At 72.4% G+C, this 56859-nt stretch carries 52 protein-coding genes; 32 read left to right on the top strand and 20 right to left on the bottom strand.

The annotated features are described in order from the left end of the window. Positions 1 to 35: 35 nt before the first annotated feature. Positions 36 to 3101 (top strand): HAMP domain-containing protein, encoded by a 3066-nt coding sequence (locus BLT82_RS32520; protein ID WP_093661424.1) that lies wholly within the window; start codon positions 36 to 38, stop codon positions 3099 to 3101. A 136-nt stretch (positions 3102 to 3237) separates the two neighbouring features. On the opposite strand, the gene BLT82_RS32515 is transcribed toward BLT82_RS32520, so the two are convergent. Continuing rightward, the gene (locus tag BLT82_RS32515; RefSeq protein WP_093661422.1) at positions 3238 to 5562 is read right to left on the bottom strand and encodes a SpoIIE family protein phosphatase; all 2325 of its coding nucleotides are present in this window, start codon (positions 5560 to 5562) and stop codon (positions 3238 to 3240) included. 118 nt (positions 5563 to 5680) lie between these two features. Further along, complete coding sequence (locus tag BLT82_RS32510) at positions 5681 to 5947, bottom strand: DUF6381 family protein (protein WP_093661420.1); 267 nt, start codon at positions 5945 to 5947, stop codon at positions 5681 to 5683. Between the two features lie 478 nt (positions 5948 to 6425). Between BLT82_RS32510 and BLT82_RS32505 the strand changes: the two genes are divergently transcribed. Beyond that, on the top strand, positions 6426 to 6851 hold the full coding sequence (locus BLT82_RS32505) for a CBS domain-containing protein (protein WP_093661418.1): 426 nt from the start codon (positions 6426 to 6428) through the stop codon (positions 6849 to 6851). A 28-nt stretch (positions 6852 to 6879) separates the two neighbouring features. Here BLT82_RS32505 and BLT82_RS32500 read toward each other — a convergent pair whose 3' ends face one another. The 4 genes from BLT82_RS32500 to BLT82_RS32485 form a co-directional block, all read right to left on the bottom strand. After that, positions 6880 to 7224: a PRC domain containing protein gene (locus tag BLT82_RS32500; RefSeq protein ID WP_093661416.1), complete on the bottom strand. Its 345-nt coding sequence runs from the start codon at positions 7222 to 7224 to the stop codon at positions 6880 to 6882. 222 nt (positions 7225 to 7446) lie between these two features. Beyond that, complete coding sequence (locus BLT82_RS32495; RefSeq protein ID WP_093661414.1) at positions 7447 to 8328, bottom strand: SigB/SigF/SigG family RNA polymerase sigma factor; 882 nt, start codon at positions 8326 to 8328, stop codon at positions 7447 to 7449. Between the two features lie 221 nt (positions 8329 to 8549). After that, entirely contained in the window at positions 8550 to 8750 is a 201-nt protein-coding gene (locus BLT82_RS32490) for a hypothetical protein (RefSeq protein WP_093661412.1), read from the bottom strand. 309 nt (positions 8751 to 9059) lie between these two features. Further along, entirely contained in the window at positions 9060 to 9482 is a 423-nt protein-coding gene (locus BLT82_RS32485) for a DUF350 domain-containing protein (protein WP_093661410.1), read from the bottom strand. A 359-nt stretch (positions 9483 to 9841) separates the two neighbouring features. On the opposite strand from BLT82_RS32485, the gene BLT82_RS32475 reads away from it, so the two are divergent. Further along, positions 9842 to 11050 carry an RNA ligase gene (locus BLT82_RS32475; protein WP_093661406.1) on the top strand — a complete coding sequence of 403 codons (1209 nt, stop codon included), beginning with the start codon at positions 9842 to 9844 and terminating at the stop codon, positions 11048 to 11050. Between the two features lie 2 nt (positions 11051 to 11052). Then, positions 11053 to 11967, top strand: coding sequence for a phosphatase domain-containing protein (locus BLT82_RS32470; RefSeq protein ID WP_093661404.1), 915 nt, complete (start codon positions 11053 to 11055; stop codon positions 11965 to 11967). Positions 11968 to 12058: 91 nt separating this feature from the next. Here BLT82_RS32470 and BLT82_RS32465 read toward each other — a convergent pair whose 3' ends face one another. Together BLT82_RS32465 and BLT82_RS32460 are read right to left on the bottom strand one after the other, a co-directional pair. Then, a complete protein-coding gene (locus BLT82_RS32465; protein ID WP_143041572.1) occupies positions 12059 to 12376 on the bottom strand; it encodes a hypothetical protein in 318 nt (105 codons plus the stop codon). Between the two features lie 213 nt (positions 12377 to 12589). Next, on the bottom strand, positions 12590 to 13642 hold the full coding sequence (locus BLT82_RS32460) for a YihY/virulence factor BrkB family protein (RefSeq protein WP_093661400.1): 1053 nt from the start codon (positions 13640 to 13642) through the stop codon (positions 12590 to 12592). Positions 13643 to 14103: 461 nt separating this feature from the next. On the opposite strand from BLT82_RS32460, the gene BLT82_RS32455 reads away from it, so the two are divergent. Together BLT82_RS32455 and BLT82_RS32450 are read left to right on the top strand one after the other, a co-directional pair. Then, positions 14104 to 14331 carry a DUF5133 domain-containing protein gene (locus BLT82_RS32455; protein ID WP_093661398.1) on the top strand — a complete coding sequence of 76 codons (228 nt, stop codon included), beginning with the start codon at positions 14104 to 14106 and terminating at the stop codon, positions 14329 to 14331. A gap of 198 nt (positions 14332 to 14529) precedes the next feature. Beyond that, a complete protein-coding gene (locus tag BLT82_RS32450) occupies positions 14530 to 15537 on the top strand; it encodes a helix-turn-helix transcriptional regulator (RefSeq protein ID WP_093661396.1) in 1008 nt (335 codons plus the stop codon). 84 nt (positions 15538 to 15621) lie between these two features. Here BLT82_RS32450 and BLT82_RS32445 read toward each other — a convergent pair whose 3' ends face one another. After that, positions 15622 to 15801 carry a hypothetical protein gene (locus BLT82_RS32445; protein ID WP_093661394.1) on the bottom strand — a complete coding sequence of 60 codons (180 nt, stop codon included), beginning with the start codon at positions 15799 to 15801 and terminating at the stop codon, positions 15622 to 15624. A gap of 117 nt (positions 15802 to 15918) precedes the next feature. Between BLT82_RS32445 and BLT82_RS32440 the strand changes: the two genes are divergently transcribed. The 7 genes from BLT82_RS32440 to BLT82_RS32410 all read left to right on the top strand — a co-directional run bounded on the left by BLT82_RS32440 (position 15919) and on the right by BLT82_RS32410 (position 21460). Then, positions 15919 to 16404: a hypothetical protein gene (locus BLT82_RS32440; RefSeq protein WP_167746147.1), complete on the top strand. Its 486-nt coding sequence runs from the start codon at positions 15919 to 15921 to the stop codon at positions 16402 to 16404. 19 nt (positions 16405 to 16423) lie between these two features. Next, positions 16424 to 17884, top strand: coding sequence for a hypothetical protein (locus BLT82_RS32435; protein WP_093661390.1), 1461 nt, complete (start codon positions 16424 to 16426; stop codon positions 17882 to 17884). Further along, positions 17881 to 18420, top strand: coding sequence for a hypothetical protein (locus BLT82_RS32430; protein ID WP_093661388.1), 540 nt, complete (start codon positions 17881 to 17883; stop codon positions 18418 to 18420). Before BLT82_RS32435 ends, BLT82_RS32430 begins: the two co-directional genes overlap by 4 nt. A gap of 221 nt (positions 18421 to 18641) precedes the next feature. Next, positions 18642 to 19658 (top strand): RNA-binding protein, encoded by a 1017-nt coding sequence (locus tag BLT82_RS32425; protein ID WP_244529820.1) that lies wholly within the window; start codon positions 18642 to 18644, stop codon positions 19656 to 19658. Between the two features lie 147 nt (positions 19659 to 19805). After that, entirely contained in the window at positions 19806 to 20240 is a 435-nt protein-coding gene (panD, locus tag BLT82_RS32420) for an aspartate 1-decarboxylase (protein ID WP_093661386.1), read from the top strand. Between the two features lie 39 nt (positions 20241 to 20279). Continuing rightward, entirely contained in the window at positions 20280 to 20621 is a 342-nt protein-coding gene (locus tag BLT82_RS32415; RefSeq protein WP_093661384.1) for a GNAT family N-acetyltransferase, read from the top strand. 95 nt (positions 20622 to 20716) lie between these two features. After that, positions 20717 to 21460, top strand: coding sequence for a hypothetical protein (locus BLT82_RS32410; RefSeq protein ID WP_244529823.1), 744 nt, complete (start codon positions 20717 to 20719; stop codon positions 21458 to 21460). Between the two features lie 858 nt (positions 21461 to 22318). Here the strand turns inward: BLT82_RS32410 and gndA are convergent. Further along, entirely contained in the window at positions 22319 to 23761 is a 1443-nt protein-coding gene (gndA, locus tag BLT82_RS32405) for an NADP-dependent phosphogluconate dehydrogenase (RefSeq protein WP_093661382.1), read from the bottom strand. Positions 23762 to 24008: 247 nt separating this feature from the next. Between gndA and BLT82_RS32400 the strand changes: the two genes are divergently transcribed. Then, positions 24009 to 25247 (top strand): transglycosylase family protein, encoded by a 1239-nt coding sequence (locus tag BLT82_RS32400; protein ID WP_093661380.1) that lies wholly within the window; start codon positions 24009 to 24011, stop codon positions 25245 to 25247. On the opposite strand, the gene BLT82_RS32395 is transcribed toward BLT82_RS32400, so the two are convergent. Continuing rightward, positions 25128 to 26306: a DMT family transporter gene (locus tag BLT82_RS32395; protein WP_143041571.1), complete on the bottom strand. Its 1179-nt coding sequence runs from the start codon at positions 26304 to 26306 to the stop codon at positions 25128 to 25130. The genes BLT82_RS32400 and BLT82_RS32395 overlap by 120 nt on opposite strands. A 214-nt stretch (positions 26307 to 26520) precedes the next feature. Between BLT82_RS32395 and BLT82_RS32390 the strand changes: the two genes are divergently transcribed. From BLT82_RS32390 to BLT82_RS37400, 5 genes are all read left to right on the top strand, one after another. Beyond that, positions 26521 to 27273, top strand: coding sequence for a (2Fe-2S)-binding protein (locus BLT82_RS32390; protein WP_093661488.1), 753 nt, complete (start codon positions 26521 to 26523; stop codon positions 27271 to 27273). A 222-nt stretch (positions 27274 to 27495) separates the two neighbouring features. Continuing rightward, positions 27496 to 28656 carry a glycogen synthase gene (gene glgA, locus BLT82_RS32385; protein WP_093661378.1) on the top strand — a complete coding sequence of 387 codons (1161 nt, stop codon included), beginning with the start codon at positions 27496 to 27498 and terminating at the stop codon, positions 28654 to 28656. Positions 28657 to 28714: 58 nt separating this feature from the next. Continuing rightward, positions 28715 to 29932, top strand: a complete 1218-nt coding sequence (gene glgC / locus BLT82_RS32380) for a glucose-1-phosphate adenylyltransferase (protein ID WP_093661376.1) — start codon at positions 28715 to 28717, stop codon at positions 29930 to 29932. A 160-nt stretch (positions 29933 to 30092) separates the two neighbouring features. Then, positions 30093 to 31556 carry an SDR family NAD(P)-dependent oxidoreductase gene (locus BLT82_RS32375; protein WP_093661486.1) on the top strand — a complete coding sequence of 488 codons (1464 nt, stop codon included), beginning with the start codon at positions 30093 to 30095 and terminating at the stop codon, positions 31554 to 31556. A 307-nt stretch (positions 31557 to 31863) separates the two neighbouring features. Then, positions 31864 to 32031, top strand: a complete 168-nt coding sequence (locus BLT82_RS37400) for a hypothetical protein (protein ID WP_167746145.1) — start codon at positions 31864 to 31866, stop codon at positions 32029 to 32031. A gap of 129 nt (positions 32032 to 32160) precedes the next feature. On the opposite strand, the gene BLT82_RS32370 is transcribed toward BLT82_RS37400, so the two are convergent. Genes BLT82_RS32370 through BLT82_RS32360 form a run of 3 tightly spaced genes read right to left on the bottom strand, consistent with a single transcriptional unit; the run spans position 32161 to position 35044 of the window. Beyond that, the gene (locus BLT82_RS32370) at positions 32161 to 33594 is read right to left on the bottom strand and encodes a lipase maturation factor family protein (protein WP_093661374.1); all 1434 of its coding nucleotides are present in this window, start codon (positions 33592 to 33594) and stop codon (positions 32161 to 32163) included. Further along, a complete protein-coding gene (locus tag BLT82_RS32365) occupies positions 33561 to 34136 on the bottom strand; it encodes a DUF1990 family protein (protein WP_244529819.1) in 576 nt (191 codons plus the stop codon). Before BLT82_RS32365 ends, BLT82_RS32370 begins: the two co-directional genes overlap by 34 nt. 50 nt (positions 34137 to 34186) lie before the next feature. Then, a complete protein-coding gene (locus BLT82_RS32360; RefSeq protein WP_093661484.1) occupies positions 34187 to 35044 on the bottom strand; it encodes a YndJ family protein in 858 nt (285 codons plus the stop codon). 152 nt (positions 35045 to 35196) lie between these two features. Between BLT82_RS32360 and BLT82_RS32355 the strand changes: the two genes are divergently transcribed. The 4 genes from BLT82_RS32355 to BLT82_RS32340 all read left to right on the top strand — a co-directional run bounded on the left by BLT82_RS32355 (position 35197) and on the right by BLT82_RS32340 (position 41030). Further along, the gene (locus BLT82_RS32355; protein ID WP_093661370.1) at positions 35197 to 36474 is read left to right on the top strand and encodes a DUF6777 domain-containing protein; all 1278 of its coding nucleotides are present in this window, start codon (positions 35197 to 35199) and stop codon (positions 36472 to 36474) included. Positions 36475 to 36529: 55 nt separating this feature from the next. Further along, entirely contained in the window at positions 36530 to 38602 is a 2073-nt protein-coding gene (locus BLT82_RS32350; RefSeq protein WP_093661368.1) for a SpoIIE family protein phosphatase, read from the top strand. A 110-nt stretch (positions 38603 to 38712) separates the two neighbouring features. Then, complete coding sequence (locus BLT82_RS32345; protein WP_093661366.1) at positions 38713 to 40110, top strand: wax ester/triacylglycerol synthase family O-acyltransferase; 1398 nt, start codon at positions 38713 to 38715, stop codon at positions 40108 to 40110. A gap of 56 nt (positions 40111 to 40166) precedes the next feature. Further along, positions 40167 to 41030 (top strand): Fpg/Nei family DNA glycosylase, encoded by an 864-nt coding sequence (locus BLT82_RS32340; RefSeq protein WP_093661364.1) that lies wholly within the window; start codon positions 40167 to 40169, stop codon positions 41028 to 41030. A 39-nt stretch (positions 41031 to 41069) separates the two neighbouring features. Here the strand turns inward: BLT82_RS32340 and BLT82_RS32335 are convergent, their stop codons facing one another. Further along, positions 41070 to 41750 (bottom strand): zf-HC2 domain-containing protein, encoded by a 681-nt coding sequence (locus BLT82_RS32335; protein ID WP_093661362.1) that lies wholly within the window; start codon positions 41748 to 41750, stop codon positions 41070 to 41072. 209 nt (positions 41751 to 41959) lie between these two features. Between BLT82_RS32335 and BLT82_RS32330 the strand changes: the two genes are divergently transcribed. The 7 genes from BLT82_RS32330 (at position 41960) to BLT82_RS32300 (ending at position 47992) form a co-directional block, all read left to right on the top strand. Next, positions 41960 to 42253: an anti-sigma factor family protein gene (locus tag BLT82_RS32330; protein ID WP_093661360.1), complete on the top strand. Its 294-nt coding sequence runs from the start codon at positions 41960 to 41962 to the stop codon at positions 42251 to 42253. Between the two features lie 201 nt (positions 42254 to 42454). Next, positions 42455 to 43315, top strand: coding sequence for a LytR/AlgR family response regulator transcription factor (locus BLT82_RS32325; RefSeq protein WP_093661358.1), 861 nt, complete (start codon positions 42455 to 42457; stop codon positions 43313 to 43315). A 304-nt stretch (positions 43316 to 43619) separates the two neighbouring features. After that, positions 43620 to 43799 (top strand): DUF6480 family protein, encoded by a 180-nt coding sequence (locus BLT82_RS32320; protein ID WP_093661356.1) that lies wholly within the window; start codon positions 43620 to 43622, stop codon positions 43797 to 43799. 425 nt (positions 43800 to 44224) lie between these two features. Beyond that, positions 44225 to 44500, top strand: a complete 276-nt coding sequence (locus tag BLT82_RS32315) for a hypothetical protein (RefSeq protein ID WP_093661354.1) — start codon at positions 44225 to 44227, stop codon at positions 44498 to 44500. Between the two features lie 147 nt (positions 44501 to 44647). Beyond that, a complete protein-coding gene (locus BLT82_RS32310) occupies positions 44648 to 45028 on the top strand; it encodes a DUF485 domain-containing protein (protein ID WP_093661352.1) in 381 nt (126 codons plus the stop codon). Between the two features lie 22 nt (positions 45029 to 45050). After that, positions 45051 to 46784: a sodium/solute symporter gene (locus BLT82_RS32305; RefSeq protein WP_093661350.1), complete on the top strand. Its 1734-nt coding sequence runs from the start codon at positions 45051 to 45053 to the stop codon at positions 46782 to 46784. Further along, positions 46781 to 47992 carry a sensor histidine kinase gene (locus BLT82_RS32300; protein WP_093661348.1) on the top strand — a complete coding sequence of 404 codons (1212 nt, stop codon included), beginning with the start codon at positions 46781 to 46783 and terminating at the stop codon, positions 47990 to 47992. Before BLT82_RS32305 ends, BLT82_RS32300 begins: the two co-directional genes overlap by 4 nt. 21 nt (positions 47993 to 48013) lie before the next feature. On the opposite strand, the gene BLT82_RS32295 is transcribed toward BLT82_RS32300, so the two are convergent. The 4 genes from BLT82_RS32295 to BLT82_RS32280 form a co-directional block, all read right to left on the bottom strand. After that, positions 48014 to 48535 (bottom strand): hypothetical protein, encoded by a 522-nt coding sequence (locus tag BLT82_RS32295; protein WP_093661346.1) that lies wholly within the window; start codon positions 48533 to 48535, stop codon positions 48014 to 48016. A gap of 346 nt (positions 48536 to 48881) precedes the next feature. Then, on the bottom strand, positions 48882 to 49430 hold the full coding sequence (locus tag BLT82_RS32290; protein WP_093661344.1) for a sigma-70 family RNA polymerase sigma factor: 549 nt from the start codon (positions 49428 to 49430) through the stop codon (positions 48882 to 48884). A 355-nt stretch (positions 49431 to 49785) separates the two neighbouring features. Next, positions 49786 to 51222 carry an amino acid permease gene (locus BLT82_RS32285; protein WP_093661342.1) on the bottom strand — a complete coding sequence of 479 codons (1437 nt, stop codon included), beginning with the start codon at positions 51220 to 51222 and terminating at the stop codon, positions 49786 to 49788. A 110-nt stretch (positions 51223 to 51332) separates the two neighbouring features. Continuing rightward, on the bottom strand, positions 51333 to 51791 hold the full coding sequence (locus tag BLT82_RS32280) for a universal stress protein (protein ID WP_093661340.1): 459 nt from the start codon (positions 51789 to 51791) through the stop codon (positions 51333 to 51335). 111 nt (positions 51792 to 51902) lie between these two features. On the opposite strand from BLT82_RS32280, the gene lysX reads away from it, so the two are divergent. Continuing rightward, a complete protein-coding gene (gene lysX / locus BLT82_RS32275) occupies positions 51903 to 55214 on the top strand; it encodes a bifunctional lysylphosphatidylglycerol synthetase/lysine--tRNA ligase LysX (protein ID WP_093661338.1) in 3312 nt (1103 codons plus the stop codon). 163 nt (positions 55215 to 55377) lie between these two features. Here lysX and BLT82_RS32270 read toward each other — a convergent pair whose 3' ends face one another. Then, positions 55378 to 55971 (bottom strand): class F sortase, encoded by a 594-nt coding sequence (locus tag BLT82_RS32270; protein ID WP_093661336.1) that lies wholly within the window; start codon positions 55969 to 55971, stop codon positions 55378 to 55380. Positions 55972 to 56350: 379 nt separating this feature from the next. Here BLT82_RS32270 and BLT82_RS36940 point away from each other — a divergent pair. After that, positions 56351 to 56859, top strand: a 509-nt coding sequence (locus BLT82_RS36940) for a hypothetical protein (RefSeq protein WP_404205653.1), incomplete at its 3' end; no start/stop codon positions are given.

Below are 56859 nucleotides of genomic sequence, written 5' to 3'. Positions count from 1 at the left end.
CGGGACGCAGGACGATTCGGCACACGAGGTCGGCCATGGATGAACCCGGACACACTCGGCGCTCCGCGGGGCACGAGTCCCTGGAAGAGGTCCGGCCACCGGCGGAACTGAGCGAGGAGGGGCTCAGGAAGCTCCTGGCCGGGCTCACGGCCGTGCGCGACGGCGACTTCTCCGCGCGGCTCCCCGAGGAAGCCGACGGGATCATGGGCGAGATCGCCGCCGTCTACAACGGCATGGCCGACCAGCTGTCGCTGGTGACCTCCGAGGTCACCCGGGTCGCCAGCGAGGTCGGCGGCGAGGGCCGGCTCGGCGGTCACGCCCGGGTGAAGGGCGTGGGCGGGGTCTGGCAGGAGCTGACCACCGGCGTGAACACCATGGCCGACAACCTCACCTCGCAGGTGCGGTCGATCGCCCAGGTGGCCTCCGCGGTGGCCAGGGGCGACCTGACGCAGAAGATCCGGGTCGACGCGCGGGGCGAGATCCTGGAGCTGAAGGACACCATCAACACCATGGTCGAGCGGCTGTCGTCCTTCGCCGAAGAGGTCACCCGGGTTGCCCGCGAGGTGGGCACCGAGGGCAACCTGGGCGGTCAGGCGACCGTCCGCGGGGTGTCCGGCACGTGGAAGGACCTCACCGACAACGTCAACTCCATGGCGAACAACCTGACGAACCAGGTACGGAACATCGCGCAGGTCACCACCGCGGTCGCCCAGGGCGACCTCACCCGCAAGATCGACGTGGACGCGCGGGGCGAGATCCTGGAGCTGAAGACGACCATCAACACGATGGTCGACCAGCTGTCGTCGTTCGCCGCCGAGGTCACGCGGGTCGCCCGGGAGGTGGGCAGCGAGGGCCGGCTGGGCGGGCAGGCCGAGGTCGAGGGAGTCTCCGGCACCTGGAAGCGGCTCACGGAGAACGTGAACGAGCTGGCCGGGAACCTCACCCGCCAGGTCCGTGCCATCGCCGGAGTCACCAGCGCCGTCGCCGAGGGCGATCTGACCCGGTCCATCACGGTGGAGGCGCCGGGCGAGGTCGGCGACCTCAAGGACAACATCAACATGATGGTGGAGTCGCTGCGCGCCACGACCGGTGCCAACGAGGAGCAGGACTGGCTCAAGACCAATCTGGCACGGCTCGCCGGACTGATGCAGAGCAGCCACGACCCCGCCCAGGTGGCCCACGTGATCATGGAGGAGCTGCCACCGCTGGTCTCGGCCCAGTACGGGGCCTTCTTCCTGGCGGCGCCGGCCGGCGAAGGGGCGGACGACCGCGAGCGGGCCGGCGAAGGTGAGGGCCGGGGCCAGGGCGAGGGCGTGGGGGAGGACCGGACCGAGCTCGTCAGGATCGCCTCCTACGGAGCCCCGCCCGCCGGCCCGGCCGAACCGCCCGTGCGCTTCCGGCTCGGCGAGTCCCTGGTCGGGCAGGCCGCGCTCAGCCGCCGCACGATCGCCGTCGACGACCTGCCGCCCGGCTACCTCACGATCTCCTCCGGTCTGGGCGCCGGACCGCCGGGGGCACTGATCGTGCTGCCGATCCTCGTCGAGGACCAGGTGCTCGGCGCCGTGGAACTCGCCTCGCTGCGCCCCTTCTCCGGTCTCCACCGCGACTTCCTCGACCAGTTCATCGAGTCGGTCGGCGTCATCGTGAGCTCCCTGATCGCACACGCCCGCACCGACGAACTGCTCGAGCAGTCCCAGCTGCTGACCGCCGAACTCCGCGCCCGCTCGCAGGAGCTGCAGGTGCGACAGGAGGAACTCCAGCGATCCAACGCCGAACTCGCCGAGAAGGCGGCCCTGCTGGCCGACCGCAACCGCGACATCGAGCGCAAGAACATGGAGATCGAGCAGGCCCGCCAGGAGCTGGAGGAACGGGCCAAGCAGCTTTCCCGTACGTCCATGTACAAGTCCGAGTTCCTCGCCAACATGAGCCACGAGCTGCGCACCCCGCTCAACAGCCTGCTCATCCTGGCCCAGTTGCTCGCGCAGAACCCCGAGGGAAACCTGACGGAGAAGCAGGTCGACTACGCGGAGGTCATCCACTCCGCCGGCTCGGACCTCCTCCAGTTGATCAACGACATCCTCGATCTGTCGAAGGTCGAGGCGGGGAAGATGGACATCCACCGCGAGCCGTTCGCGCTCGGCCAGCTGCTGGAGTACGTCGAGATGACCTTCCGGCCCCTGGCGACCGAGCGCGAACTGGAGTTCAGGGTCGTCACCGCGCCCGGAGTCCCCGCGGAGATCACCACGGACGAGCCCCGGCTGCGGCAGGTACTGCGCAATCTGCTCTCCAACGCGCTGAAGTTCACCGAGCGCGGCGGAGTCGAACTGCGGGTCGAGAAGGCGTCCGACGACGAACTCCCCGAGCCGATGCGCGGTATGGCGGTGGTCGCCTTCCGGGTGCGGGACACCGGCGTCGGCATCGCGCCGGAACACCTGGGCACCATCTTCGGCGCGTTCCAGCAGGGCGCTCTCGCCACCGGACGCCGCTACGGCGGCACCGGGCTGGGACTCTCCATCAGCCGTGAGGTCGCCCAGCTCCTCGGCGGGGTGATCGCCGCCGATAGCCGGCTCGGCGAGGGCAGCGAGTTCACCTTCTACGTGCCCATCGGCGGCAGCCTGCCGCCCGGCCCGGCCTCCGGAGTCCTCCAGGCGCAGCTCGAGTCGGGCGGCGAGACCTCGGCCGCGCCCGGCGGATCGCTCGCCGGACGCGTGGTCCTGATCGTCGACGACGACGTGCGGAACGTGTACGCGCTCACCGAGATCCTCGAGGCGGAGGGAGTGCATGTGCTCACCGCCGCCGACGGCCGTTCCGGCATCGAGCTGCTCACCGCCCACCGGGAGGTGGACCTCATCGTGATGGACGTGATGATGTCCGGCATGGACGGCCACACCGCCACCGCCGCGATCCGGGGCATGCCCGGTTTCGCCGACGTGCCGATCATCACCGTCACCGCGAAGGCGATGCCCGGAGACCGGGTCAAGAGCCTGGAGTCCGGGGCGAACGACTACATCACCAAACCCGTCGACGCCCACGACCTGATCGAGCGCGTACGCCACTGGCTCGACCGGGACCGGCCGGCCCGGCCCGGCCGGGGCGGCTGATCGAACCCCTCGGCGACGGCGAACCCTTCCGTGACGCGAACCCGTCGGCGGGCGGGAGAAGACGACTCGCGGAAGGCGCATGCGAACCGGTGGCGCGGCAGGTCGGACCAGCCCGTGTCCCAGGGCGTCCGGCGTGTCAGGACACCCGGACGACCACCAGGCTCGTGTCGTCGTCGGTGTCACCGGTGACCGCGGCCAGCAGGGCGTCCGCCTGTTCGTCCAGACCGGCGGGGTCGAGCCGCTCCACCGCCAGCCGCAGCCTGTCCAGTCCTTCGTCGATGCCGGCGTGCCGGCTCTCCACCAGCCCGTCCGTGTAGAGCATCAGGGTGTCCCCGGGCTCCAGCCGCGTCACCGCCTCCTCGTAGGCGGCCGAGGGGACCGCGCCCAGGAGGATGTTCCGCGGCGGTTCCAGGAGGTCCGCCGCTCCCTTGCGCAGCAGTACCGGCGGGAGATGCCCGGCACTGGCCCAGCACAGCGAGCGGTCCGACGGGTCGTACAGACCGCAGACCGCGGTGGCGGTCGGATGCCCGTGGGTCTGCAGCGTGACCTCGTTGAGCCAGGCCATCAGCCGGCCCGGTGTGTGCCCTGTGAACGCCAGCCCGCGCAGGGCGTTGCGCAGCGCCACCATGCCCGTCACCGAGTCGATGCCGTGTCCCGCGATGTCCCCGGTCACGACGAGCACCCGGCCGTCGGGCAGCGGCAGGACGTCGTACCAGTCGCCGCCCACCCGGTACTCCTCCGCGGCGGGCCGGTAGCGGGCCGCCACCTGCAGACCGGGCAGCCGCTGCAGTTCCGGCACCTCGGGGACGATCGCCTGCTGGAGCTGCAGGACGAGCTGGTGCCGCAGCGCCGCCTGGGTCTGGGCGGCGGTCAGCCGGTCGAAGGTGGCGCTCAGCGCGATCTCGGTGTGGTGCTGCGCCGAGACGTCCTGGTAGACGCCGGTTATCCCGGTGAGCACACCCCCCGTGAGCAGCGGTTCCGCGGCGATCCGCAGATGCCGCAGCCCGCCGTCCTCGCGGACCGCCCGGACCACGGTGTGACTGCCCTCCCGGCGCTGTGTCAGCTCCATCAACAGTTCGTTGAGTCTGCCGGTGTCCTCCCGGTGCAGATGCGGGGCGAGCCGCCGCAGCGGCACCGGGGAGGTGCCCGGTTCGAGCCCGAAGATCCGGTACGCCTGTTCGCTCCACCGGGACTTGCCCGTGATCAGGTCGTCCTCGAACGCGGCCAGGTTCTCCAGCCGGCCCAGCACCCGGCTGAGGGAGAGTCCGGGATCCGTGGCGCCGTGCCAGAGCACCACCGTGCGGTCGGGGCCGACGGGGAGCACCCGTACGTCGTGCAGCGGGTCGGGGTCGCCGGACCGGTGCTCCACGGGCACCCGGGCCGCCCGCTGCGGCGCCGCCGACTCCCGCGCCGTCCGTGCGAGCCGTACGAGGTCGGCGTGCATGGCGGGGAACACCTGCGCGAGCGGCCGTCCGGCGGCACCGTGCACATGGCGGGCCGAGTCCAGCGCGGAGCGGTTGAGGTGCTCGATGTGCAGGGTCCCGCTCTCCGGGTCGGCGCGCAGGGCCATGGCGGGATGCGTCAGCAGATCGAGCAGTGGGGCGAGCACTCCGGGCTCGGGCGTGCCGGGGGCGCCGGCGTCCAGGATCCGTGCGGCCGGTACGGCCAGCCCGGCCAGCGCCCGCCGGACGGGCTCGTCGAGGGCCGCGGGGCCCGGCCAGTCGACGAGGGCGAGCCCGGTCACCACACCTCGCTGCCGCAGCGGCAGCACCGCCCGCGCGGATCCGGGTGCCGGACCGGGCAGCGCCTCGGCCGCGGATGTGCCGTCGGGCAGCCACAGCGGCGTGCCCTCGCTCAGCACCCGGTGCAGAGCGCTGCCCGTGGCCGGCGGCACCCAGCGCCAGTGGGCCGCCTCCAGCGGATTGACCCCGGCCCGGCCCGCCAGTTGCAGGCAGTCCGTCTCGGTCCTGCGGAACAGCCACAGTCCCCGGGCGCCGAGCGGGCGCATCCCGCCGTTCAGGAGGGTCGCCGCGATCTCGTCGACCGTGCCGCCCGTCTGCGCCGCCGCCTCGGCCCCGGCCTCGACGAGCCGGGTCTTGCGACCCGCGGTCCTGTCCTCGTCGGCCCTGTCCCGTGCCGTTTCGTCCGCGGCCCGCGGTCCGGAATCCCCCTCGGGCGCCGGGCCGCCGACCGCGCCCGACGGGCCGGTGGCGCCGTTGACTATGTCGGCGGCGAGGTCCTCCGGGCCGACGTCCATGGTCTCGGCCAGCTGCGCCAGGTGGTCCGCGGCCTCGCCGGGGGTGAGGGACTGCTGTGCGACGAGCACTCCGCAGGCCAGGTCCAGCAGATGGCGGCGGGCGACATCGCGGCGCAGCGCGCCGAGTTCGGCGGTGAGCTGCGTGACTGCGTCGGCCAGCCGGTCGGGCCCCGGCTCGACCGGCCCTTCCTCGGGCATGGTCATGGCGTCTCCAGCGTGACGAACCGGATTCTACCCGTGCACAACGCCCCGGGTTCCGGTCCGTCGGGCGGCGGACGGCCGCCGAACCCGTGGACGGGTCCGGCGGCCGCCGCCTCGACGGTCAGGTGCCGTGCGGCCGGTCCGCCCGCCGGCCCTGCGGGCCCCGGGTGCCGCGCTGCTGGGGCCGGTACGGCTCCTGCCGCGCGTGCACCGGTGCCATGTCCTCGGATGCGTCGCCGGCGTCGCACTGGCGGCGCAACTCCTCTGCTCTTCGGTGCAGTCGTTCACGGTGTTCGGGGTCCTTGCAGCGCTCCGCGCCGCGGGTGAGCTCGTCGGCCATGAGCCGGAGCTCCTCCGACGTCCTGACCGGTTCGCGTGCTGTGCTCATGGCTCCTCCTTCCGGGCCCGGACATCTGACGGCGCCGGGCCAGGGGCCATGTGCCAGGCAAACACGGCGGAGCCGCCCGCGCATCCGCTTTCGTCACCCAGTGTGACGAAGATGCCTCTCACCTGGAGCGTTGCCCCGCCGCGTCAGGCTGCCCGCACGGCCTGGACGCCCCGGTGCCCCCGTACCCCCGGAGCGTGGCCCGTCCGCGCGCCGGAGCATTCCGGAAGCGGACGCAGGCGGCGCCGGGAACGGAGGCCGTGGACGCAGGTAGGTGCAGAGCCCGGATGCGGCCGCAGGTGGGAGACGGAGGCGGAGGCGCGATCGGCACGGCAACGCCGCCTCTCGGCGGGCTCGCGGAGAGCCTTCGCCCGTACGTGCGAGTCGCGTCGGACGGTCGCCCCCACCGGCTTCCCGCGCTTTTCCGGGATAACCGGGAGGAACCCGGGCAGGCGCGGTGTGCAGGGAAGGGAGCTACGTCGTGACACAGCTGGTGAAGGACGTGATGACGGCCGGAGTGCTGACACTCCCGCCCGAGGCGTCGCTCGTCGAGGCGGCCCGGCTGATGCGTGACATGGATGTGGGGGACGTCCTCGTCGCGGACAGGGACCGGCTGCTCGGGATGCTGACGGACCGGGACATCGCGGTGCGGTCGGTGGCCATGGGGCACAACCCGCACCTCATGCCGGTCCGCTCCGTCTGCACGCCCGACGTCCTCACGGTCCGCCCGGACGAGGACGCCGCCCGGGCGATGAGGGCCATGAGGGACCACGGAGTGCGCCGGCTCGCGGTGGTGGAAGACGGCCACCCGGTCGGTGTCGTCAGCCTCGGAGACCTCGCCAGAGCCCGGGAACCGGGATCCGCGCTCGCCGGCATCAGCGCCGCTCCCCCGAACAACGGGGCCTGAGCGTCACGATCTCCGCCGAACGCGTCCGTCACATGTGCGGGTTCGCGTAGTGCTGCTCGATGAGCCGTACGGTGGCGTCGTCGTACCGCCCCTGCTCGAAGTCCGGGGCCTCCTTGATCTGTTCCTTGGAGCAGTCCAGGTACACCGCCTGCTGCTCGTGGTCGATGCGCGAGACCGCTCCTGCCGGGATCAGCCGGCGGTGGCCGAAGATCCACGGCCCGGTGTCCACGACGATGTGGGAACGTCCGACGTCCTCGGAGTGCTCGTCGATCTTTCCGATGGTCCCGTCGGTGGCCTCGACCCGGTATCCGACGAACTCCATGCCCGGGACGTGCCCCGAACCCTCCGGGAATCCCCAGATGCCTTCGCCCATGACGTCGTCCTTTCATCCGGGGTCGAGGGGAGGCACCGGAAACGCCTCCCGGATTGAGAGACCGGGCGGCCTGGCCGGCCGCCTCCGCCTCCGGGGGCGAGCGGCGGCCCCTCGGTCCTTCGGACCGCCGGGCCGAGAGGACCTCCGCGAGCGGGATGCGAGGGAAGCGCGGTGCCACCGGTTGAGGTGGAGGTGGCTTCGCGAGCAGGCAGTGGTGCTGTCTCAGTGCCCCGGCTTCCCGTCGTCCGCGAGCAGCGCCGCGCGCAGTTCGGTGAGGACGCGGGCCAGCAGCCGGGAGACGTGCATCTGTGAGATGCCGAGCCGTTCGCCGATCTCCGACTGGGTCAGGTCGTCCCCGAACCGCAGGGACAGGATGGTGCGTTCGCGTTCCGGCAGCCGGGCGATCAGCGGCTTGAGGCACTCCAGGCACTCGACGATGTCCAGGGCCGGGTCCTCGTGGCCGAGCCGGCGGGCGAGGGGGCTCGTGCTCTCGTCGTCCTCGAGCGGCTCTATCGAGCGGGCCACATAGCCGTTGGCGGCCTGCTGCCCCTCGACGACCTCCTCCTCCGTGAGTTCGAGGTGGGAGGCCAGCTCCGCCGGCGTCGGGGCGCGGCCCAGGTCCTGCTCCAGGACGTCGTACGCCTTGGCGAGGTCCAGGCGGAGCTCCTGGAGCCTGCGCGGTACGCGCACCGCCCAACTGGTGTCCCGGAAGAAGCGCTTGATCTCGCCGATGACGGTGGGCAGCGCGAAGGAGGTGAACTCGACCTCGCGCTCGACGTCGAAGCGGTTGATCGCCTTGATCAGGCCGACCGTGCCGACCTGGACGATGTCCTCCATGGGCTCGCTGCGGCCCCGGAACCGGCCTGCGGCGTACTTCACGAGGCTGAGGTTCAGTTCCACCAGCGTGTTGCGGACGTACGAGTACTCCGCCGAACCCTCCTCCAGCGTGCGGAGCCGCCGGAACAGGGCGAGGGAGAGGGCGCGCGCGTCGAGCGCGCTGACGGTCCGGAAATCCGGGATCTCCGGGAGATCGTCGAGCGCCGCCGGCCGACTCGGCCGGGCGGCACCGACGTCGGGGTCTCGGGTGATCGGGAAGCTGGACATGAGCGTCCTTCGACGGAAGGGGGCCGGCGCCACTGGCCGCGGCGGGACCGTCGGTCGGGCTCTGTCGTGTCTGATACCCAAATGTACCTATTTGACGCATTCGGGTTCGCGGCGTCGGCGATGGGGCGCCATGAACGTCCGAGATCAGGCGATCCGTCTACGGATGGTGAGAAGTCACCGACGGTGCGTGGCGGCGGCGACGGTGCTGAACGCGGCCCGCCTCAGGGCAGGTAGCGCTCCAGCGCGGCGGCGCCCTTCTCCGCGATCTCCTTGCGGGCACGGGCCACGTTCTCGGGCGTGCACTCGCGGCCGGATGCCATCACCAGGTCCTCGGGGTCGAAGGGCCGTTCCGATCCGGTGAAGAGCTGAACCGGCCGCTGCCTGCTCTCGGGCTGCTGCTCTCCGGTGTTGTCCTGCTTCATGATCTGCCTCCGGGCGAATCCCGTAGCTGGGGGACTGAATACCAGCATCACGCGCTATCCGGCGCAGTGCAGCCCGGCAGGCGAAACGGGCCGGGAAGCCGTCTCGCTGTGAGCGGACGGCTACGCCGCGCAAGGGGGTTCGGTGCCCGAACAGGACTGCACGCGCCCTCTGGTCCCGTTCCGGGGACGCGCTGTCCGGTCCGGGAAGGGCGAGAGCACGCCTCCCCGCCGGGCCGGACCCGAGTCTGACCACCCGACCGGCCGGACCGTGGAAGTGCACCCCCGCCGTCAGGCGATCCCGGGTGACGGTCAGGCGATCGACGCCGAGACGATAGCCGCCACCGCGAGGTTGCACGACGCCGTGACCCAGACCGCCGGGTGCGGCTCCGGCTCGACCAGCGTCGCCCCCAGCTTGCCCGGCGTCACCAGATCGACGACCAGGAACGCCACGGCCATCAGCACCAGACCGAGCAGACCGAACGCGGCCGTCGACACAAGCCCCTTGCCGAAGTCGTCGTACGTCGTCCAGATCGAGGTGAAGACGATCCCGCCGATCCCCAGCAGCGCCGAACTCAGCAGCACCGCCGCGTTGCGGTTGCGCTCCTCCCAGATCTGGCGGCCGAGCTTGCCGGGCGTCAGCACGTCCACCAGCACGATGCCGAGGATCAGCAGCACGACGCCGAGGGCACCGTAAGCGGTGGCCCGGCCCAGTCCGTTGACTATGTCCGTCATGGGTGAGGAGTCTCCGTCGTCCGAGAATGATCGTGGTCAAGGCGCGGCAAAATGTATCGCACGCGCATCGCCGCGGCGACGCCCTCCGACCGGCGCCTCTCGGAGGCCCCGGACGCCGGTGTGGCCGGGCGGGCGCGGCGTCCGGGGCCCCGTGAGTACCCGCGCCAGGACAGGGAGCCAACCGGGCCGTGGGTACGCGCCCTCATCAACGACCGCACCGCCGGCGACGTCACACCCGCGCGGCCGCAGGGGCACCGGCGACTCCGTGACCTGCGTCTCCCCGACGGCCGTACGCGCTAAATCAGTACGCAAGTACGCCTCCCCCCGCCGAGAATCAAGGCTCGACAAGGGGAGGACACATGAGCCAGGCGCACCTGACTCTTCATGAACTGCTGCCGCCGCGGGAACTGACGGCGGCGATCGACGCGGGCCACGTGACCCGCAAGAGCCACCCCCGGCTGCCGCTGTCGATCTACACGTACACGAGGACGTGCCAGTACGAGCGGGTGTGGAACCGGGTGACCACACGCTGCCGCGGTCTCGTCGCCGACGACGAGACCGGCGAGGTCGTGGCCCTGCCGCTGCCGAAATTCTTCAACGTCGGCGAGCACGAGGCCGGTCAGCCCTACGCGCCCGCCCTCCCCGACGAGCCGTTCGAGGTGTACGACAAGGTCGACGGAAGCCTCGCCGTGGTGTTCCACTACGCGGGGCAATGGCAGGTCGCGTCGAAGGGGTCCTTCATCAGCACCCAGGCCGTCTGGGCGCAGCGGCTCCTCGACGGAAAGGACACCTCCGGGCTGGTGCCCGGCGTGACCTACCTCGCCGAGATCCTGTACCCGCAGAACCGGATCGTCGTCGACTACGGCGACCGCCGCGACCTCGTGCTGCTCGCCGCCTTCGCCGCGGACGGCCGTGAGGTCCCGCTGGACGAGGCCGCCGCCGGCTGGAAGGCCATCGGGTCCGTCGTGACGGTGTGGCCCGCGATGCCGCTCGCCGAACTCCTCGCGCTGGCCGAGTCCAACCGGCTCCCCGGCGGCCGGGCGGCCACCGGAACCGATGCCGAGGGGTTCGTGCTGCGGTTCGCCTCGGGCGTCCGTGCCAAGGCCAAACTGGCCGAGTACGTACGGCTCCACAAGGTGCTCACCGGCGTCACGGAGCGGGACATCTGGCGCGGCCACGGCATCCAGCGCTTTGCCGGCCGTCCCGTCAAGCAGCTGGCCCAGGCGCTCAACTGCTCGGCGTCCGACATCGAGGCGTCCGGCGGCAGGCCGCTGGACGCGCTGCTGGAGCAGGTGCCCGACGAATTCGACGCCTGGGTGCGCGAGGTGATCGCGCGGATCGACGCGCAGGTGGCGGAGCGCGAGCTCGCCATCGACGAGGCGTACCGCACGATCGCCCATCTCGCCGGGGACCGGGGCGCGTTCGCGCGCGCCGCGCAGGCGCTGCCCGACCCCGCGGTACGGCCCGCCATGTTCCAGCGCCTGGACGGCCGCCCCACCGAGCTGATGACGTACCGGTCCGTCCGGCCCGAGGCGGCCGACCCGTTCACATCCGACGAGGAGAACTGAAAGTGCCCGTAGTACACGTCATGACCGGCCTTCCGGCCTCGGGCAAGACCACTGCCGCGCGCGAGCTGCAGGCCGGGGCCGAGGGCAGGATGCGCCGCGTCAACCTCGACGACCTGCGGCGGATGCTCGACGTCCCGGCACCCGACCGCGGCCGGTCGCACGCACACGAGCAGACCGTGCTGGCGATCCAGGACGCCGCCGTGCGGGCCGCAGTGGAAGGCGGCTTCGACGTCGTCGTGGACAACACCCACCTGACGCCACACATCCCGAAGCGGCTGAAGGCGGCGGTCGCCGGGCAGGCGGCCTTCGTCGTGCACGACTTCACCGACGTACCCGTGGAGGAGTGCGTCCGGCGTGACGCCGCACGGGAGCGGGCGGTGGGCGAGGAGATCATCCGGATCCTCGCCGAGAAGCACACCAAGGCCACCAGGGGCGGCTGGCGGCTGACCGCCGAGTGGCTGAACGACGAGCCGGCGGTCGAGCCGTACGCCGCCGACCCCGCGCTGCCGGCGGCGGTGATGTGCGACATCGACGGCACCCTCGCCCTCCGCGGCGACCGGGGGCCCTACGACTTCACCCGTTGCGAGGAGGACCTGCCCAACGTGTCGGTCCGCGACGCACTGCGCTCCTTCCGCCGAGCCGACGGCGATGTGATCGTGCTGCTCTCGGGCCGCGGCGAGGAGCACCGGGAGCGGACGGAGGCGTGGCTGGAGCGGTACGACGTGCCCTACGACGAGCTGTGGATGCGCGCGGCGGGCGACCACCGGCGCGACGACGTCGTCAAGGCGGAACTCTTCGACCGCCACGTCCGCAGCCGTTTCGCGGTACGGGTCTCGCTCGACGACCGCGACCGTGTCGTCGCCGTCTGGCGGCGCATGGGCCTGCCCACCTGGCAGGTCAACTACGGCAGCTTCTAGTTCGCATCAGGCGCGTTCGCCCCGTCGCGCCCCGCCGTCCGCAGGCTGCGGTGCCGCGCGGAGGACGTGCGGGGGCACCACCCCGCGGCGGTCAGCGGCGGTTCCTCCGGCGCCGCGCTCCGAGGAGCACCACCAGCCCGGCGGCGGCGGCGACGCCGCCCGCCGCCAGGGCCGTGCCCGGCCGCTGCCGTGCGGCGGTGGCGAGGGTACGGGCCCGCCGGCCGGGCCGTGTGTTCAGGTTCCGCGCCACGGCCGCCTTCCCGTGCCGGGGCGCGGCTCGTCCCGCGACGGACTTCTCGCGCGCCAGTGCGGTAGCCCTCAGCGCCTTCTCCTTGGCCTGCGCGGCGACCGCCGAGGCCCTCGCGCTGATCCGGGACTTCGCATCCGTCCTCGCCGTCGATACCGCCACGGTGTACACCTGCTTTCGTCGGGATCCGGGGTCCCCGGTCGGTTACCCGCCCCGGACGGGCGCACACGGGGAACCACTCCCGCGAAAGGCCGCCGGGGGACGGCACCTGACCGTGGATCGGGTCCGCGTCAGCCCCCGTCCGTGCGTCCATCGGACCCGCGTCAGCCCCCGTCCGCGTCGATCGGGCCCGAGCGCGCCCAGGTCCGCAGGGGCCTAACCACCCGCCCGGCGTTCGTCCTCCTCGCTCCAGGCCGACGTGTCCCGGGGCTCGACGTACAGCTCCGCGTCCTCCGGATGCCCTCTGGCGATAGCCCGCTGGCGGGCGAGTTCGGCATCGAACTCCAGCCCGAGAAGAATGGCGAGGTTGGTGATCCACAGCCACACCAGGAACACGATGACGCCGGCCAGGGTCCCGTAGATCCTGTTGTACGAGCCGAATCGGGACGCGTACAACGCGAACCCGCCCGACGCCGCCATCCAGATGAGCACGGCCAGGGCGCTGCCCGAGGTGACCCATGTGAAGCCGTGGCCGCGGGCGTTGGGCGCCGCCCAGTAGAGGAGCGCGATCATCAGCGTGACCAGGACGACGAGCACCGGCCACTTCGCGACCGACCACACGGTGAGCGTGGTCGCCTCGATGCCGAGCGCCTCCCCGGCCCTGCGGGCGAGGCCGCCGGTGAGCACGACGATCGCGCCGCTGACCACGGCCAGCACCAGCAGGGCGACCGTCAGGGCCAGCCGCAGCGGGGCGATCTTCCACAACGGCCGTCCTTCGGGTACGTCGTACACCGTGTTGGACGCCCGGATGAACGCCCCGACGTAGCCGGACGCCGCCCACAGCGCGGCGGCCAGGCCGACGACGGCCAGGGCGGACCCGAGCCTCGTGTGCCCCTGCAACTGCTGCACCGCGCCGGTGAGGATCTCCCGCGCGGGGCCGGGGGCCAACTGTTTGACCATGCCCAGGATCTGGGCGGTGAGCCGCTCGCCGGCGGCACCCAGCAGCGCCACCAGGAGAAGCAGGGCCGGGAACAGCGACAGGATCCCGTAGTAGGTCAGTGCCGCCGCCCGGTCGCCCAGCTCGTCCTGGCGGAACTCCTTGACGGTCCCACGCAGTACGGCAGCCCAGGACTTCCGCGGCATCTCGGTGGGCTCGTCCGGGGCCCGGCGCCGCACGGCCTCCGCCGGTCCCTGAGGGCCGGCGTCCGCACCGCGGCCGGCATCGTGCCCGGCGTGGTCCGCCGCCCCGGGCCCTGATGTGCGTGTCATATCCAGCAAATAACCGGCATTCGGGACTGCAAACGGCTTTGCCGGGGCGCCGGGTGCCAACGTCCTCCTCGTACGAGAGCCGCCCGATCACGAACAGCTGCACGGCTGCGACGAGCGCGAGACCCGGACACCCCGGACACCGCGGCGGGCCCGGCTCGTTCCACGCCCTCCCGTCCCTCCCGTCCCTCCCGGACGTACCCACCGGGCGGGCGCCGACGGCGACGGCGACGGGCCTGCTGTCGACGGCCCCGGACGGAGAAGTCTCCGTCCGTGTCGCGGGTGACACGGGCAGCGACGACCGCACAGCAGGCCAGGAACGGCTGTACGGTGAAGGGAGCTGTTTGCCGTGCGCCGCCGTCGGTCGTGGAGGGCGCAGGTCAGGGCACTGTTCGGCGGTCATGGCAGGCACGAACAGCGGCACCCCGGGTGTTGGTCCTCCAGCCGAAGCGAGGCGACTTTCGATGTTGATGGCACACCCTGCGGTCCTGGACAACCTGGTGGAGCAGTACGAGACGCTCAGACTCCTGCACGCCGAGGACGGCAGCGAGGCCGTGCGCCGGCGCATGGAGGACGTGGGGTACACCCTGTGCGTCTCCACGGGGACGAACGACGTCGACGCGGCACTGATCGCCGCGCGGTTCCACCTGCCGGGTGCCCGCCCGGAGGACGACTCCGTGCTCTCCGCCTGACGCTCTGGGCCTGATCGCGGCCGGCGCGGCCTCCGTCGGATCGCACCCGGCGCGGCTGCCCGCGCGAAGAGGCCCGCCAGGGGGATCGCCCGGCGCCGACCGTCGGCGTACCGTCGGAAAGAGGGCATACGGGGTCGCAGCTCCGTCCGCCGCGGCGAGGTGGGGACGGGACGGCCCGGCGAAGTGAGGCGAAACGCGATGAGTGCCATCAGCCGCGACGATGTGGTCCGCAGCGTCTTCTCGACGACGGACGCGGAGCAGGGCAGGGCGTATCTGGCCTCCGCCTACGGGGCCGACATCCACATGGGAACGCCGTCCCCCGGACATGCGCCGTTCCGGCACGAACGGCGTGCGGCGGCCGAACTGTCCCTGGACTCGGTGCGCATTCCCGCGGAGGCCCGATACTTCCTCGAACCCATGAGCCATCTGCTGATGACGGAACTCCTCTCGGGCCGCCAGGACGTCGACTGCGCCGGCGGCGACAGCAGATGGCTGCCGGGTGACGTGATGCCCGCCGGCCGGCCGGACCTGCCCCACCTCACGCACGCCGACCACGTCGAGGCGCGAACTGCACGGATGGAGCCCGAACTGCTGCGCGACGTCGCCGGCTTGGGCGAGGAGGAACCGCGCGAGCCGATGCGGATGTCGCGGCCCCAGGCGCCTGCGCCTGCGGCCGGGACGGCCGTCTGGCACGCCGCGACGCGCCGGGCATGGGACCTGTTCGGCGAGGACAGCGTCGCCGGAACACCGCTGTCGCGCGACGCGGCGGCGCGCATGGTCGCCGCCGTGGCACTGTCGATGTTCCCGAACAGCTACACCGAGCACGACCCCCTCGCCTCCGGCACCGGCAACGTCGGGGTGGCGACGGTCGACCGGGCGGCACAGTACATCCACGACCACGCCGACCGCCCGATCACGCTCACGGAGCTGGCCGCGGCGGCGGGGGTGTCCGCCAGGACCCTCCACGACGGATTCCGCCACTTCCACGACACGACCCCGATGGGCTACCTGCGCCGGGTACGACTGGAACGCGCGCACGACGAGCTCCAGGCGGCGGAGCCGGGCGCCGGCGAATCGGTCGAGACGATCGCCGCCCGCTGGGGCTGGGGCGACCAGGGCACCTTCTCCGCCGCATACGGGCGGGCCTACGGGATCCCCCCGTCCCGGACGCTGACCGCCGCGGGCGCCGGCCGGCAACCGCGGTGACGGAAGGGCGGCACCCGCCGGTCACGTCACGCCGACGGGAGGCGCGGCAGGCGGATTGACGGGAGGCGGGGCAGGCGGCTCCCGTCAGCCGTTTCGACGGCCCCCGGTGGCTGCAGTCGGACCGTGGCGCAGCAGTGCGAAGGCCAGGCCGGCGTCCGCCACCGCCTCGGGGTGGACCTCGTCGGCGGAACGGCCGGACACGATGCGCCGCCGGTTCTCCGTGGCCGGGATGCGCGTGCGCTGTGCGGAGCGGCCAGTCGTCATGACATCGGACGGCTGAGTGTCGCGTCGGTGAGGAGAGCCCCACCGGCAACTCGGTTTGCTTTCAGCGTTGTTGCTAACGTTGCCCGGGAGTCGGTGATCGCAACGGGGGAGACGACGATGACGTTCGGCGAGGAGTGGGCGCAACTGGTCTCACAGGCCAGGCAGCGGCAGTCCGCAGGGATGAGGCTCAATCAGCTGGAGCCGGGATCAGGCGGTACAGCCGGCGAGGCCGGCGCCGGTCTGGTGGTCAGGCAGGACGATCTCGGGGCGGTGGGACATGAGGCTTTCCTGCTTCACGGCGAACTGCGCGAGAAGGCGGACATCGTGGGGGCGGGCGCCGACAAGAACGGAGAGGGCTCCACCGCGCGGGCGGCCAAGGAATTCGCGGACCGCAACCTGGCCATGGGCGGCGAGCTCTACACGACGTTGTCGGTGTGGGACTCTCAGGTGAAGACCGTCCTGCAGATGTGCGCACACATCTCGAACCACCTGGACTACTCGAAGAGGCTGCACGCCCATGACGACGGGGCGATCGCTGCCGCCCTTCGTGGCCGGGACGGGACCGCCATGCCGGTTTCCGAGATCTCCAAGTACGTGCGCTGACGGGGAGGGCGGCACATCGATGGGCACGTTCACCTATTCCGACCTCATGGCGCTGGACCTCGGCAGGCTGGGCACCGCCGTCACGGACTGGGAGACGATGGCGGGGAAGCTCGCGAGGCTTCAGGCCGATGCCAGGGACGGTCTGCTGAAGAAGTCCGAAGCGGCCCGTTGGCAGGGTGTCAACGCGACCGTGACAAAGGACTTCGTGCGCAAGGCCGCCAAGGAGTTCGGTGATCTGCACAAGGAGGCGCAGAGCATTCACGCCGTGCTCGCCGACGCCCACGGTGAACTCTCGCAGATCCAGAAGAAGGCGAAGTCGCTGACCGACGAGGCGCGCAAAGGTGACCCGGACCGATCCCCCGACCCCGACAACGGCCTGCTCGTCACGGACGGCGGGAACGGGACGGTGAAGGTGATCGAGGCGGTCTGCGACGCGAAGGGAACATCCCAGCGCACCAAGGACAGGATGCAGTGGTACGCCGACACCCTCACCGGCCTGGTCGCCCACGCCGCGGAGATAGACGCAGCGGTCACCCGGGCCCTGCGCAAGTCCCACGGCGGTGACCCGCACAACGCCGGCCACGCCTCGTACACCTCGCTCGACGAGGACCAGTTGCCGCGCGCGATGAAGCTCGCCTCGCTCGGTGAGGACGCGAACGACAGTCAGCGGGCCGAGCTGCGACGGCTGTGGCAGTCGCTGAGCCCGGAGGCGCGCGGTGAGATGTGGGCGAAGCACAAGGACGATCTCCTCTCCGCCGGGATTCTCTCGCCCCGTTCGAAGCGCGTGGCCGCGGACCCGGGGGCGGGCGGATACGGCGTCGAGTCCCCCGGCGCGTACGACCAGTGGATCCAGGCGCAGGCTGTCGCGATGTCCACCGCGGGTGACTTCGTCGGGAACACCGATGCCGCGTACCACATGGATCACTACCTGCGCGGGCTCGGTAGCCCGGTGGATCTGGACGTGGACCGGATGCTCACGGACGACGCGGTACTCCGGCAGACCGCCGAGTACGCCATCCAGGACGAGCAGGAAAGATGGCGCGAGCAGGCTCTGGCCGCGTTCGAGGAGTCGGGCGGCAAACCCGTGGCCATCCCGGTCGAGACCGCTCCGCAGAGCTACACCCACACCGACCGCAACTGGTACCTGGCCGTCGGCAGCGGCATGACGAACACGACAGGTACCGTCACGGTGGTGCCGGGCGAGAACGGCGAGCCCAAGGTCAGTCTCGACTACCAGGTGAACGTCTGGGACCGATACAACTGGGACCCAGGAAAGACGACCCCCATCGGTCCGACCGAGGTGACCGACGCCGACATGGCCCGGCTGCACACCACGGGTCTGGCCAGAGAGTTCGACATGCGAGGCAGCGGATCGGTGCAGCACCACGACCTGAGTTCGAGCGGCGGTCTTCCCGCCCCCGAGGACCCGGGGCGCGAGGGGACGCGCACCGATCCGGGACGGAACGGGGACGCTCGATGACGCGGACACTTCACCACTCCCGAGCGAAGCGCCTCGTCCTCGCCGCCGGCGCGGTGGCCGCGCTCTGTCTGACCGGCCCGCTCCTCTCCGCCTGCTCCGGCGCAACCGAGTCCGGTGCGGCGGACAGGACCAGTGAAGTGCCCGGATGGGACGAGACGGCCACCCCTGCGACGGTCAGCCGGCAGATGAACATCGACCTTCCGTCCAAGGCCGCCGACATACGTGCGGCACGTCAGAACGGATTCCAGGACGACGGACTGCTGCTGGCCTTCACCCTCCCCACTTCCGGGGTGAACGCCTTCGTGGAGCAGCTCCGGCCCGAGAGGGAACTGAGACAGCGCGACGAGCCCCGCAAGAGTGTCGCCAAGCCCATGACCCCCTTCTCCCACCTCGATCTCCCCGAACCCGAGTCGTTGCCGGACGTACGGGAAGGGCAGGTCTGCGCCCCCTGCGGCGGAGACCTGAACTCCCTGGCGATCGCGGTGCACAGGCTGGGCGACAGCGAGAGCCGGGTCTACCTCAGGGCAGTCGACTGACGAGAACATCCGGCTGCGCGAAGCCCGACCGTCCGGCCGGCGCCGACGAAGCTGCCGTCCCGCCCACGATGCCTGCGCGGCCGGGACCGCTGAAGACGCCAATGAGTTGATCGCGGCCAACCTCCCGAGGGATGCGGCCCAGCCGTCTACGGCACTTCGGACGAGGTCTGCGCAGCGTTGGCGGCGGGAGCCCTGAGGGCGGTCTCGCGTGGTGCCGGAAGATGGAGCGCGTGCAGCTCCCCTACGTCTACCGCGTCACCAAGTACGACCCCGCCGACCGTGATGAACTCGGGCACTACACGGCCGCCGAGGACACCGTCAGCGATCACGGCGAGGTCGAGGCTGCCTATCTGCAGGCAGTCCTGGAGTTCGCCGTTGAGGCCGGCATCGATCGCTTGGTCGTACGCGAGCCGCAGGTCCCGTCCATCGGGCAGTTCGGCCTCGAACCGCCAGTGAGGGGCTTCGGGCTTGAGGGGCTCTTTTCGGCCGGCATCGCCGGCTTCCATGACGGAGCGGAAGTGCCGCTCGACATGGGCCTGGAACTGGTGCGGCTCATGCTTCGCGACAGCGGCGCCTGGTGCCGACTCGAAGCGGAGGGCGCATTCGCTGTGCACGTCGGATGGGACCAGTACCTGTACATCAGCACCAGCCGGCCGTGCGAGGAGGCGCCGGTACGAACTCGCGGCCTTGGACTGTTCCCGGAACGCCTGGACGCCTCCCCGTACGGCTTCGAGGACGAGGAGGACGGCGTCCAGCGGCCCGGCGACGACGGCTTCTGGGCCGACCTGCACCGGGCAGTCGCCGACGGCAGTGCCGGGATCCTGGAAGAGACGTATCTCCAAGGCGCCTCACGATGGCACCACCTCACCCGCGACACCGTCGACGCGATTCGCGCCGGAATCGCTCCCCGAGCCCGTCTGGCCGTATGGCCGCCTCTCTCCTCCGACGTCGACGCCGTCCTGGGAGCCATCCCCGCAGAGGGCCTCGTCGAAGGCGTCTGGCAGGACGACGAGGGCCACATCCTCAGCGCCATCGCCGACGAGACCGCATTCCCGGAGCTGATCGCCCGGATGCGCTGTGCCCTCGCCGCCGCCCTCCTGCCCGTGCACGACGGTGAACCCGTTCCTCTGTTCACCGCGGTCATGCCCGATGACGACGGAGTCCTACGGGCTCGCTGGCGGACCGAGCCGACGCCCCGCGACCGGGAGTGGGCCCTCCGGCACTCAAGAGGGGGGTGAGTGCTCTTCGGAAGAGTCAGCAGGCGGTCAGCTCGAGTCCTGAAAGACCTGAGGGCGGCTGACCGGACACGGGAATCGTTGTAGTCTCCGGAGACCGCCCTTGACCTGCAGGAAGCAGGCAGGGAGCAGACAAATCGGGAGTTCTCCGTGATTCGAACCATGTTCAAGTCCAAGATCCACCGGGCCACCGTGACCCAGGCCGACCTGCACTACGTCGGCTCCGTCACCGTCGACGCCGAGTTGATGGAAGCGGCCGATCTGCTTCCCGGTGAGCTCGTGCACATCGTCGACATCGACAACGGCGCCCGGCTCGAGACGTACGTGATCGAAGGAGAGCGCGGCTCCGGCGTCATCGGCATCAACGGCGCCGCCGCCCATCTCGTGCACCCCGGCGACCTGGTCATCCTCATCAGCTACGCGCAGGTCGACGACGCCGAGGCCCGGGCGCTCGTGCCCCGCGTCGTCCACGTCGACGGCCGGAACCGCATCGTCGAGTTGGGCTCGGACCCGTCACAGCCGGTTCCCGGAAGCGACACGGAGAGCAGCCCGCACGCCGTGCCGGCTCCCGCGGCCCGATACTGAACCGACCCGACGGCAAGCCCGCTGACCGAGGAGAGCACGATGGCTGACCCCAAACTCCGTGACGATCGCGAGAAGGGCCGGCTGGAGGCGTACGAGGACGGCGAGTTCGTCGGCCACATCGCGTACTTCACGCTGGTCTTCGACCCCGCAGCGCTGGTTCCCGTGCACACGATCGTCGAGCCGGCGCACGAGGGGAAGGGCATCGGAAGCACCCTGGTGCGCGAGTTCTACGCGATGGCCGCCCGTGAGGGAGTGCCGGTCGTGCCGCTCTGCCCGTACGCGGCGAAGTGGGCGCAGCGGCACCCGGACGAGGCTCCCGTGCCGTCCGCAGAACTGGTCAAGGAGGCCGAGCGGCAGGCGAAGGAGCACCCGGGGCTGTGACGGACCTGTCGCCGCGGGCCGGCGGCCCGCAGGGCGCCGCCCCGCAGGCGGATCGCCCGGCAGAGGCCGGTCCGCCGGAGGCGGCAGGGCCCGTACTGGCCCTGCTGCACACTTCCCCTGTGCATGTGCCGGTCTTCGAGGCGCTGTGCGACCGCCACCACCCGGGCCTGCGGCTGCGGCACACCGTCGACGAAGAACTGCTGGCCCGGGCCAGGTCGCACGGCCCGGACGCCGTGGCCGGCGCCGTCCGCGCGGCGCTGGCCGGGGCCGTCGCCGGGGGAGCGGACGCGGTCCTGTGCACCTGTTCCACCATCGGGGCGGTGGCTGAACGGTGCGCCGCGGATATGGGCGTACCCGTCCTCCGGGTCGACCGGCCGATGGCCGCGGCCGCTGCCGCCCACCGGCGGATCGCCGTCGTCGCGGCGGTCGAGAGCACGCTGGGCCCCACGGTCGCGCTGATCGGGGAGGAACTGGCACGCGAGGAACGCGAGGCCGGTGGTCGGCCGGGGGAGCACACGGCGTCGGACGGCTCGGCAAGGGTGCGCACCCACCTCGCCGAGGGAGCATGGGAACGCTTCGAGGCCGGCGACCACGACGGCTACCTGGACGCGGTCGCCGCCGCGGTGGACGCCGTCCGCGACGCCGATGTGATCGTGCTGGCCCAGGTGTCCATGGCGGCCGCGGCCGCCCGCGCCACGACGATCGTGCCCGTGCTTTCCAGCCCGCGCCCCGGCCTCGCGGCAGCGGCGCGGGCGGTGGAAGCGGTGAAGGCACGGGACGCGGTGCTCAAGGGGCAGGCGGCAGGCGGGGCCGCGGCGCAGGAGAGTGCGGCCCGCTGAGCAGAGCCGCGAAGCCGGGGGCCGCGAAGGGGCGTGCCGCAGCCTGACCCGCGTTGCCGCAGGCTCGCCCGCGAGTCAGCAGGCCGAACCCGCGAGCCGCCGGAGGCGGGGCGCTGCCGTGCCACAGCCTGACCCGCGTTGCCGCAGGCCAAACCCGCGATGCCCAGGGTGTGCCGCCGAAGCCTGAGCGCCCCGTGCCGCCGAAGCATGAGCGCCCCGTGCCGCCGGCTGAACCGCGACGCCTCCCCAGCGAGCACATCTCGGCGGGCGCAGGCCCGCAGCCCGGGCCTCGCCAGGTGTCCCCGCGCCGGCTCCGGGGCCCGTGGTTCCGCCGGCGAGATCACGCCCCGGCCCGCACCTCAACCCTTCGCGCGCACGTGCCGATGACTGGACCGGGCGCGGGTGGGAAGCCGCATGCATGGAACCCGAACGCGCCGTCCGGCCGATCCGACGCACGGCACGACCGAACCACCCGGGGAGACCGTCATGACACAACCGCCGCCCGATCCGGCACCCCCCACGCCGCCCCCCGACCCCGTACCCCCGCACCCCGTACCCCCGACGCCGCCACCGGACCCCGTGCCACCGGCACCCACGCCGCCGCCCGGGCCCGGTCCGGGTCCGGCCCCTGGGCCTCCGCCCGGGCCCGTCCCCCCGCCGCAGCCGCCGCCCGGCCCCGCGCCGGACCCGATCCCGAAACCGCCGGGGCCGGATCCGGTGCCCGGGGAACCGCAGCCCGGCCCGCTGAGCTGACCCCGGGCGAGTCGACGCCGCACGAGGCGACCCCGCGTCACGCCCACCGCGACACGGAAAGCGGCGCGACACCACCTGACGTGTCGCGCCGCGTCCGCCGCGGGTTCAGCCGGTGCTCACCTCCGACCGGTCACCGCCCCAGAGGGTGTGGAACGACCCGTCCCGGTCGGTGCGCCGGTAGGTGTGGGCGCCGAAGAAGTCGCGCTGGGCCTGGGTGAGCGCCGCCGGCAGCCGGCGTGCGCGGAGCGCGTCGTAGTACGCGAGCGCGGCCGAGAAGCCCGGCGTCGGCACACCCTGGCGTGCCGCGGCGGCCACCACGGCTCGCCAGTCGTCCTGGGCCGCGCCGATCTCCTCGGCGAACTGCTTGTCCGACAGCAGGCTCGGCAGATCGGGCTGCGTGTCGAACGCCGTCCGGATCCGGTCCAGGAAGGCCGCCCGGATGATGCACCCGGCACGCCAGATCGCGGCCACCGCGCCCAGGTCGATGTTCCAGTCGTAGGTGTCGCTGCCGGCCCGGATCTGGTGGAAGCCCTGCGTGTACGAAACGATCTTCGACGCGTAGAGGGCCTGCTCGACCTGCGCCGCGAACCGGGCGGCGTCCTTCTCGCCGAGCGGCTGCGGAGTCGGTCCGGGCAGCGACTGCGAGGCCTCGCGCAGATCGACGTGCCCGGACAGCGAGCGGGCGAAGACGGCCTCCGCGATACCGGAGACCGGCACGCCCAGGTCGAGGGCGATCTGCACGGTCCACCGCCCGGTGCCCTTCTGCTCGGCCCGGTCGGCGACCACGTCGACGAACGGCTTCCCGGTCTCCGGGTCCGTGTGCGCCAGCACCTCGGCGGTGATCTCGATGAGATACGAGTCGAGCCGCCCCGTGTTCCACTCGCGGAAGGTCTCGGCGATCTTCTCCGGTGAGTACCCGGCCACCGAGCGCAGCAGATGGTAGGCCTCGGCGATCAGCTGCATGTCGGCGTACTCGATGCCGTTGTGCACCATCTTCACGAAGTGGCCCGCGCCGTCGGGGCCGATGTGCGTGGTGCAGGGTGTGCCGTCCGGCGCCTTCGCGGCGATCTTCTCCAGCATCGGGCCGAGCGTGTCGTACGACTCCCGGGAACCACCGGGCATGATGCTCGGGCCGTGCAGCGCGCCCTCCTCACCGCCCGACACGCCCACCCCCACGAAGTGGATGCCGCGTTCGCGCAGTTCGCGCTCCCGTCGGCGGGTGTCCTCGAAATGCGCGTTGCCGCCGTCGATGATCTGGTCGCCGGGCTCCAGCAGGGGGGCGAACTCCTCGATCACCGCGTCCGTCGGGGCACCCGCCTTGACCATGATCATGAGGCGGCGGGGGCGCTCCAGCGCGGCGACGAACTCCTCGGCGGACTCGGTGGGGACGAAGGCCCCTTCGTCGCCGAAGGACTCGACGAGTTCGCGGGTGCGGGCGGTGGTCCGGTTGTGCAGGGCGACCGTGTAGCCGTTGCGCGCGAAATTGCGGGCGAGATTGCGGCCCATCACCGCGAGCCCGGTGACGCCGATCTGGGCGGTACCACTCATACGTGTGCTCCTGGAATCCGTCGACTGCGTGCGGTCATGCGGAAGTGCGCCTCCCCGTGGCCAGTATGAATACGCGTCACCGGAGTGCGGCGTTCATGGGGCGACGAGTCGCGCGAGGGGCGCATCGTCCACCGATTTCCCCCGTACGGCGGTGCACCTTGCGACGGGGCGCCCGCACGCACCCCCTTGTCATGTCTTGTGGCGAGCCAATAGCTTTGGCGGCTGCTGAGGCGTTCGAGGGGGACTCATGGCCGTTCGTGGACGACACCGCCGCTACCAGCCGAGCCGGATCAACCGGGCCTCGCTGACCGTCACCGCGGGCGGCGCGGGCATGGCGCTGCCGCTGATCGGCGCGGGAACGGCCGACGCGGCGCCGGAGGACGTGTGGGAGAAGGTCGCGGCCTGCGAGTCCACCGGCAACTGGCAGATCAACACCGGCAACGGCTACTTCGGCGGGCTCCAGTTCAGCCAGTCCACGTGGGAGGAGTACGGCGGGACGGTCTACGCCGCGCGCGCGGACCTCGCCACCCGGGACCAGCAGATGGCCGTCGCCGAGAAGGTGCTGGACGGCCAGGGACCGCGCGCCTGGCCGGTCTGCTCCACGCGTGCGGGGCTCACCCGTGACGACGACACGCCGGACGCGTCACCCGGACGGCAGCTCAGGGCGCAGGCCGCGTTATCCCGGCGCACGGTCCCGCAGGCGACGCCGACCACCGTCCCCACGCAGCGTGAGAGTTACACGGTGACGCCCGGCGACTCGCTCTCCGGCATCGCCGCCTCCGAACGGGTCAAGGGCGGCTGGCAGGCGCTCTACGACGCCAACCGCAAGGTCGTCGGCGCCGACCCCGATCTCATCCACCCCGGCCAGCGGCTGGTCCTGCGGGGCGCCGCCCCCGCGCCGTCGAAGAGCCTCCCGCGGACCCGGCCCGCGACCCCGCCGAAGGCCCCGCCCAAGGCGCAGCCGCCGACGGCCGCCGCGCAGCCCGCGGCTCCGCCGCAGCGGAAGCAGCAGGCCAAGCCGAAACCGAAGCCCCGCCATGAGCAGCGGCGGCAGGAGCGTCCGGACCGCGCCGAGCGCGCCGCCGGCCTGAGCGCACCGGTCGCCGCCGGTACCGGCACTCCGTACGGCAAAGCCGGCTCGTCCTGGTCCAGCGGCTACCACACGGGCGTGGACTTCCCCGTGCCGACCGGTACGTCGGTGAAGGCCGTGGCCCAGGGCCGGGTGGTCTCGGCCGGCTGGGCGGGCGCGTACGGGTACCAGATCGTCATCCGGCACGACGACGGCAAGTACAGCCAGTACGCCCATCTGTCGGCGCTCACCGTGCGCGAGGGGCAGCGGGTCAACAGCGGCCAGCGGATCGCCCGTTCAGGGTCCACCGGCAACAGCACCGGACCGCACCTCCACTTCGAGGTGCGTACGGGGCCGGGGTACGGGTCCGACATCGATCCGCTCCGGTACCTCCGTGCGGGCGGCGTCAGCATCTGACGCCGCTCCGGCGGTCGCATGACGGGGGGCGGGGCCCGTGCCGGGACCGGCGACGAGTTCCGCCCGGTGGCCGAGGACGAGATCCGGGGCGGTACCGGCGACCGGATGCCCACCCGGTTCGGGGCCGGCCCCGGTCGCGGCCCTGATCCGCGCCCTGATCGCGGGAGCGGCCCCGGTCCCGGGCCGGGGTGCGGGAGCGGTCCCGGATGCCGGCCGGCGCCGTGTGATGAGCAGCAGCAGTCCACCGGCCGCCACGGCTGCGCACAGCAGCGCCGCCGCGGTGCCGGCCGCGCCGTGGCGGAACCGCTCCCCGAACAGCGCGACGCCGACGGCCGCCGCCACCACCGGGTTCACGACCGTCACCGTCGCGAGTGGGGCGGTCAGGCCGGCGCCCCGGTACGACGCCTGCGACATCAGCAGCCCGGCGACGGCCGGCCCCGCGACCATGAGCAGGCCCGGCAGCGCCCCGCCCCAGGAACGGGTCCCCAGCTCCTCGGTGACGATCTTGGTGAACACCGACGCCACACCGAAGGCCACACCGGCACCCGCCGCAAGCGCCACCGCGCGCGTCCCGGGCCGCCGTACCCGGCGTGCCACCAGGAACAGCGCCCCGATCGCGGCCGCCGACAGCCCCGAGAGCACGCCCCGTGCACCGCTGTCAGGGGCCTCGGCACCTGTGCTCCCGGTCAGGGCGAGCAGCCCGGCGAGCCCGGCGGCCGACATGACCGCGCCCGCCCAGATCGCCGGCCCCGCCACGCCTCGCCCACCGCCGGGCCGCACACCGCCGCGCACCGACAGCGCCGCAAGGGGCAGCGCGAACACGATGGTCAGCGCGCCGAGCGGCTGCACCAGGCTCAGCGGTCCGTACGCCAGTGCCGCCACGTGCAGCAGTCCGCCCGCGCCGTTGAGCCCCATCGCGGTCCACCATCCGCCACTGCGCACCGGTGCGTACGGCCCTCCGGGCTCGCCCATGGCCACCCGCTCCTGCACGACCGCAGCGGTCGCATAGGCGACGGCGGAGACCAGGGACAGCAGCACGGACACCGCGAGGGAGCTCATGGGCCCAACGATCTCCCCGGTGGACGCCTCACGTCGTCGTTCTCGAGCAGGCACTCTCGCGTACTACCGCAGGAGTAGGGGAGTACGGGATCGCCTCGGCGCCCGGGCGCCGGGCCGCCGCCGTATGCTGCACCCGATGCAGGCGCCGGGCCCGCGGACCTCGGGTCCGGGGCACGGCGGGACGGCGGAGCGAGACCGGGCGGGGGCGCGGCGCGTGGAGCGGACGGAGACGGAGCCGATCGGCGGCTTCTTCGCGACCCGGACCGGTGAGCCCGGCCCCGGCCATCTGCCGCTGTCCCGGCTCCACGCCGGCGACATCGTGCCCCTCACCGCCCGTGTCGACCGCGTCGCGGCCCGGCTGCGCACGCCCGAACGACGGGTCGCCGCCTCCATCGCCCACCTCGGACTCGCCGCCCGGCTGTGGTCCACGGCGCTCGGCCCGGCCGCCCTGCACGGCGAGTTCCCCGACCCGGCTGCCGGAGCGCTGTACTGGGACCCGGAGCTCAGCTCGCCTGACGATCTCTGCTGGACACGGGCCGGGACGCTCCCCGGCACCGTGGACAGCATCCGGGAAGCCGTCCAGTTCGGCCACCTCGTCCCGCTCGCCGAGGCCCTGCGGGGCGATGTCCGCATCTCCCACCGGCTGCTGTGGGGCAACGCCGGCTCCGCGCTCGCCGGCGCCCTGCGCGAGATCCACCGCTGGGCGCGGGAGCGCGACCGCCCCGAGGTGGCCGACCGCGCCACCGCACTCACCACGGGCCTGCTCGACCACCCGGATCTGTCCGGCACGGTCCGCGGACCGGCCCTGCGCCGCACCAGCTGCTGCCTCTACTACCGCTGCCCGGGCGGCGGTCTGTGCGGCGACTGCGTCTTCGACCGCCCGCCCCGCCGGCCGCTCTCCCAGGACCCGGCGCCTTCGGCTTCGGCGCCCGCCCGCGACAGCGGCACCCGGCGCCTACGGCCGTGACACCCGCCCGGGACATTCGCGGCACCCGTCCACAAGGGCCGCAAGCCCCGCCCCCGGCCGCTCTCCCAGGACCCGTCGGCACCCGACACCTGAGCCCGCCCCGCCCGGGACACCGCGCCCGCGGCATCCGCGGCCCCGCCGGTCGGCCTTGACGACCGGCGGGGCTCGCCGCCCGTCCGCCGCGGTCTTCCGCCACGGCCCCGTGTGGGTGACCATCGACGTATGAGGGTGGGACTGCTCACACGCGAGTATCCGCCGGACGTCTACGGCGGGGCCGGGGTCCATGTGGAGTTCCTCGCCCGGGAGTTACGGGCGCTGACCGAGCTCGACGTGCACTGCTGGGGCGAGGGGGCCACGGCCGACGGGGTCGTGCGGCACGCCGCCCTCGCCGGGCTCGACGGCGCCAACGACGCCCTGCGCACCTTCTCCGTCGACCTGTCGATGGCCGCGGCGCTCGCGGACCGCGAACTCGTCCACTCCCACACCTGGTACGCCAATCTCGCCGGCCACCTCGCCAAGCTCCTCCACGGCGTCCCGCACATCGTCACCTCGCACTCGCTCGAACCCCTGCGGCCCTGGAAGGCCGAGCAGCTCGGCGGCGGTTACGCCCTGTCAGGATGGGCCGAGCGGACGGCGATCGAGGCCGCCGACGCCGTGATCGCGGTCTCCCGCGGCATGCGCGCCGACATCCTCGGCTGCTATCCCGCGCTCGATCCGGCCAGGGTGCACGTCGTCCACAACGGCATCGACACCCGCCTCTACCGGCCCGACCGCGGCAAGGACGTGCTGCGCGGCCTCGGCATCGACCCCGGCCGGCCGTACGTGCTCTTCGTCGGCCGCATCACCCGGCAGAAGGGCGTTCCGCACCTGCTGCGCGCGGCGCACGCCCTCGACCCGGGCGCCCAGCTCGTGCTGTGCGCCGGCGCGCCCGACACCCCGGAGATCGGCGCCGAGTTCCGTGCCCTCGTCGGCGAACTGAGCGACGCGCGCGACGGGGTGCACTGGATCCCCGAGATGCTCCCCAGGCCCGCCGTCGTCCAACTGCTCACCCATGCCGCGGTGTTCGTGTGTCCCTCCGTCTACGAGCCGCTGGGCATCGTGAACCTCGAGGCCATGGCGTGCGGCACGGCGGTGGTCGCGTCCGCGGTCGGCGGCATCCCGGAGGTCGTCGACGACGGGCGGACCGGGCTGCTCGTACCGTACGACGCCGCGCACCCCGAGGAGTTCGAGACGGGGCTGACGGAGGCGCTCGACCGGGTGCTCGACGACCCCGCCACGGCCCGGCGGATGGGCGAGGCCGGACGAGAGCGCGCGGTCCGCGAGTTCGGCTGGGACCAGGTGGCCCGGCGTACCCACGAGCTCTACGAGAAGACGCTCCGGTAGTCCGAATTCGTCCGACGACAGAATCACACGGCGCGAGCCGACGGCGTGAGGGGGCGCGATGCGCGGTGGACCTTCGGTGCTCGGGATCGTCCTGGCGGGCGGGGAGGGCAAACGGCTGATGCCGCTGACGGCCGACCGCGCGAAACCGGCGGTCACCTTCGGCGGCACCTACCGGCTCGTGGACTTCGTCCTCTCCAACCTGGTCAACGGGGACATCCTGCGGATCTGCGTGCTCACCCAGTACAAGTCGCACTCGCTGGACCGGCACGTCACGACCACGTGGCGGATGTCGAGCCTCCTCGGCAACTACGTCACCCCGGTGCCCGCGCAGCAGCGGCTCGGCCCGCGCTGGTACCTGGGCAGCGCCGACGCCATCCTGCAGTCCCTCAACCTGGTCCACGACGAACAGCCCGACTACATCGCCGTGTTCGGCGCCGACCACGTCTACCGCATGGACCCGCGCCACATGCTCAAGCAGCACGTCGAGAGCGGCGCCGGGGTCACCGTCGCCGGGATCAGGGTGCCGCGCTCGGAGGCGTCGTCGTTCGGTGTGATCAGCCCCGCCACGGACGGCACGCGGGTGGAGCGGTTCCTGGAGAAGCCCACCGACCCACCCGGGCTGCGAGGCGACCCCGACCGGGTGTTCGCCTCGATGGGCAACTACCTCTTCACCACGAAGGTGCTGATCGACGCCCTGCACCGGGACTCCGAGGATCCCCGCTCGGTGCACGACATGGGCGGATCCATCCTCCCGATGCTCACGGAGCGTGGTGTCGCCCAGCTCTACGACTTCGACACCAACCACGTGCCGGGTGAGAGCGCGCTCGAGCACGGCTACTGGCGTGACGTGGGAACCCTCGACTCCTACTACGAGGCCCACATGGATCTGATCGCCGAACGGCCCGTGTTCAGCCTGGAGAACCGCCGCTGGCCCATCTACACCCACTCCGGTCAGCTGCCGCCCGCCCGGTTCTGCGCCGGCGGGATCGCGAGCGAGTCGGTGGTCAGCCCCGGCTGCGAGATCCGCGGCCAGGTCACCCGGTCCGTGCTGTCCCCGGGTGTGGCGGTGGGGCAGGGGGCCGTGGTGCAGGGCTCCGTGCTGCACGACAACGTGCGCATCGGACGGGGCGCGGTGGTGCGCGAAGCCGTGCTCGACAAGAACGTCGACGTCCCGCCCGGCGCCACGATCGGCGTCAATCCGGAGCGCGACCGGGAGCTGTACACGGTCTCGGAGGGCGGGGTGATCGCGCTGGGCAAGGGGCAGCGGGTGCTGTGACGCCCATCGACGTGACCCTCCGTGACGCGTTCCTCGCGGAAAGCCAACGAGCGGAGCCTGCCTCCGGTACGGTTTGGCCCGGACACCCGCCTCTGAAGTAAAGTTCCGCTTTTGGAATCCCCGAAGCGGGACACGAAGGACACAGGGAATGGCAGCGGCGATGACGGTGACAGACGACAGCCTGGACTTCGGCCCCGGCATCGACCCCGAGCGACTGGCCGTCTGCCTGGGCGTTCTCGAGGAGCTCGACCGCCTGGAGGTCGACCACCCCGACGCGGTCACGGTCCGTCGCGCCACCGCCGGGATCTACCGCACCGTCAAGCAGCGCCGCCGCCAGGAGCGCCGCGCCGCCAAGACCGCCCACGACAAGACGGTCACCGAGGCCACGGCCACCGGCTCCGCGGACCGCATCGACGACGAGACCCAGGGGCTGCTGCCCTCCTCCTCCGTGATGGGGGAGATCGCGGGCATACTCCAGCGCCCCCGCTCCTGCTACATCTGCAAGACCCGCTACGTCGAGGTCGACGCCTTCTATCACCAGCTGTGCCAGAAGTGCGCGGCCGAGAACCGGGCCCGCCGTGACGCCCGTACCGATCTGACGGGCCGGCGCGCGCTGCTCACCGGCGGCCGCGCCAAGATCGGCATGTACATCGCGCTGCGGCTGCTCCGCGACGGCGCCCACACCACCATCACCACCCGCTTCCCCAACGACGCGATCCGCCGCTTCAAGGCGATGCCGGACAGCGACGAGTGGATCCACCGCCTCAAGATCGTCGGCATCGACCTCCGCGACCCGGCGCAGGTCGTCGCGCTCGCCGACTCGGTCGCCGCCGAGGGACCGCTCGACATCCTGATCAACAACGCCGCCCAGACCGTGCGGCGCTCGCCGCAGGCGTACAGCGAGCTCGTCCTGGCGGAAGGCGCCCCGCTGCCCGCGGGCGAGCTGCCCGCCGCCGAGGTGATCGGCACCTTCGGCAGCGGCGGGGTGGACCGGGTCGCGGCCCTCCCCGGGCCCCGGTCGGAGGGGCTGAGCGCCCAGGACGTCACCGATCTCGCCCTCGTCTCCGGTTCGGCGTCGCTCGCGCGGATCGAGGCGGGCACCGCGATCGACGCCGGCGGGCTCGTGCCCGACCTGCACGACACCAACAGCTGGATCCAGACCGTCTCCGAGGTCGACCCGGTCGAGCTCCTCGAAGTGCAGCTGTGCAACTCGACCGCGCCGTTCATCCTGATCAGCCGGCTCCGTGCGGCGATGGCCGCCTCGCCGGCCAGGCGCAAGTACGTCGTGAACGTCTCCGCCATGGAGGGTGTCTTCAGCCGCGGCTACAAGGGCGCGGGACACCCGCACACCAACATGGCCAAGGCGGCGCTCAACATGCTGACGCGCACCAGCGCCCAGGAGATGTTCGACGCCGACGGCATCCTGATGACCGCCGTCGACACCGGCTGGATCACCGACGAGCGCCCGCACCCGGACAAGGTCAGGCTCGCGGCCGAGGGCTTCCACGCCCCGCTCGACCTGGTCGACGGCGCCGCCCGGGTGTACGACCCGATCGTGCGCGGAGAGGCCGGCGAGGACCTCTTCGGCTGCTTCCTGAAGGACTACGACCGCGCGAACTGGTGAGTCGCGAGGTAACCCGAACGGCGGATTCCCCCGGGCGAGCAAGACTCCCCGGGGGTTTCCTGTACCCGATGGGCCGTCACCTTGGGGCGTTTTCCAGTAAAGAAACGCCCAATGTGACGTAATCCATCGAGCGCAGCCGCGCTCATTTGGTTAGTCTGGAGCCAACGGACGGTCGGCAAGGGGCCACGACACCCCCCGAGACCGCCCTGGGACAGGTCCGCAACCACGGCCGCGATCCCGCCCGAAGAACGGCGCCACCGCGACCGGACCGCCCCTGTCCCTGTGACGCGACACTAAGGAGTGCGCGGTGACGACTGAAACGAAGAAGACCAAGCCCTCGGCGGAACCCGGCGAACGACCCGGGCGGCCGGACGAACTCGGAAGCCTCGAGGTCTGGGCGCGTTCCGCGCCGATCAGACTGGCCGGCTACGAGGACGACCTCGCCGAGCCGCACATCCTCCAGGGCATCGACTGACCACGCGCCCCACGGCTGTCACGCACCCCCGGTCCACCGCGGACCGGGGGTGCGTGCGTCCTCTTGCCGGCCGGCGACTCCGGCCGGGGCCCGCCTCCGGGGGGGGGAGAGAGACCCGCAGCGAGTCCGTCAGACCCGTTCCGCGGGCACGTCCGTGGTGCTCAGCCGGGTCGGCGGCAGGTACTCGCGCAGGTACCGCCGCTGCCACCAGGCGCCCGTCGAGCGCAGCTGCCGCCAGTCCGTGAACGTGTAGTGGTACAGCCGGGCCCTGACGTACGTCGGCGGCGCGTCGGGGAACGGATTGCCGCGCAGCAGCTTCAGCGTGTCCCGGTCGTTCTCCAGGAGCCGCTCCACGAAGCCGCCGAACCAGGGCCGGGCGTACGCGGGGGAGAGCGCGGCGAACCACATCAGCCAGTCGAGACGCAGATGGTACGGGGCGAACTGCCGGGGCAGCCTGCGGACGTCCCCGGGCTTGCCCCGGAACCCGTACTCCCGCCACACGGTCGTGGGGCGCGGCACCCGCTCGTCCGTGCCCTCGATCACGACCTCGTACCGGACCCTCCCCACGGTGCCGAACGCGCCGTAGGTGTTGACCAGGTGGAGCGGGTCGAAGGACCGGTTCATCGCCTGCCGCCGGGAGAGCAGGTTGCGCACCGGGCGGTGGCTCAGTGCCAGGACGAGGACGGTCGCCGCGATCACCAGGACCTCGTACCAGAGCGGCGGGGCGGGCAGCGGGTGCGGCCCGGCGAGGGCGGAGAAGTCCACGGCGGAGAGCGCGAGCGCGATCGTCAGCCAGTTGAGCCAGGCGAAGTTGCCGGACAGCACCAGCCAGAGCTGGGTGACGACGATCAGCCCGGCCGCGGCGGAGGCGACGGGCTGCGGGGTGAACAGCAGCACCGGCACCAGCAGTTGGGTCACATGGTTGGCGGCGGCCTCGACCCGGTGCAGCGGTCCCGGAAGATGGTGGAAGAACCAGCTGAGCGGCCCCGGCATCGGCTGGGTCTCGTGGTGGTGGTACAGGCATGTCAGCCGGCGCCAGCACTCGTCGCCGCGGATCTTGATCAGTCCGGCACCGAACTCCACCCGGAAGAGCAGCCAGCGCAGCAGCCACAGCACCAGCACCGGGGGCGCGGCCCGCTCGTTCCCCAGGAAGACCGCCAGGAACCCCGTCTCCAGCAGCAGCGACTCCCAGCCGAAGGCGTACCAGGTCTGTCCGACATTGACGATCGAGAGGTACAGCGCCCACAGCACGGCCCACCACAGCATCGCCGTCCAGAGCGGGAGGTGGTCGGCCGCGCCCCCGAGCAGCGCGGCCGACAGCACCGCCCCCGCCCAGGCGCAGCAGGCGAAGAACCGGTCCGAGTAGTGCAGTTGGAAGATGCTCGGGGCGCGCCGCATCGGGGCGTACCGCACGTACTCGGGCACCGGGAGCATGCCGCGCTCGCCGATCAGGGCGCGGAACTGGAGGGCCGCGCCGACGAAGGCCACCAGGTACAGCGCGGCGAGCGCCCGCTGGAAGACGAGTCTGCTCAGCCAGTAGTCGGGTGCCGAGAACCACTCCATCGCGGACCTCCCGTACCGCCAGTATCCGCCTCGGCCACGAGTCGCCGCAGGGTGGCGCCGAGCCGTCGCGCGTACATCCGCTGCAGTACCGGAACGAGCGGCCCGGCGAGCCGCGTGTACCAGCGGGCGGGCCTGCTGAAGGCCGTCACCGTGAACCACACGGTGCCGTCCGCCGCCATCTCCGCGAGGAAGCTCTCCTCGCCGCACTCGGGGTGGCCTGACAGGGTGCCGTAGGCGAACCCGATGCGGTCCGGCTCGCGGACGGTCCAGATCACCCGGCAGGGGGCCCGGAACCGGAGCGGTCCGGCGCCGATCGACACCTCGACGGAGCTGCCCGGTTCGGCGCGGGCGGTTGAGGCGGCCACCCGGGCGCCGGACGCGCGGTGCATCGTCCAGCCGGTGACGGCGGCGCCCGCGGTCTCGAGGGCCGCGCCTCCCCGTCCCACCGGGACGCGGACGTGGAGATGGCGGTAGCCCTCCGGGAGGGGGCCGAGGAGGGTCGCGCCGGTCTCGGCGTAGTTGAGTCCGTCGTCGCTGGCCACGCGGCGGTCCTTCCTTTCCGGTCGGGTCGGTCCTGTCGTGTCGGTCCTGTTCATGCGGTGGTCCTCCGGTCGCGGCCCTCCCGGGCGGTTTGCGCGGGGGTCTCCTCCAGCCGCAGCCGGGCCGGCAGTGAGCACAGCGCGAAGCCCAGGGCGTTGCCGAGGCCATGGGTGGCGGCCATCCAGGTGAGGCCGGGGTGCGGCAGGCCGGTTGCCTCGCCGAGGGCCCAGCTGAGGGCGAGGAGCATGGTCGCCACCAGAACGGCCGCCGATACCCCGAACAGCTTGCGAATCAGCCGTTCGGCCCTGCCCGTGCGTACATCGCGCCAGGTCAGCAGGGCTACGGCCCACATTTCGGCGGTCAGCACCGCCGCCCCGGCCAGTTCGGCCCAGTCGCCCGTGAAGTAGCCGGCGAGTACCAGCAGGGTCCCGGCCGGCACGCTGACCGCCGCGAACCGGCCGGTGGGTCCGCCGGCCGAGCGGCACACCAGGCCCGCGACCAGCGCCGCGGCGAAGCCCGCGAAGTGGAAGTGCGGCACGGTCAGGGCCAGGATCTCCAGGTCGAATCCGAGCAGCTCGTGGCCCGAGCGCTCGGCCACCAGGGCGACTCCGGCGACGGCCGGCGCGACCAGGGCGGTGAGGACGGCGATCTCGGCGGGCGCCAGCGAGCGGGTGCGCCGCAGACGGGCCGGGGCGTGCAGGGCGAGGGCGACGGTGGCGAGGGCATAGACCGAGGCCGGCGCGGTGGCGAGGGTGCCTCGGGGCAGCCACAGGCTCACTGCGCCCGGGAGGGCGAGCAGAGGCCAGAGCCGGCGGACGACGCCCGGGTCCGGGTCCGGTACCAGCCGCAGACCCAGCGGGACGATCACCAGCATGCCGAGCATCACGATCGCGTTGACCAGCGCGGTCATCACCGCCACCCCGCAGCTTGAACGTGTTCAGTTTCAGGGCCGAGCCTAGAGTGATTCTTGAACGTGTTCAAGTCGCGGTTCCGTGAGGCATGGGGCAATACAGGGAGTGATCACTCCGGGTACACCTCACAACAGGCGGGAGATGGCAGGGCATGTTCTTGCGCTCACCGATGTATCGCCGGCACGCCGGGCTGGCCGCGATGTCGGCCGGCTTGTCGGCCGCACTGCTGGTCACGGGCTGCAGCAGCCTGACGGACCAGGGCCAGTCGGGCTCGACCCCCTCACAGGAGGTCCGACTGCAGCCGGCCGCGGAGCCGGGTCCCGATCCGTTCACGCCCTCCACGGCCACCGCGACGGCCGTGTCCCGTCAGCTGCCGGCGCCGCGCGCCTCCGCCTCCGCCTCCGGGGCGAAGGACGCCGCAGTGCGGTCCATCCGCACGGTGCTGGGCTCCACGCCCGGACTGTACGGCGGTACCCGGTCCGTCGCGAGCTGCGACGTGGAGCAGCAGATTCGTCTCCTGGTCGCCGATCAGGGCAAGGCGCAGGCGTTCGCCGAGGGCGTCGGCGTGGGCCAGCAGGACATGCCGGGGTTCCTGCGGGGGCTCACCCCCGTCGTGCTCCGTGCCGACGCCCGGGTCACCAACCACGGCTACCGCGACGGCATCGCCCAGCGCCACCAGGTCGTCCTCCAGGCCGGGACCGCCGTGCTCGTCGACGAGCACGGCTCGCCCCGGGTCCGCTGCGCGTCCGGGAGCCCCCTCGCCTCGCCCGTGGTCACGGCCGGGGCCGTGAACGAGCAGGGCAGGCAGTGGCAGGGGTACGACCGTGACCGCGTGGTCGTCATCACCAGGGCCGCGCACGTGATCGACAGCCTGGTGCTCGTCGACATCGCCGCCGGCACCTGGATGGAGCGCCGCAGCGGATCGGACGGCGAGGCGGACCAGAACCCGCAGGTGCCGCCGGCGTACGATCCGGGCCTCCATGTCGCCGACGCGCCCCAGGGGCCCCAGCCGGCCGGCCCCGGTACGCCGAGCGATCCTCCGCCGCCGAGCCCCGACGCCTCCGCCTCGCAGCCTGCCTCGCCGGGTGCCGTCCGGCCCGGCGTCCCGAGCGCGCCGCCCCGGGGACCGGACGGGCCACCGCCCATCCTCCCCGACGCGCCGCTGCCCGACGGGGCCGGTCAGGGTACCGGCGGGCAGGACGGCACCGACCTGGGCGGGTTCGATCAGGACGGTTCGGGTCAGAGCGACAGCGACATCCTGATCTCGCCGGACTCCGGCGGGGGCGTGGATCAGGGCTCGGGTGCCGTCGGCGGCGCAGGCGAGCCCCAGGGCGGGCCCGGCGTCATCCTTCCGGACGCTCCGCTACCCGGCGGTGCCGGGACCGGCGCCAATCTGCCCGCCGGTGTCGGCGGGAGCGTCCAGGGCTGAGACCGCAGGCCTCCGCTCGCTCGATAAATCGGACAAATGATGGCAGAGTGTCACCATGGCTGATCGGGCAGCGGGGGCCCTGTCGCTTCCCGACGACTGGCCCGCCAACCCGGATCTGAGCCTGGCCCTCAACCGCATGGGCAGCTTCGACTGGGACCTCGACAGCGGGCTGATGCATCTCGATCAGCCCGCTCTCGACGTGTTCGACACGCCCGCCGACCAGTACGACGGCCGCCCCGAGACCCTGGCCCGGCGCTTCCCGCGCGGCGAGGCGGCCCGGCTGGACGAACTGGTCTCGCAGGCGCTCAAGAACGGCAGCTCCCACTACGGCGCGTACTTCCGCATCCGCTGCCGCGACGGCACCCTGCGCTGGACGCACACCCAGGGATCGGTGCTCCGCGACGCCGCGGGCCGGCCCCACCGCATCATCGGGATCGTCCGCGACGCCACCCAGGAGCTCGCCGAGTCCTCCGCCCGCGTCGAGCTCGACGCGGAACGCCGTCGCCAGACCAGCGTCGTGGAGAGCACCACGGCCGCCCTCGCGCACGCCCGGACCGTCAAGGACGTCATCGACGTGCTCAAGGACTCCCACGGACTGGAACACCTCGGGGCCACCAGTCTGGTGATGGGGCTGCTGGAGTCCGGCCGCATCCACCTCGTCGCGGAGGGCCCGGAGGGCTCCTTCGTCCCGGGCACCCGCTTCACCCGGGTCGACGAGCAGTACCCGATGAGCGAGGTCATCCGCACCCTCGTGCCCCGGTTCATCGAGTCCAAGGAGGACTTCGCCGGCTCGTACCCCCGCCTCTGGCCGCACATCAGCGGACTCGGCATCACCTCCGCCGCCTACATGCCGCTGATCGCCCAGGCCCGGCCGATCGGCGCGCTCGGCCTGCTGTACCGGGAGAAGACCGGCTTCACCACCGAGGAGCGCAATCTGCTCGTGGCGCTGAGCAGCAGCATCGCGCAGAGCCTCCAGCGGGCCATGCTCTTCGAGCAGGAGCACGACCTGGCCGAAGGGCTCCAGCAGGCCATGCTGCCCCGCCGCATCCCCTCGGTGCCCGGCGCCCAGATCGCGGTGCGCTACCGCTCGGCCCGCCTGGGCCGCGACATCGGCGGCGACTGGTACGACGTCATCCCCCTGCCCGGGGGCCGGGTCGGCGCGATCATCGGCGACGTCCAGGGCCATGACACCCATGCCGCGGCCGTCATGGGCCAACTGCGCATCGTGCTGCGGGCGTACGCGGCCGAGGGGCACACCCCGGCGACCGTGATGGCACGCGCCTCCGTCTTCCTCCACGAGCTCGACACCGACCGATTCGCGACCTGCATCTACGCGGAAGCCGACCTCACCACGGGCGTGGTGCAGATGGTCCGCGCCGGCCATGTCGACCCGCTGCTCCTCGACTCCGACGGCGAGGGCCGCCGGATCCCGGTCGACGGCGGTCTGCCGCTCGGCCTGTCCGCCGAGTTCGGACGGCTCGAATACCCCGTCGCCACCCTGGAACTCGACCCCGGACAGACCCTGTTGCTCTACACCGACGGGCTCGTCGAGCAGCCGGGTGCCGACCTCGACGACGGCATGCGGCAGCTCACGACGATGATCCGGGGCGGTTCCAAGAACCTCCAACTGCTCGCTGACCAGCTCTGCGAGGAGGTCGACGAGCGGGGCGGCGACGACGACGTCGCCCTGCTGCTGCTCCAGCGCCGCGGCGCGTACGCCCCGCACACCGGCGGGCGGCTCCAGCAGCACGTCGCACAGAACGACCCAGAGGCGCTCAGCTCCGCCCGGCACATGATCCGGGCCGCCGTACGGGCCTGGGGCGCGGCGGACCGCTCGGACGAGATCGAGCTGGCGGCCGACGAGCTGATCACCAATGCCCTGATGCACACCGACGGCGGCGCGATCGTGACCGTGCGGGTGCTGACGGGGCCGGAGCGGCGGCTGCGGGCCGAGGTCGAGGACTCCTCCAGTGCCCTGCCCCGGCGCCGCGAGGCGGGGGCCGCCGGGGTCTCCGGCCGGGGGCTGATGCTGGTGGACCGGCTGGCGGACGTCTGGGGAGTGGAGTCGCGCGGCACCGGAAAGTGCGTGTGGTGCGAGTTCACGGTCCCGAACCGGTCGGCAAACTGATGACTACCCGACGGTAACCCTATGTAACCTGATTGCGCTTGACCGTAACCGACCGCAGGCGATTGACTGCTGATTCCTGTGTTCCGGCCTCCTAGGACATGAGGACCCCCTTGAGCACCGAGCTGCTGGCACCTCTGGATCTGGCCTTCTGGCACCTCGAGTCCGCCGACCACCCGATGCATCTCGGCGCGCTCGCCTACTTCACCCCGCCCGCTTCCGGGGACACCGGCACCGTCGCGGCCGGCAGCGAGGAGGTCCTCGCCCTGCTCGCCGAACGCACCTCCGCGATCCCCCGGCTGCGCATGCGCGTCCGCGACGTGCTGCTGCCCGTGGGAGGCGCCGCCTGGACCGCCGACAAGGACTTCGACGTACGGCGGCATCTGCGTCAGGTCCGGCTGCCGGCGGGCGACTTCACGGCGTCGGCGGCCACGCTCGCCGGGGAGCTGATGGAGCGTCCGCTCGAACGGGGACTGCCACCCTGGGAGATGTACCTGCTCACCGGGGGGCCGGGGGATCCGTTCGCCGTTCTGGTCAAACTTCACCACGCCCTCGCCGACGGCATGCGGGCCGTCGCCATCGGGGCCGGCATCTTCGACGAGATCGCCGGGCCGCTCGCCGCACGCGCCCGCAAGCACGGCCGCAGGACCGGCCGGAGCCCGGCCGCCGTGCCGCCCCGCTCCTGGCTGCCGGGCCCCTGGCAGGTCGCCGGGATGGCCCGCGGCCGCATCGAGGAACTGGGCCGGGCCTTCGGTGTCGGCGCCTCCCTCGTGGGCGCCTCGCTCGCCAGGGCGGGCCGGCTCGACCCACGTGGTACCGCGGCGCTCAGCGCCAGCTCCAGCGGCACCCGCAGGCTCGCCACCTCCGTGCTCGACCTCGACGAGGTCCACGAGGTCCGCAGGGTCGCCGGCGGCACCGCGAACGACGTCCTCCTCGCCACCGTCGCCGGTGCGCTGCGCCGCTGGATGACCGAGCGGGGCGACGTCCTGCCGCCCACCGACCCCAGCGCCCTCGTCCCGGTGTCCAGGCGCCGTCCCGGCGGACCGCCCGGCTCGGGCAACAAGCTGTCCGCGTATCTGCTCGACCTCCCCGTCACCGAGCCCGACCCCTGGGCGCGGCTCTACGCGGTACGCGACGGCATGGACCGCAACAAGGCGGCGGGACCCCTGCGCGGCGCCGGCGCGGTCGCCGTGCTCGCCGACCAACTGCCGCCGCTCGCACACCGGTTCGGAGCGCCGCTCGCCGGAAGCGCCGCCCGGATGCTGTTCGACGTCCTCGTGACCAGCGTGCCGCTGCCCCGCTCCGCACTCTCGCTCGGCGGCTGCCCGCTGCGCGAGATCTACCCGATGGCCCCGCTCGCCCGCGGGCAGTCCCTCGCCGTGGCGATGTCCACGTACGGCGGCCGGGTGCACTTCGGCCTGGTCGCCGACGGAAAGGCCCTGCCCGACGTGGACCGGCTGGCGTGCGCGGTCGAGGAGGAGCTGGCCGCGCTGGTGGAACTGGTCCGCTGACGGAGGAAGGACCGGTCGGGCCTGCGCGCGCGGGCCCGGTACGGCAGGCTGGACCCATGCCGGAACTGCCCGAGGTGGAAGCGCTCAAGGACTTCCTCGACGAGAACCTGGTCGGCAAGGAGATCGCCCGGGTGATGCCCGTGGCTATCAGTGTGCTCAAGACGTACGACCCGCCGCTCACCGCCCTGGACGGCAGCGAGGTCACCTCCGCACGGCGGCACGGCAAGTTCCTGGACATCGGCACCGGAGACGGACTGCACCTCGTGTTCCACCTCGCCCGTGCGGGCTGGCTGCAGTGGAAGGACGTCCTGCCGTCCGGGGTGCCCCGTCCGGGCAAGGGGCCGCTGGCCCTGCGCGCCGCACTCACCGGCGGCGACGGCTTCGACCTGACCGAGGCGGGCACGACGAAACGGCTCGCCGTCCACCTCGTGCACGACCCGGCCGAGGTCCCCGGCGTCGCCCGGCTCGGACCCGACCCGCTCGCGGACGAATTCGACCGCGACGCCTTCGCCGCGCTCCTCGCCGGAGAGAGCCGGCAGATCAAGGGCGCGCTGCGCGACCAGAGCCTCATCGCCGGGATCGGCAACGCCTACAGCGACGAGATCCTGCACGCGGCGGGGATGTCGCCGTACAAGCTCACCTCGAAACTCGGCGAGGACGAGATCACCGGCCTGTACGCGGCGATGCGCACGACGCTCACGGACGCCGTCGAGCGTTCGCGCGGGCTGGCCGCCGGCCGGCTGAAGGCCGAGAAGAAGAGCGGGCTCAGAGTGCACGGCCGTGCCGGCGAGCCCTGCCCGGTGTGCGGCGACACCATTCGCGAAGTGTCGTTCCACGACTCGTCGCTGCAGTACTGCCCCACGTGCCAGACAGGCGGCAAACCGCTCGCGGACCGCAGACTGTCGCGGCTGCTCAAATGACGGCGCGCGAGGCCGGGACGGCCGGCCCGGCACCGGCGGTCAGCGGGTCAGCGACACCAGGTGCTCGCCGCTGTCCGTACGGACCTCGAAGTGGCCGATCTCGTCGCGCCGCAGTGCCGTCCCCACCTCCATGTCCAGTTCCTCCTCCGCGCCCGGGGTGCCCGTGCCGTAACCGGCGGCGGGCACCGACCAACTGGTCACGGCGTACTCCCTGCCGTCCTTGGCGACCGCGACGAGCCGGCAGGTCCGGGGACCGGACAGCTTCGCCATGCGCAGGGCGACGGCCGTGCCCCAGCCCTTGGAACGCAGGTCGACCGCGCCGTGGACACCGGAGGCGCCGTCCGTGGCCGCGATCCGCTCGTCGGGGCCTCCCGCGACCGGGCCTTCGCTCCCGCGGGACAGGCTCACCGCCGCCGCCGGCAGCGCCACGATCAACGCGGCCGCCGCGGCCACCAGTCGCAGCCTGCGGCGCGAACTGCGCCGGCGCAGCGCCGCGACCTCGCGGAGCAGACGCTCCAGCAGCCGTGGCGCCGGCGGTTCGTCGGCCCTGCCGGGTCCGGTGAGATCCCCCAGAGCCGACGCGATCGGTGCGAAGTCGGAGAGCCGCAGGGCGCAGAGACCGCATTCCGACAGGTGCTCCTCGAAGCGGAAGGCGTCCGCGGGGTCGAGGACGCCCAGCGCGTAGGCGGCCACATCCCGGTGCTGCTCCCGCAGATTCATGGACCAATCCTTCGGCTCGTCGGCTACGAACGGTCCATACGGGTCGTACGCACCGTGGGTGTCGCACTGGAATACGCAGCGGAGCCGTGCCGTGCTCAGCGGCGGAAGGGGAAAGTGCGACCGGGTCGTGCAGTGGTGCGACCGTGGCGCGGAGTTGTGGAGAAGACCGGCAGAATGGGTGGGTGAACGGTGGAAATTCAGGCTTCCGTATGACCGGTCGGCCGACCGGTAGTCCTCATGTGGAGCCGCTGCTCGGCGCGTATGTCCTCGGTGTGCTCGTCCCCGAGGAGGAGGCCCGGGTCGCCGGGCACCTCAGCCACTGCGGCCGTTGCCGCACGACGTATCTCGGCATGGCCGACGCCCAGGCGCTGAGGGCGGCGTGCGCGGAGGAGGACGCCGTCGGCGGCAGAACCGGCGGACCCCGGGAGCACGGCGGGTACGGCGGACCCCGGGAGTACGGCGGCACCGGCGGGTACGGAGGGCACGACGGGCGGGTGGGATAGCCCCGCGGGAGACCTGCCGCCGTCGTCCGGAACGCCCGCGCGCCGGTTGGCTCTTCGCCGGGCGCCCGGGGAGGCACGAGGGGCCACCGGGTGCCGCGAGGCCCGCCTGCGCCGCCTGCGGCAACCGCGGGTGCACGGGCGCGGCGGCCCGGCGGACCACACCCGTGGTCGCGCGGGCGGCCCGTGCCTAAAATCCGCAGCATGCTGCGCGTACTTGCGGTCGACGACGAGAAGCCGGCGCTCGGGGAACTGCTCTACCTCCTGCGCTCCGACCCGCGGGTGCGCAGCGCGGACGGGGCGACCGACGCCACCGAGGCGCTCCGCCGCATCAGCAGGGCGCTGGACGCGGGGCCGGACGGTGAGGACGGCATCGACGTGGTCTTCCTCGACATTCACATGGCGGGGCTCACCGGGCTCGATGTGGCGCGCCTGCTGGCGGAGTTCGCCAGACCGCCGCTGATCGTGTTCGTCACGGCCCATGAGGGCTTCGCCGTCCAGGCGTTCGACCTCAAGGCCGTCGACTACGTCCTCAAACCGGTGCGCAGGGAACGGCTCGCCGAAGCGGTCCGCCGGGTCAGCGATCTGACCGCGGCCGCGCGGGGGGTTCGGCAGTCCCCGCCCGCGAACGGCGTGGACGCGGGCGCGGCCGGCGGCGGGGCGGTCCCGGGCCGGCCGGGCTCCGCCGCCACGGGTCCCCTGGTCACCGGGTCCACCGCGCCCGGCACCGCGCCCGAGCAGATTCCCGTGGAGCTCGGCGGGGTGACCCGGTTCGTCCCCATCGACGAGATCGCGTACGTCGAGGCCCAGGGCGACTACGCCCGACTGCACACGGCAGAGGGCAGCCATCTCGTACGGATCCCGCTCTCCACCCTGGAGGAGCGGTGGGCGTCGCGCGGCTTCGTCCGGATACACCGCAGCCATCTCGTGGCGCTGGGCCGGATCGACGAACTCCGGCTGGACGCGGGCGCCACGAGCGTGCGCGTGGGCACGGCGGAGCTCGCCGTGAGCCGCCGGCACGCCCGCCAGTTGCGGGATCTGCTGATGCGCCACGCCCGGGGCTGACCGCACCGGCTGCTCGTGCGTCCGCCGGGGCCGACCGCACCGGGGCAGCTTGCCGGGGCTGCCGCCGCGGGCGTACCGGCGTCGGCGGGAAGCGATGCGCCAACGATGCGACTCGCCCCGGAGCGCATGTGCGCCGCATAGTGGAAGGGAGCCGGTTCCGCTGCGGGCTCCGGTCCCGCTCGGGAAGGGCGAGTCCGGACCGCGACGGCCGGCCGGCGCCCGGAGGGCCCGCTGCCGACCGCCTCACACGCCGGGGAGGCCGGCCGGGTGGCACTTCCGGAGTCGTGAGCGACGGGAGAGAACGATGGCCGATCGACGCGTACCCCCGCAGGAGACGCCGCCGCTGGAGGCCTCCATCGCCGAGGCGCACCGGGAACGTCCGGACGGCGGAGTCTGGGAGCACCCCGTGATGATCCTTTCGCTGATCGTCGCGTGCAGCGTGATCTTCGCGGCACTTTTCATCGGCTGGGCCTTCAGCCTCTGAGCAGAGCGCCCGGCGAGGGTCGTGCGCCACGCGGACGGATGGCGGACCGCTGAGGGAGCCCGGGCCGCCGGCCCGCGTCAGTCGCCCTCCGCGAGCCGGCGGTACCACTCGGGCGAGCGGAGGGCTCCTGCCGCCGCCGCTCCGGGAGCCGTGCCGTGACGGCGCGTTCTCCCTCCGGCCCCTCGCCCCACCAGCACGCGTTCCACGCCGTGCGGAAGTTCGCCACCCCCGGCCCGAGACCGCCGCCGGGGTCTTCGCCACCGTCTCCGGCCAGGACGACCGCTCGGCGCGCACGCGGCGCCGTTCGTCGTCGCCCGGCGCCCGTACGCCGACGGCCGGACCCCGCCGACCGAGCCGTGCCCCGGATCGGGGCCGCGGCACCGCGGCCCCGCCTACGCTCGACCGGGAAACGGGGAAGGGGCCCGATGTCCGATATCGAAGCGCTGCTCACGGAGCTCAGCGGGCTGCGGGCCGCCCGGCCCACCGGCCCGGACGGCGTCGAGGCGCTCCTCGCCAGGGCCAGGAGCGCCGCCGGCCGCTGGGCCGATGTGCTGTACGACGTCCGGAGGTCCGCGCAGGGACAGGTCGGGCCGCGCGCCGACGCCGCGCTGGAGGTGGCGTTCCGCCGTGCCGAAGAGTCGTACGTGGAACTGGAGATCGCCCTGGCGGACTGCTCGCGCGGGCGGCCCGGCGGCCACTGAGACCGCGTCGAGACCACCGGCGCCTACCCCTGCCTCGTCCCACCTGCGTAGACTCCATGGACCCCTGCGGGAGCCGCCCGTCGCAGCGAGCGGCCGTCCGCACGAGCCTCCGAGAGAACGCCGAGAGAACGCCGGGAGCGGACGCCGATGTCTGCAGCACAGCCACCCCGCCGTGAAGTCGTCACGGGCGTGCCCCGCGGCACCCGCCGCCGCCCCGGCCACGCACCGGCCCGCTCGGAGATCAGGGAGCAGACCCCCATCGGCACGGTCTACGTGCGTTCTCTGATGCGCAGCCAACTGCGCGCCGCCCTGTACGCCCTGGGCACGCTCGCCCTCCTCGTCGGCACGCTCCCGCTGCTCTTCGCCTTCCCCGTGGCCGTCCTCGGCTCCTTCTCCTCGCCCGAGCCGTTCGTGTGGGTCGTGCTCGGCGTCGGCGTCTACCCCCTGATGTGGCTGACCGCCCGCTGGTACGTCCGCCGCGCCGAGCGCAACGAAGAGGACTTCACCGGGCTCGTCGAAGGCCGCTGAGACCGCCAGTGGGGGACGACCGGTGAACCAGACCTATGCGGTGACGGCCGTGACCTTCGTGGTCCTGGCGACCGTCCTCATCGGCGCCCTGGGCCTGCGCATCTCCCGGACGACCTCCGACTTCTACGTCGCCTCGCGCACCGTCAACCCCGGGCTGAACGCCGCCGCCATCAGCGGCGAGTACCTCTCCGCCGCGTCGTTCCTGGGCATCGCCGGACTGGTCCTCCTCCAGGGCCCCGACATGCTCTGGTACCCGGTCGGCTACACCGCCGGCTACCTCGTGCTGCTCGTCCTCGTCGCCGCCCCACTGCGGCGCTCGGGCGCGTACACACTCTCCGACTTCGCCGAGGCGCGGCTCGAGTCGTCCGCGGTGCGGCGCCTCGCCAGCCTGTTCGTCGTCGGCATCGCCTGGCTCTATCTGCTGCCGCAGCTCCAGGGCGCGGGACTGACCCTGGAGATCCTCACCGGAGCTCCGGACTGGTTCGGCGGGCTCCTCGTCGCCGTCGTCGTCACGGGCGCCGTGGCCGCGGGCGGCATGCGCTCCATCACCTTCGTGCAGGCGTTCCAGTACTGGCTGAAGCTCACGGCCCTGCTGGTCCCCGCCCTGTTCCTCGTCGCCGCCTGGGCCGGCGACGACGCGCCCCGCGCCCGCTTCGACGCGCCCGCCCTCCTGCGCGAGCACACGGAGGTGCGGATCGACGACACCGTACGGATCGAACTGGACGCCCCGCTGGCCGTGGGGGTGTCGGGCACGGTCGACGGCACCCGGCACGAGGGACGGCGGATCACCCTCGGCGAGGGCACCCACCGCGTGGAGTCGGGCACCATGCTCGCCTTCCCCCCGGGCGCGGCGATACCCGAACGCGCGTCCACCGGAGCCGACCCCGCCAGCTGGTCCCAGCCGCTCGCGGGCGGGCGCGACGGCTACCAGCTGTACGCCACCTACGGCCTGATCCTCGCCACCTTCCTCGGCACCATGGGGCTGCCGCACGTGGCCGTCCGCTTCTACACGAGCCCCAACGGCCGCGCGGCGCGCCGCACGACGCTCGTCGTCCTCGGCCTGATCGGCGCGTTCTACCTGCTCCCTCCCGTGTACGGGGCCCTCGGCCGGATCTACGCCCCCGAACTCGCCCTGACCGGCGCCGCGGACGCCGCCGTCCTCGTCCTCCCGGAACGGATGGTCGGCGGACTCGCGGGAGACCTGCTCGGCGCGCTCCTCGCGGCAGGCGCGTTCGCCGCCTTCCTGTCCACCGCCTCCGGGCTCACCATGTCCGTCGCGGGGGTGCTCAGCCAGGACGTCCTGCCCTCGCGCGGCGTACGGCACTTCCGGCTCGCGACGGTCCTCGCCATGGCGGTACCGCTCGCCGTCAGCGTCGTCGCCACCAACGTGCCGGTCGCCGACGCCGTGGGACTGGCCTTCGCCGTCTCCGCGTCCTCGTTCTGCCCGTTGCTCGTCCTCGGCATCTGGTGGCGCGGACTCACCCCGCCGGGTGCCGCGGCCGGTCTGGTCACCGGCGGCGGCGCCGCGCTGACCGCCGTCATGGCCACCCGGGCCGGACTCGCGCCCGAGGGCTGGCCGCACACCCTCATGGCCTGGCCCGCCGTCTGGTCGGTGCCGCTCGGCTTCCTCACCATGATCCTGGTGTCGCTGGCGACGCCCCGCCACGTACCCTCCGGCGCCGCCGCCATCCTCGCGCGCCTCCATCTGCCGGAAGACCTCGTCGGACGGCCGCAGCACGAAGGAGCACAGCGATGACCGGGACGGCGCTGGCGGCACTCGGCGCGGCCGCGGCCGTACTGCTTGCCGCCGGCTTCGCCCTCGGCCGGGTCACCGCCCGCCGCGGCGCCGGCCCCGGACCCGATCTCGGCACGCCGGTCGAACGGGCCACCTTCCACACCCTGCACACCGCCTCGCTCGCCGCGCCCCCGCTGCGCGGGGGACTCACCGAGGACACCGCACGCAAGGCCGCCCGTCGGCTGCGCTCGCTGCTCGGCACGCAGGCCCTGTGCCTCACCGACCGGGAGACCGTCCTCGCCTGGGACGGAATCGGAGCCGACCATCACGAGGAGCGCGTGATGCACCGCGTCGGCGACGTGCTCGAATCCGGTCGCAGCCAGAGCGTCCGCACCGGCTGCGACGATGTGGAGTGCCCACTGCGCTGGGCCGTGATCGCCCCGCTGACGGGGGAGGAGGGCGTGCTCGGCACGCTCGTCGCGTACGGTTCGGGGGAGTCGGCGGTCCTCGTACGGGCCGCCACCGAAGTCGCCCGCTGGGTCTCGGTCCAGTTGGAACTCGCCGAGCTCGACCGCTCCCGCACCCGGCTCATCGAGGCCGAGATCCGTGCCCTGCGGGCCCAGATCTCCCCCCACTTCATCTTCAACTCGCTCGCGGCCATCGCGTCCTTCGTCCGCACCGACCCGGAGCGGGCGCGGGAACTCCTGCTGGAGTTCGCCGACTTCACCCGCTACTCCTTCCGCCGGCACGGTGACTTCACCCATCTCGCCGACGAACTGCGCTGCATCGAGCAGTACCTGGCCCTCGCCGGGGCCCGCTTCGGCGACCGGCTGAAGGTGACGCTCCAGATCGCGCCCGAGGTCCTGCCGGTCGCCATGCCGTTCCTGTGCCTCCAGCCGCTGGTCGAGAACGCGGTGAAGCACGGCCTGGAGGATTCCGGACGGACCTGCCGGGTCTCCATCTCCGCGCAGGACGCCGGCTCGGAGGCGGTGGTGACCATCGAGGACGACGGGGTGGGGACGGACCCGGCCGAACTGCGCCGGATCCTCGCGCGGGAGGCGGACCGCCCCTCCGGCATCGGTCTCTCCAACGTCGACGAACGGCTGCGGCAGCTGTACGGCGACGACCACGGGCTGGTCATCGAGACCGGGATCGGGGCCGGGATGAAGGTCACCGTGCGGATCCCCAAGTACCGGGCGGGCGTGCACAGGAACGCCGGCGGAGCCTGACCCGGGTGGACGGCGCCGGGTTCAGTACAGATGGATGGCCAGATGGCCCAGCGGCAGCCCCAGCCGCCAGGCCGGTGTCCAGACCTGGGCGCTCTCGACAGCGGCCGGGTCCACCGGAAGGGCCGGGTGCCACGGGTCGGTGCCGTCCCCGAGGTCGGCGGCGAGAAGCTCGGTCCGCTCCAGCCAGTCCCACGCGTCGCGGGCCAGGTCGAGGTCGGGGTCCGTGCCGGAGACGTCCCGGTCGAACGACTCCCGCTCGGCCATGCGGTCGCGCACCCACTCCTGCCAGGGGTGCCCGTAGGCCGTGACGGACAGCCACTCGTCCAGTCGCGACGCCGTGGGGACACCGGCAGGGCCGTCCTCGGCGCCGCACAGGTAGACCGTCAGCGCCAGTGTCCTCCGGCCGGCTCTGTACTCGAGCGAACCCGGCTCGACCAGACCGCCGGTGCGCAGCACCTCGTCGGCCAGGAACTCTGCGCACAGCCATGCCATGGGGACCGCCAGACCGCCTCCGCTGGTCCCGTTCGTGCTCTCGGGCCGCACTCTCTCCACCTTCTCCCCGGACGTGTTCGGGCACGGGTCTCGACGACGAGCCTCCACCCGAAGACACGTGTCACGGTTCCTCTTTACTCAACTCGAGCGGGTGGTTTCGAATCCGGTCGCCCGAGAACGTGGCCCCAGAGAGATCAGGTGTCCCGTGGGAATACAGAGACGGAATTGACCGGCCTGTGCCCGGTCGTGCTCGCGTCGGGACGCGCCCTTCGGCATCCCTTGCGCACACGCCGGAAGAGTCCCGGCGAACGGTCGCGCGGCACGGCGCACGGTCACCCGGCGGCCCCCGGAACGGCCCGCCCTCGCGGGCATCGCACTCCCCGGGCGGGGGGACCGCTCACGCCGCCGAGGAGAGCGGCCTCCTGCTGTAGCCGGGCAGACTGCGGGCCATCGCGCGCAGCGCGTGGTGCGAACGGGACTTCACGGTGCCCTGCGGGATGCCGAGCACCCGCGCGGCCTCGGCCACACTGCGGCCCCGGAAGTAGAGCTGGACCAGCACGGCGCGGTGCTCGGGGCTCAGCGACCTGACCGCGGCCCGCACGTCGAGCGTGGCGACCGCGCGATCCGTCACGTCGGCGGGGTCCGGCGTCGCGGCCAGGACGCCGTCCCCGATCTCCGCCGGCCGCGCGAGCCGCGACCGGCGCGCGTCGATCGCGAGGCGCCGGCCGACGGTGAAGAGCCACGGCCGCATCGACTCGTAGGGCGCGTCGAACGCCTCGGGGTGCTGCCACGCCCTCAGCAGGGTCTCCTGCAGCAGGTCCTCCGCGCGCTGCCGGTCTCCGTACGTCAGGCCGACGAGGAAGCTCAGCAGGGCGGGACCGTGTTCGCGCTGCAGCTCCGCCAGGGCCTGCTCGTCGGTCGTCGCCGTCGCCGTCGCCGTCGTCATCGTCGGCTCCCTTCCCGCAGGATCTTCCGAGAGTTCGGTGCTACGTGTGGTTCGTGGCGTATACGAACGCATCGGCGGGCGGAGGGACAGGCGTCACGCACGGGTGTGCGACGAGCGGTCGCACGGAGCGGCGAATGGTGCGCCGAACGGTCGGCCGGACGCGGTCCGGTGCCCGCCACCCGGTGGCCGCCGTCGACCCGGGTGCGCCGGCCGGACGCGCTCCGGCAGGCGTCGCTCGCCGGCGTGACCGCTGCCCGGCGCCGCCGGAACCGCGGTCCGATCGGGGCACGGGCCGGACCGGGGAGGACGGGGGCGCGCGCCGCGGGCGGGACGACCCGGCCCGCGACGCGGAGGGTCACCCGTTCGGCTCCGCGGACCGGGCGGCTTGCTCCTTGGCGAGGTTCGAGTTCCGGTACGAGTAGGCGAAGTAGATGATCAGCCCGATGACGAGCCACACCCCGAAGCGGAGCCAGGTCTGCCAGTCCAGGAAGGTGATCAGCCAGAGCGAGAACACCACGCCGATCGCCGGTACGAACGGCATCCCGGGGCAGCGGAACGTCCGCGGCAGGTCCGGCTGCTTGTAGCGCAGCACGATGACGGCGATGCACACCACGACGAAGGCCAGCAGGATGCCGATGTTCGTCAGCTCGGCGGCCTCGCCGATCGGCAGGAAGCCCGCGATCAGCGCGGAACCGACGCCGACGATCCACGTCACCCGTACGGGCACGTGCCGTGTGGGGTGCGTCTTCGCGAACCAGTGCGGCAACAGCCCGTCACGGCTCATCGAGAACCACACGCGGGTCACGCCCAGCATGAACGTGAACATCACGGTGAGGATGCCGATGATGGCGCCGATCGCGATGACGTTCGCCAGCCCTTCCAGCCCCACCGCCTTGAAGGCCGTCGAGAAGCCGCTCTCCGGGTCGATCTCCGTGTAGTTCTGCATGCCCGTCAGCACCAGACAGGCCAGTACGTACAGCACCATCGAGATGGCCAGCGAGTAGATGATCGCCTTCGGCATGTGGCGCTGCGCGTCCTTGGACTCCTCGGCGGCCGTGGACATGGCGTCGTAGCCGAACACCGCGAAGAAGACGGTCGCCGCCCCCGTGAACGCCCCGCTGACCCCGAACGGGAAGAAGGGGTTGTAGTTCGCCGTGTCGATGTGGAAGAAGCCGACCGCGATCACCAGCAGCACGACCAGGACCTTCAGCACCACCACGACGGTCTCGAAACGGGCCGCGTTCTTGATCCCCAGCGTCAGCAGGTAGGCGGTGAACAGGCACAGGATCATCGCGAAGAGATCGACCTGGTGTCCGGGACCCGTGCCCGGCGCGCCCAGCATCCACGCGGGCAGATCGAGCCCCAGCTGGCCCAGGAGGAAGCCGAAGTAGCCGGAGATCCCGATGGCGACCACCGCCACGATCGCCGTGTACTCCAGCAGCAGGTCCCAGCCGATGAACCAGCCCGCCAGCTCGCCGAGCACGGCGTACCCGTAGGTGTACGCCGAGCCCGCCTTCGGGATCAGGCCGGCGAACTCCGCGTACGAGAAGGCCGCAGCGGCGCTCGCCACACCCGCGATCAGGAAGGACACCACCACCGCGGGGCCGGCCCTGTCATGGGCCACCGCGCCCGCCAGGGCGAAGATGCCGGCGCCGATGATGCCGCCGACGCCGATCGCGGTGAGCTGCCAGAGGCCGAGCGTTCTGGTGAGCTGCTCGCTCGCGGCGCCCTCCTGGATCTGTTCGATGGGCTTGCGGCGCAATACGCCCTGTCCCGCCCGTAGCCCTGCCATGAGACACCTCTTCGCAGACTGATGTCGGCCGATGGCGGCTCATGATGGCCCAGGCGGGGCAGTGGTGGAAGACGACATGCGGTGCCGTCGAGGTGAGGGTTCCCGGCGGGTTACGGAACCACGGTGACGGGCCAGCGCCCCGCCTTGACCAGCCGTACGGCCACCGAGCCGACGATCCGGTGCCCCGCCGACTCCGACGCTCCCACCACCACGGCGTCCGCCTTGAGCTCGTCGGCGGCCGTCACCAGCCCGTTGTAGGGGTCCCCGCGGAAGGTGTGGAACTCCCAGCGCACGGCCCAGATGCCCCGCACCCGTTCGGTCGCCTGGCGGATCTCCGCGACCAGCCCCTCCGCTATCTCCCCGGTGGTGTCCGCGACCGGGACGCCGAACGCGGCGCCCGCCGTCATCAGCGGCTGCACGTACACGAGTGCGAGCAGCGCGTTCTGCCGCCGCGCCAGACCGCTCGCGTACGACGCCGCCCGCAGCGACGACTCCGAACCGTCCACACCGGCGACGATCACCTTCGGGCCGTCCGTACCGCGTTCGAAACCACGGGGCTGCTCCCTCACACCACGAGGCTACGGGGTCCTCTGTCGATCTTGCCAGGGCCCGTGCCCCGAGCGCGCTCCGCCCGACCGCCCGACAGGCGGCCCGGCTGCGGTCTCCCTAGAGTGCGGAACATGAGCATCAGCGTGGCGGAGCGTGCGACCGCCGCCCGGAGCGGCTTCCGAGCCAGGGTGCCGGGCGCCTTCGCGATGTTCTTCGCGCTGCTCGGGGTGTACTGCGCGGTCATCGCGCTCATTGCCCCCCTGCGCAGGGTGCTGAGCCCGGTCTCCGCGTTCCTGGACCTGGTGGCCGTGCCCGTCAGCGCCAACCTCGCCTACGCCGTCTTCCTGCTCCTGCTGGCCGCCGCGATCGCCGCCCGCAAGAAGGCCGCCTGGTGGCTCGTCGTCGCCTATCTCTCCCTGCTCGTCCTCACCGACGTCCTCACACTGGCCCTGCTGCGCGACTGGTCGTGGATCCCCAACCTGGTCCTGTGCCTGATCGCGCTCGGCGTGCTGTCCGCCGCCCGCGGCGAGTTCTACGCCCTGACCCGCCGCGGCGCCCTGCGGCACGCCCTCCTCGTGCTCGTCCTCGGGCTCGCCCTGGCCGTCCTCGTCGGCTGGGGGCTCGTCGAGCTGTTCCCGAACGACCTGCCACAGGGACAGCGGCTGCTGTGGGCCGCCAACCGGGTGCTCGGCGGTCTCGTCTCCAACGCGCAGTTCGACGGCACCCCGCCCCGCGCCCTGTTCTTCCTCCTCGGCCTCTTCGGCGCCCTCGCGCTGCTCAACTCCGCGCGGACCCTCTTCCGTTCCCAGCGGATGGAGGCCGCGCTGCACGGCGACGAGGAGCCCCGTATCCGAGCCCTGCTCGGCGCCTACGGCTCCCAGGACTCGCTCGGCTACTTCGCCACCCGCCGGGACAAGGCCGTCGTCTTCGCGCCCAACGGCAAGGCCGCGGTCACCTACCGGGTCGAGGCGGGCGTGGCCCTCGCCAGCGGAGACCCCGTCGGCGACACGGAGGCATGGACCCCGGCCGTCGAGGCCTGGCTGGACGTCGCCCGCCGCTACGCCTGGGCGCCCGCCGTCATGGGCGCGTCCGAGGACGGCGCCCGCGCCTACGCCCGCTCGGGGCTCGGCGCCATCCAGCTCGGGGACGAGGCGATCCTCAACGTCGACCGCTTCGACCTGAACGGCCGGGACATGCGCGTCACCCGGCAGGCCGTCGGCCGGGTCCGCAGGCTCGGCGCGACCACCCGCATCCGGCGCCACTCCGCCCTCGGCGCCGAGGAGATGAAGCAGACCATCGACCGGGCCGACGCCTGGCGCGACACCGAGACCGAGCGCGGCTTCTCCATGGCCCTCGACCGGCTCGGCGACCCCGAGGACGGCGACTGCCTGCTCGTCGAGGCCCTCGACGCCGACGAGAACCTCATCGCCCTGCTCTCCTTCGTTCCCTGGGGGCGCGACGGGATCTCCCTCGACGTGATGCGCCGGGACCGCGACCACGCACCCAACGGGATCATGGAGTTCATGGTCGCCGAGCTGTGTGCCGAGGCCCCGCAACTCGGCGTGCGCAGGATCTCCCTCAACTTCGCCGTCTTCCGTTCCGTGTTCGAGGAAGGCGCCCGGATCGGCGCCGGACCGGTCCTGCGGCTCTGGCGCAGGCTGCTGCTGTTCTTCTCCAGGTGGTGGCAGCTGGAGGCCCTGTACCGCTCCAACGTCAAGTACCAGCCCACCTGGTACCCGCGCTTCCTCTGCTACGGCGACGCCGGAGCCCTCGCCCGCATCGGCCTCGCCTCCGCGATCGCGGAGGGCTTCGTCTCAGTGCCCCGGCTGCGCAAACGCTGGGGCAACGGCCGTCCGCGCGGCGAGGTCGCCGGGCCGGTCGCCGGTACCAGGGACCTGCCGCCCCTCGACACGCTCGAACTCGCCGGACCCGACACCGTACGGCCGATGGGGGAGCGCCGGCTGCCCGAGCAGGTACGCATCCGCCACCGCAAGCTCGAACGGCTGCGTGAGCAGGGCGTCGACCCGTACCCCGTCGGGGTCGCCGCCCGCACCGACCCGCTCGCCGCCGTGCGCGCCGCACACCGGGACGTGCCGCCCGGGGCCCGCACCGGGGCACGGGCCACGGTCGCCGGGCGGGTCATGGCCGTACGCGACTTCGGCGGAGTCCTCTTCGCCGTGCTGCGCGACTGGTCCGGCGACCTCCAGATCGCGCTGACCCGCGACGGCTCCGGCCCCGATGTGCTCTCCGCCTTCTCCTCGGACGTCGACCTCGGCGACCACGTCACCGCCGCCGGCGAGATCGGCGCCAGCGACCGCGGCGAGCTCACCGTCTTCGCCGACGCCTGGCAGCTCACCGCCAAGTGCCTGCGCCCGCTGCCCGACAAACGCCTCGGACTGGCCGACCCGGAGGCGCGGGTACGCCGCCGCTACCTCGACCTGGTCACCAGCCCCGACGCCCGCAGCGTGGTGCGGGCCCGCTCCACGGCGGTCCAGGCGCTGCGGCAGGGGCTGCTCGACCGCGGCTACCTCGAGGTCGAGACGCCGATGCTCCAGCAGATCCACGGCGGCGCCAACGCCCGCCCGTTCACCACCCACATCAACGCCTACGACATGGACCTGTACCTGCGGATCGCGCCCGAGCTGTTCCTCAAGAGGCTGTGCGTGGGCGGCCTGGAGAAGGTCTTCGAGATGGGCCGCACCTTCCGCAACGAGGGCGTCTCGTACAAGCACAACCCCGAGTTCACGATGCTGGAGGCGTACCAGGCGTTCGCCGACTACGACGTGATGCTGGACCTCACCCGCGAGCTCATCCAGGGCGCCGCCACGGCCGCGTTCGGCGCGCCCGTCGCCCACAAGAAGGGCCCCGACGGCAAGCTCGTCGTCCACGACATCTCCGGGACCTGGCCGGTCAAGACCCTGTACGGAGCGGTGTCGGAGGCGCTCGGCGAGCACGTCGACGCCGACACCGGCGAGGAGCGGCTGCGAAGTCTCTGCGACCTCGCGGGAGTACCGCACGGCCCCGACGACACCCGCGGCGACGTCGTGCTGGAGATGTACGAACGGCTGGTCGAGGAGAAGACCCAGCTGCCCACCTTCTACAAGGACTTCCCGACCGATGTGTCCCCCCTGACCCGCCAGCACCGCCGGGACCCGCGCCTCGCCGAACGCTGGGACCTCGTCGCGTTCGGAACCGAACTCGGCACCGCGTACTCGGAGTTGACCGACCCGGTCGAACAGCGGCGACGGCTCACCGCCCAGTCCCTGCTCGCGGCCGGCGGCGACCCCGAAGCCATGGAACTCGACGAGGACTTCCTCGACGCCCTGGAGTACGCGATGCCTCCGACCGGAGGGCTCGGCATCGGCGTGGACCGGCTGGTGATGTTCCTGACGGGGCTGACCATCCGCGAGACCCTGCCGTTCCCCCTGGTGCGCCGCCACTGAACGGCGGGTGGAGCGCGCACCTCGTGGGGAGCCCGCTCCACCCGCGTGTCCGCATGCCGGTGTTCGCCGGCCGGGCGAAGCGCGTCGGGGGACGGGGCGTCCGGGCGGCAGGCGTACCCGCGGGACGGCCGCTCCCGCCGGGCGTCCGGCAGGGAGCCGGGTCTCAGCGGGTGGCGACCATACGGGCGAAGACGACGACGTTCCCGTCGTAGCCGGTGCCGCGCGAGTAGCCGCCGCCACAGGTGATGACCCGCAGCTCGGGGCTGCCGGTGTCGCCGTAGACCCGGGCGCCGGGGAAGCTGTTCTTGGAGAACACCTCGACGCCGTACACCTCGAAGACCGCCACGCGGCCGTCGTAGCGGGTCACCTCGACGTGCTGGCCCTTCTGCATCGAGCCGAGCCCGTAGAACACCGCGGGTCCGCCCGCGTTGTCGACGTGGCCGACGATCACGGCGGTGCCCTGCTGGCCGGGGGCGATGCCGTTCTGGTACCAGCCCGCGAGGTTGGGGTCCTGCGCCGGCGGGGCCTCGATCCAGCCGTTGGCGTCGAGCCCCACGTCGACGATGGGCGCGTCGACGCCGACGGCACGGACGGAGATGCGCGAGGCCGGGGCGTACGGCAGCGGCTCGACGGTGCCGGGCAGCGGAACGGAGTCCTGGTTGGCCCGCACGTCGTCCAGCGCGGCCGCCACGGCGGGCTGGGGCGGCCCCATACCGACGTCGACGCCGTTCCGCACCAGGGCGAGTCCTGTGAGCATGACAAGGGCCAGAACGCCCCACGGGGAGCGCTTCCTCGTATCCGACCCTGTGAACTCCTGCCGGCGCATGGTTCTCCCATCTCATCGTCTGCCCGCACGCTAAGCAGGCGGGGTGGATGCCGCGACCTGGGAGGGGCGAACGGGTGGTACGGCCACTCGGGGTGACCCATACGAGTAGACAGTCGGGCAAATTCCCTGACGGTCCGTGACCTGCGGCTCCGTCAGGTGCGGGCTGCTCGGCTCGGCGTGTCGCTCACCGGGGTGGACCAGTCCCGAAATGCGACGGATGTGCAATCCGGTGAGGGTTCGTCATGGAGGGCGTTCTCGTCGAAATCTCCGGAGCACCGTTCCGGGGCGCACCTCCGATGGAGGTTCAACCATGCGTGCTTCACGCGCTGTCGCGGTGGCGATCACCGCGTGTGCGGCCATGGGCGCCACTTCTCCCGTGGTCGCCGCCACCGCCACCGGAGGTGGCAACGGTCCGGCCAACGTCCGTCTCTCCCCGTCCGAGGTCCACCAGGGCTCGACCCTGACCATCCTGGTCGACGGCTGCCACCGCGGCGGCACCGTGTCGTCCAACGCCTTCCCCGCCGCCAACCTCAGCGCCGACCGCGGGGGGTTCTACGGCCCGAACGGCAAGCGGGCGGGGGACGAGGGCAACGGGAACGCGAACGGCAACGGGAACGCGAACGGGAACGCGAACGGGAACGCGAACGGCTTCGGTCAGGACCAGGGCGGGGGCGGGAAGATCAACGGCTTCGGTCAGGATCAGAACGGGAACGGGAATCAGAACGGGAACGGGAACGGGAACGGCCAGGACCAGGGTGGCAACAACAACGGCCGCAATGACCAGGGCGGCAACAACAACGGCCGCAATGACCAGGGCGG

The sequence above is a fragment of the Streptomyces wuyuanensis genome (assembly GCF_900103455.1).
In the GTDB taxonomy this organism is placed as follows: Bacteria; Actinomycetota; Actinomycetes; order Streptomycetales; family Streptomycetaceae; genus Streptomyces; species Streptomyces wuyuanensis.
Note: the sequence above shows the minus strand (reverse complement) of the source record. Positions and strands in the feature narration are given on the sequence as shown.

Coding starts and splice junctions, on each gene's coding strand:
- BLT82_RS32520 (WP_093661424.1), top strand. CDS start 36: ATGGATGAACCCGGACACACTCGGCGCTCCGCGGGGCACGAGTCCCTG.
- BLT82_RS32515 (WP_093661422.1), bottom strand. CDS start 5,562: ATGACCATGCCCGAGGAAGGGCCGGTCGAGCCGGGGCCCGACCGGCTG.
- BLT82_RS32510 (WP_093661420.1), bottom strand. CDS start 5,947: ATGAGCACAGCACGCGAACCGGTCAGGACGTCGGAGGAGCTCCGGCTC.
- BLT82_RS32500 (WP_093661416.1), bottom strand. CDS start 7,224: ATGGGCGAAGGCATCTGGGGATTCCCGGAGGGTTCGGGGCACGTCCCG.
- BLT82_RS32495 (WP_093661414.1), bottom strand. CDS start 8,328: ATGTCCAGCTTCCCGATCACCCGAGACCCCGACGTCGGTGCCGCCCGG.
- BLT82_RS32490 (WP_093661412.1), bottom strand. CDS start 8,750: ATGAAGCAGGACAACACCGGAGAGCAGCAGCCCGAGAGCAGGCAGCGG.
- BLT82_RS32485 (WP_093661410.1), bottom strand. CDS start 9,482: ATGACGGACATAGTCAACGGACTGGGCCGGGCCACCGCTTACGGTGCC.
- BLT82_RS32475 (WP_093661406.1), top strand. CDS start 9,842: ATGAGCCAGGCGCACCTGACTCTTCATGAACTGCTGCCGCCGCGGGAA.
- BLT82_RS32460 (WP_093661400.1), bottom strand. CDS start 13,642: ATGACACGCACATCAGGGCCCGGGGCGGCGGACCACGCCGGGCACGAT.
- BLT82_RS32455 (WP_093661398.1), top strand. CDS start 14,104: ATGTTGATGGCACACCCTGCGGTCCTGGACAACCTGGTGGAGCAGTAC.
- BLT82_RS32450 (WP_093661396.1), top strand. CDS start 14,530: ATGAGTGCCATCAGCCGCGACGATGTGGTCCGCAGCGTCTTCTCGACG.
- BLT82_RS32445 (WP_093661394.1), bottom strand. CDS start 15,801: ATGACGACTGGCCGCTCCGCACAGCGCACGCGCATCCCGGCCACGGAG.
- BLT82_RS32440 (WP_167746147.1), top strand. CDS start 15,919: ATGACGTTCGGCGAGGAGTGGGCGCAACTGGTCTCACAGGCCAGGCAG.
- BLT82_RS32435 (WP_093661390.1), top strand. CDS start 16,424: ATGGGCACGTTCACCTATTCCGACCTCATGGCGCTGGACCTCGGCAGG.
- BLT82_RS32430 (WP_093661388.1), top strand. CDS start 17,881: ATGACGCGGACACTTCACCACTCCCGAGCGAAGCGCCTCGTCCTCGCC.
- BLT82_RS32425 (WP_244529820.1), top strand. CDS start 18,642: ATGGAGCGCGTGCAGCTCCCCTACGTCTACCGCGTCACCAAGTACGAC.
- BLT82_RS32415 (WP_093661384.1), top strand. CDS start 20,280: ATGGCTGACCCCAAACTCCGTGACGATCGCGAGAAGGGCCGGCTGGAG.
- gndA (WP_093661382.1), bottom strand. CDS start 23,761: ATGAGTGGTACCGCCCAGATCGGCGTCACCGGGCTCGCGGTGATGGGC.
- BLT82_RS32400 (WP_093661380.1), top strand. CDS start 24,009: ATGGCCGTTCGTGGACGACACCGCCGCTACCAGCCGAGCCGGATCAAC.
- BLT82_RS32395 (WP_143041571.1), bottom strand. CDS start 26,306: ATGAGCTCCCTCGCGGTGTCCGTGCTGCTGTCCCTGGTCTCCGCCGTC.
- glgA (WP_093661378.1), top strand. CDS start 27,496: ATGAGGGTGGGACTGCTCACACGCGAGTATCCGCCGGACGTCTACGGC.
- glgC (WP_093661376.1), top strand. CDS start 28,715: ATGCGCGGTGGACCTTCGGTGCTCGGGATCGTCCTGGCGGGCGGGGAG.
- BLT82_RS32375 (WP_093661486.1), top strand. CDS start 30,093: ATGACGGTGACAGACGACAGCCTGGACTTCGGCCCCGGCATCGACCCC.
- BLT82_RS32370 (WP_093661374.1), bottom strand. CDS start 33,594: ATGGAGTGGTTCTCGGCACCCGACTACTGGCTGAGCAGACTCGTCTTC.
- BLT82_RS32360 (WP_093661484.1), bottom strand. CDS start 35,044: ATGACCGCGCTGGTCAACGCGATCGTGATGCTCGGCATGCTGGTGATC.
- BLT82_RS32355 (WP_093661370.1), top strand. CDS start 35,197: ATGTTCTTGCGCTCACCGATGTATCGCCGGCACGCCGGGCTGGCCGCG.
- BLT82_RS32350 (WP_093661368.1), top strand. CDS start 36,530: ATGGCTGATCGGGCAGCGGGGGCCCTGTCGCTTCCCGACGACTGGCCC.
- BLT82_RS32340 (WP_093661364.1), top strand. CDS start 40,167: ATGCCGGAACTGCCCGAGGTGGAAGCGCTCAAGGACTTCCTCGACGAG.
- BLT82_RS32335 (WP_093661362.1), bottom strand. CDS start 41,750: ATGAATCTGCGGGAGCAGCACCGGGATGTGGCCGCCTACGCGCTGGGC.
- BLT82_RS32330 (WP_093661360.1), top strand. CDS start 41,960: ATGACCGGTCGGCCGACCGGTAGTCCTCATGTGGAGCCGCTGCTCGGC.
- BLT82_RS32325 (WP_093661358.1), top strand. CDS start 42,455: ATGCTGCGCGTACTTGCGGTCGACGACGAGAAGCCGGCGCTCGGGGAA.
- BLT82_RS32320 (WP_093661356.1), top strand. CDS start 43,620: ATGGCCGATCGACGCGTACCCCCGCAGGAGACGCCGCCGCTGGAGGCC.
- BLT82_RS32315 (WP_093661354.1), top strand. CDS start 44,225: ATGTCCGATATCGAAGCGCTGCTCACGGAGCTCAGCGGGCTGCGGGCC.
- BLT82_RS32310 (WP_093661352.1), top strand. CDS start 44,648: ATGTCTGCAGCACAGCCACCCCGCCGTGAAGTCGTCACGGGCGTGCCC.
- BLT82_RS32300 (WP_093661348.1), top strand. CDS start 46,781: ATGACCGGGACGGCGCTGGCGGCACTCGGCGCGGCCGCGGCCGTACTG.
- BLT82_RS32290 (WP_093661344.1), bottom strand. CDS start 49,430: ATGACGACGGCGACGGCGACGGCGACGACCGACGAGCAGGCCCTGGCG.
- BLT82_RS32285 (WP_093661342.1), bottom strand. CDS start 51,222: ATGGCAGGGCTACGGGCGGGACAGGGCGTATTGCGCCGCAAGCCCATC.
- lysX (WP_093661338.1), top strand. CDS start 51,903: ATGAGCATCAGCGTGGCGGAGCGTGCGACCGCCGCCCGGAGCGGCTTC.
- BLT82_RS32270 (WP_093661336.1), bottom strand. CDS start 55,971: ATGCTCACAGGACTCGCCCTGGTGCGGAACGGCGTCGACGTCGGTATG.